The sequence below is a fragment of the Amycolatopsis vancoresmycina genome (assembly GCF_000716785.1).
In the GTDB taxonomy this organism is placed as follows: domain Bacteria; phylum Actinomycetota; class Actinomycetes; order Mycobacteriales; family Pseudonocardiaceae; genus Amycolatopsis; species Amycolatopsis vancoresmycina.
This window is the reverse complement of sequence record NZ_JNYY01000005.1, coordinates 222488-277708: the sequence shown is the minus strand read 5'-3', so window position 1 is coordinate 277708 and position 55221 is coordinate 222488. Positions and strand designations below refer to the sequence as shown.

Sequence of the window (55221 nt, the reverse complement as noted above, 5' to 3'; positions counted from 1 at the left end):
GAACCCGCCGTCGACCACGCCGCCGCCGGGCCAGCAGGCCACGACGTACGCGCCGCAGCAGGGCCAGTTCTTCCAGCAGCCGCCGCCGGACAACCCGGGCACTCCGCCCGGTGGCTTCGGCAAGTCCAGCTGACGTTCCGTCGCCGACACCCGCTGTGACCCTCCGTGTCAAAGCGGGTGTTCTGCGTCCGGGGGTTACCCGTACGGGTGGGGTTGGGTTCGTCACCCACCCCGCCAGCGGCGTGCCTCACCCGTACGGAGCAGCCCGGATGTCAGGGTGCGCAGCATGGACCTGCTCACCGACTCGCCCGAGGAGCCGGTGAGCGACCCCGCACCCACCCGGCCCGCGCGGGTGCGGGTGTTGCTCGCCGCCGCCCTCGGTCCGCTGGTCACCGGCTACACCGCGGTCGCGGCCGGGCTCGCCCTGATCGCGCTCACCGCCGGCCGCGCCGTCTTCTCCGACACCGGTGTGCTGCTGGCCGCCGCGCCCGGCTGGCTCGCCGCGCACCAGGTGCGCCTCGCCATCGGGGGTCACCCACTCGGGATGCTGCCGCTGCTGCCGACGCTGGGCGTGGTCGCGCTGGCCGCGCGGACGGCGTCCGGCGCCGCCCGCCGCCTCGGCTGCCGGTCCTTCCGCGAAGCGCTGCCGGTCCTGGTCACGATCACCGGCGCGCACGCGGTGTTCGGGCTGGTCGTCGCCCTCTGCGCCCAGGGCTCGCCGGTGACGGCGAACCCGGTGACCGCCTTCGTCGTGCCCGGCCTGCTGGCCGCGGCGGCGTCATGCGCCGGGATCACCCGGGCGTGCGGGCTGCCGGACGTCGTGGAGGAGCGCCTCGACCCACTGGCGCTGCGGGGTCTGCGGACCGGCGCGCTGGGCCTGGCCGTGCTGGTGGCCTGCGGTGCGGCCGTGTTCACCGTCGCGACCGCGGTGTCGTGGAAGACGGTGTCCGACGTCTACGAGCCCGGTTTCGGCACCAGCTTCGGGCTCTTCCTGCTTTCGGTGCTTTACCTGCCGAACGCCGTCGCCGCCGCGCTGTCGTTCGTCACCGGGCCCGGGTTCTCGATCGGCGGCCTGGACGTCGGCGTGTTCGCCTACCGCGGGGGCGCCGTGCCCGGCGTCCCGCTGCTCGGCGGCCTGCCCGAGCACCACGCCGGCTGGTGGCCGGCGCTGCTGGTGCTGCCCGCGGCGGCCGGTGCGCTGGCCGGCTGGACGCTGCGCAAGGCCGACGCCGATCCCGCGCAGCGCATCCGCGCGGTCGCGATCGCCGGTGCCGTCGTCGCGCTCGGCTGCGTCGTGCTGGGCACGCTGTCCGGCGGACGGCTCGGCGACGGCCCGTTCGACCCGGTGAGCGTCCCGGTCGGCGTGGCTTCGGTGGTCGCGTTCTGCTGGATCGTCGTCCCGGGTTCGTTCGTCGCGTTCTTCGCGGGTGAGCACGAGCCGCCCGCGCCGCCGCCCGAAGCGCTCGAAGACAACGAAGCGTTCCAGGACGCCGACGAGGTCGACGCCGAAGAAGCGTCCGAAGCCGTCGAGGAACTCGAAGCGGCTGAAGGACTCGAAGCGTCCGAAGAGGACGAGGAGATTTCGGCCGAGGACGCCGAATTCGACGCCGAAGCCGACGCCGAGCTGGGCCTCGAGGAACCGGCCGAACCCGGTGACGCTGTGACCGGAGGCACCGAGACCTGCGGCGACGTCGAGCCGGACGAGGGCGACCGTTAGGGTTTACGTGTCCTGGTGAAGCGCCGTGCGCCCGGCTGCGCACCGCCCGCGGCAAGGAGCCCGCTCTGTCTCAACGGTTGGAGCTGCCCACCCCGGTGAAGCTCGTCGTGCTCGCGTCGGGCTCCGGCACCCTCCTGCAGGCGGTGCTGGACGCCACCGGGCGGTCCGGCTTCCCGGCCAAGGTCGTCGCCGTCGGCGCCGACCGCACCGGTATCGAGGCCCTCACCCGCGCCGAGCGGCTGAGCATCCCGGCGTTCACCGTCCGCGTCGCCGACCACCCCGACCGCGCGGCGTGGGACAAGGCGCTGACCGAGGCCGTCGCGGCCTACCGGCCCGACCTGGTCGTCTCGGCCGGGTTCATGAAGATCCTCGGGAGTGAGTTCCTCGGCCGCTTCACGGTGATCAACACGCACCCGGCGCTGCTGCCGTCCTTCCCCGGGATGCACGCGGTCCGCGACGCGCTGGACGCCGGCGTCAAGGTGACCGGCTCGACCGTGCACTTCGCCGACGCCGGCGTGGACACCGGGCCGATCATCGCCCAGGAGGCGGTCGTCGTGGAGAGCGACGACGACGAAAACGTCCTGCACGAACGGATCAAGGCCGTCGAGCGCAGGCTGCTGGTGGAAACGATCGAGCGACTCGGCCGCGGTGGCTGCACCGTGGACGGACGAAAGGTGACATTTCGTGAGCACTGACCTGGGACGGCGCCCGGTCCGCCGGGCGCTGATCGGCGTCTCGGACAAGGCGGGCCTCCTGGACCTCGCGACCGGCCTGCACGCGGCCGGCGTCGAGATCGTCTCCACCGGCGGGACGGCGAAGGCGATCGCCGACGCCGGCGTCCCGGTCACGCCGGTCGAGCAGGTCACCGGCTTCCCGGAGTCGCTGGACGGCCGCGTGAAGACGCTGCACCCGAACGTGCACGCCGGCCTGCTGGCCGACCAGGGCAACCCCGACCACGTCGAGCAGCTGCGCCAGCTGGACATCGCGGCGTTCGACCTGCTGGTGGTGAACCTGTACCCGTTCGCGCAGACCGTCGCGTCCGGCGCGAGCCCGGAGGACTGCGTCGAGAACATCGACATCGGCGGCCCGGCCATGGTCCGCGCGGCGGCGAAGAACCACGGCAGCGTCGCGGTCGTCGTCGACCCGGCGAGCTACGGCTGGGTGCTCGAGCGCGTCGCCGACGGCGGGTTCGAGTTCGAGGACCGCAAGCGCCTCGCGGCCCGGGCGTACGCGCACACGGCGGCGTACGACACGGCCGTCGCGTCGTGGTTCGCCAGCGCGTATGCGCCCGCGGACGACGCCGGCTTCCCGGACTTCCTCGGCGCCACCTGGGAACGCGCCGACGTCCTGCGCTACGGCGAGAACCCGCACCAGAAGGCCGCGCTCTACAAGAGCCAGAACCCGGGCCTGGCGCACGCCGAGCAGCTGCACGGCAAGGCCATGTCCTACAACAACTACGTCGACACCGACGCCGCCCGCCGGGCCGCGTTCGACTTCGACGCGCCCGCCGTCGCGATCATCAAGCACGCCAACCCGTGCGGCATCGCGGTCGGCACCGACATCGCGGAGGCCCACCGCAAGGCCCACGCGTGCGACCCGGTTTCGGCCTACGGCGGCGTCATCGCGACGAACCGGCCGGTCAGCCGCGAGGCCGCCGAGCAGATCGCCGAGGTCTTCACCGAGGTCGTGCTGGCCCCGGACTTCGACGCCGAAGCCCTGGAAATCCTGCAGCGCAAAAAGAACATCCGGCTGCTGAAGCTGCCCGCGGCCCCGGCGTTCCCGGTCGAGTTGCGCCCGATCTCCGGCGGCGTCCTGCTGCAGACCGCCGACGCGATCGACGCACCCGGCGACGACCCGGCGGCGTGGACGCTGGCCACCGGCACCCCGGCGGACGAGCAGACCCTGCGCGACCTCGAGTTCGCGTGGCGCTCGCTGCGCGCGGTCAAGTCCAACGCGATCCTGCTGGCCGCGGACGGCGCAACCGTCGGTGTCGGCATGGGCCAGGTCAACCGGGTCGACTCGTCGCGGCTCGCGGTCGCGCGGGCGGGTGACCGGGCGAAGGGCTCGGTCGGCGCGTCGGACGCGTTCTTCCCCTTCCCGGACGGCCTGGAGGTGCTGGTCGAGGCGGGTGTTCGCGCGATCGTGCAGCCGGGCGGCTCGGTCCGCGACGCCGAGGTCATCGCGGCCGCGGAGAAGGCGGGCGTCACGATGTACCTGACGGGGACGCGCCACTTCGCGCACTGACCCGCGCTTCGCTTCGAGAGGGAGGGCTCGATGCAGCAACCGCCGTACGGCCGTGGTCAGCAGGGGTACCCGGGCTATCCGCAGCAGCCGCCCGGGTACCCGCCCCAGCCGGGCTACCCGCCGGCCGGGTACGGCGCGCCGGTGCCGCCGCCGAAGAAGAAGCGGACCGGACTGGTCCTCGGCATCATCGGCGGCGTCGTCGTGCTGCTCGGCGCGGGCATCCCGCTCGGCATCTTCGCGAGCGACTACTTCGCGAGCACCGGCGCGGCGCCGTCGTCGTCGCCGGTGCCCGCCGAGTGCCAGGTCCCGGCGCCGGTGCTGGAGAAGGCGGGCTTCCCGAGCTTCGTCCTGGCCGGCCAGGGCGCCCAGGACCTGCCGGGCGTCAAGCAGCAGGGCTGCAGCTGGAAGCCGGGGCCGGACGAGAACGTCCGCGACGCCACCATGCACGTCCAGATCACCCGGTACTCCGGCGACAGCGCGCGCGAGCAGGCGAACGACCTGTTCACGCCGAAGGCGCCGGTGATCCCGCCGACGGACGTGCGCGGCATCGGCGACAAGGCGGTCCTGGTCCGGCTGGCCAACGACAGCGCGTTCAGCGGATCCGAACTGCACGTCCTGAAGGGCACGACGGTCGTCGTCCTCGAAGTGTCCGGCTGGGACAAGGGGTTCTTCTCGAACTCGCCGATGCCGCAGGAGGAAACCGACGCCGCCGTGCGGGCCGTCGGCGCGGAGATCGTCAAGAAGCTGCGCTAGGCGGGCGCGGGCAGCGTCTTGCAGAGCGCGACCGGGAACTTCCGGTCGGCCGCCAGGATGTCCGTGCAGCCGGCGGCCCGGGTCTGCGCGAACGACGTCCACCCCGAATCGCTCCAGCGGAACGCGGTGCGCGACGGCGGCTCGGTCTGGCGCACCAGCAGGTCGACGAGCAGCCAGGCCGGGTCGCAGGCGCGGGTGGTGCCCGCGCTTTCGGCGCCCGCGGCCGACACCGCCGCGCCGATCCACGCCGGGTCGCAGTGGTCGGCGGGCGGGGCGCAGGTGCCCTGGCGGTCGCAGTGGCCCCAGCCGGCGCCGAGCTTGTGCCAGGCGTTGCCGGTGTCGGAGTTGAGGATCACCGTCCGGTCCGCGACCGGGGCCGACGTCGTCAACCGCAGCTCCGCGGGGACCTTGTCCTGGCAGCCGCCCGCCGCGGGCCGGGTCGAGTAGACGACGTCGGCGCGGATGTCGGTCTTCGCCTCCACGAGCTGCTCGATCCGCGGCTCGCGGACGCAGCCGGGGTCCTTGCCGGGCAGCGCGACCTGCACGAACAGGCTGCGCTCGTCGGGGCCGGGGCGGATCCCGGTGACGTCGGCGCGGAACGAGCGCCACTCGGCGCCGATGGTGGTCGGCCCCGGGGCCGCGGCCGTGGCGCCGGGCACCCCGCCGCCGGCGGTCAGCACGACGGCGAGCACCGCGGCCGCCGCGGCGAGCGCGCCGGCGGCCCACAGGATCGGCCGTCTCCGCGGTCCGGTCATCGTCACCCCCAAGTCCACGGGGCAATCTAGCCGACGCCGCAGCGTCAGGCGGCCGGACCGGATTTTTCGCGCAGCGTGACGTCTTTCTCCAGGTACACCGCGCCCCGGATGTGGCCACCGGCCGCGGGCGGCTCGGTGAGCCGGTAGCCGGCCCGCTGGTACATCGTGATGTTGCGAGTGCTGCGCGCCCCGGTGAACAGCGCGAACCGGCGGGCCCCGGCGGGTGCCTGCGCTTCGGCGTGGGCGAGCAGCTGCCGTCCCAGCCCGCGGCCGGCGAAGTCCGGCGCGACCATCAGCCTGCCGACCTCCCAGCAGTCCCCGTCGAGGCGGGCGCGCACGGCCCCGATCAGCCGGTGGCCGGCCCGCAGCAGCCACACCGACCACGTCTTCGTCCAGTCGCGCACGTCTTCGAGGGATTCGTGCAGCGCGGGGATGTCGAGGGTGTCGTTGAGGAGGGCCTCCTGGACCCAGCAGCAGCGTTGCAGGACCAGCAGTTCCGGGGCGTCTTCGGGGCCGGCGTCGGTGAGCTCCACGCCGCCTGTCTAGTGACCGGCGCGGGCCGGGGCAACTTCATTACGGTGGCGGGGGTGACCTTGCTCAGCCGCGCGCTCGACGCCCCCGGATTCGCCCCGCTGCCGCCGCGCGCCCGTGCGTTGCTGGAAACGCTGGGCGCGCCGCCGCGGCTGGGCGCGCACCTGCGGGTGGTGCACGACGTCGCCGTCACCCTGACCGGCTGGGTGGGACCGCGGGTGGACGTCCCGGCGGTGCTGTTCGGTGCGGCCACGCACGACATCGGGAAGGTCCGGCACCCCGCCGAGCTGTCCGGGCCGGGGTCGTTGCACGAGGAGGCGGGGTACCGGCTGCTGCTCGCGCAAGGGGTCGAGGAGGGCCTGGCGCGCTTCGCGCGTACGCACGGTTCCTGGGAGTCCGCCGACGTCACCTTGGACGACCTGCTCGTCACCCTGGCGGACAAGGTCTGGAAGGGGAAGCGGCTGCCGGACCTGGAACAACGGGTCGCCGAGGGGCTCGGCGGGCCGGTTTGGGAGACGTTCCTGGCCCTCGACGACGAGCTCGAGCGGCTCGCTTCCGGCGCCGACGAACGCCTGGCTTTCCAGGCCGCGTACCCCACTAGTGGGTGACTTGACACCTCGGGCGGATCGCGGTTGACTGGTTCATGTCGAACACGTGTTCGACATGAACACCGCCGCCTTCCCCGCGGCGAACCAGAGTCGTCGGTCGTGTTTTGGGAGAGGCCCGGCCGCCGGCTTAGTCCGTGGTGGGGAGGTGCGTGCGGTGACCGCTGTGGTGGAGCCGCCGGTGGCCCGGCTGGCGGCCCTGCCCGGGGTCAGCACGGCGAGCCGTGTGGCGGCCCAGGCCGAGCGGGCCAGGGCGACGGGAAGGGTGCTCCCGGTCGTCCCGGCGCTGGCCGGGCTGCTGCCCGGCGCGGGGCTCCGGCGCGGGAGCACGGTGGCGGTCCACGGGGGGACGTCGCTGCTGCTCGCGCTGCTCGCCTCGCCCACGGATTCGGGTTCGTGGGCGGCCGTGGTCGGTCTGCCGTCGCTGGGGCTGGCGGCGGCGGCCGAGTACGGCGTGGACCTCGCCCGGGTGGCGCTGGTCCCGCGGCCGGGGGCGGAGCTCCCGGCGGTGGTGGTGGCGTTGCTGGACGGGGTGGACCTGGTGGCGGTCCAAGCGGACACGCTGCAGCCATCGGTGGCGCGGCGGCTGTCGGCCCGCGCCCGCCATCGAGGCGCGGTCCTGCTGTCGGTGGGGGCTTGGCCGGGCGCGGACGTGGAGCTGTCGTGCCGCCGCGAGCCGTGGTCGGGCACGGCGGAGGGCTACGGACACCTGCGGTCACGCCGGGTGCTGGTCCGCGCCCACGGCCGCGGCGCGGCGGCCCGCCCCCTCACGGCCGAGCTCGCCATGCCCTCCCTCGACGGCGAACTGACCAGCCTGGTCCCCACCCCCTCGCTCCGCGAGGCCACCGCATGACACCCCCAACCCACCCCCAGCACCAAACAAGCCACCCCTCCACCCACGCGAGCCACCCCTCCACCCACGCGCGATGAGATGCCCCTCCAGTCACGTGTGTGGCCCGTCCAGTCACGCGAGATGCCCCTCCAGTCACGTGTGTGGCCCGTCCAGTCACGTGAGCCGTCCGTCTGGGCGCGCGTGTCGTCCGTCCGGATACGCGAGTCGTCCGTCTGGGTACGCGTGTCGTCCGTCCCGATACGCAAGCCGACCCTCCAGGTACGCGAGTCGTCCGGCCGGGTACACAAGCCGACCCTTCCGGTACGCGAGGCGACCGTTTCAACCCCTGCCGCGGGAGGTCGCGTGACCGTCCCAGCTCAGCGCGGTGCGCCCGACACCCCCACCCGGATGCTTGTCCTGTGGTGTCCGGACTGGCCAGCCGTCTCCGCGGCGGCCGTCGGCGGTGTTGCCGTCAGCCGGCCCGTTGCCGTCTTCGCTGCCAACCGGGTCGTTGCCTGCAACGCCGCCGCTCGGCGAGGCGGTGTCCGGCGGGGGATGCGGCGGCGGGAAGCGCAGTCGAACTGTCCTGAGCTGGCCGTCTTCGCCGCGGACGACGGGCGGGATGCTCGGCTCTTCGAGGCCGTCGCGCGGGCGGTCGAAGGGCTCGTCGTCGGGGTCGAGGTCGTTCGGCCGGGGCTGGTTGCCGTGCCCGTGGCCGGGGCTGCCGGGTACTTCGATGGGGAACACGCGCTCGTCGAACGGCTCCTCGACGAGGTGTCGGCCGCCGCCGGGGTCGAGTGTCAGGTCGGCGTGGCCGAGGGGCTCTTCGCCGCGACGCTCGCCGCTCGGGTCGGCGCCTTGGTCGAACCCGGGTGCGTTGCCGAATTCCTCGCGCCGCTGCCCGTCACCGAACTCGACCAACCCGGTGCCGAGCGGGCAGACCTCGTCGACCTGTTGCGACGCCTCGGGTTGAAGACGCTCGGCGCCTTTGCCGCCTTGCCGGAACGCGATGTCGTCAACCGCTTCGGGACCGTCGGCGTCCTCGCGCACCGGCTGGCGCGCGGACGCTCCGAACGGCCGCCGCTGCGTCGACGGCCGCCGCCGGAACTGACGCTGACCGAGGAGTTCGACCCGGTCGTCGAGCGGGTCGACGTCGCCGCGTTCCTCGCCAAGGGCCTCGCGGCGCGGTTCTGCGCCGGCCTCGCCGGGCACGGTCTCGCCTGCACCCGGCTCGGCATCCACGCCGTCACCGAGGACGGCGAACACCTCGGCCGCACGTGGCGGTGCGCCGAACCGCTGACACCGTCCGGCGTCGCCGATCGTGTGCGCTGGCAGTTCGAAGGCTGGTTGCGCGCCGGGCCGGGGCAACGTCCCACGTCCGGGGTCGTGCGGCTGCGGCTGGAGCCGGAGGAGCTCGTCGAAGGGCGTTCGCTGCAGCTCGACCTGTGGCGCAACGGCGGTTCCGACGAGGCCGACGAGCGCGCCGCCCGGGCGTTCGTGCGGGTCCAGGGCCTGCTCGGCCCCGAAGGCGTGGTGACACCGGTGCTGGACGGCGGCCGCGATCCCGCGGGCCGGGTCCGGCTGGTGCCGTGGGGCGACCCGCGCGAGCGGACGACGCCGCCGGACGCGAAGTGGCCGGGACGGCTGCCGTCCCCGTCCCCGGCGACCGTCCTCGACCGGCCGGTGCCGGCGCAGGTCTTCGACGACGGCGGCCGGGCCGTCGGCATCACGGCCCGCGACCAGGTGACATCGCCCCCGCGGCGGCTCAGCATCGCGGGCGCCGCGGGCCGCGAGGTGGTGGGCTGGGCGGGCCCCTGGCCCCTGGCGGGCGACCGGCGGCGCCCGGGCCCGCCACGCGCGCGGCTGCAGCTGGTGCTGGCCGGCGAGGAAGATGAGCCACCCGAGGCGGTGCTGGTGCACTGCGCGGGCACGGAAAATCCACTGTGGACGGTCGAGGGAGTGTACGACTGAGCATGGACGAGGACTACGCACAAAGGCTGCGAAACTGGCTGCGCGCCGAGCCGGAACCAACCCCACGCCGAGCAGCGGAACAACGCGACTGGCTGCGGGAGGTCCCGGAACCCGGCGCGCGGTCGGCCCACGACCGGCTCCCGGCGGCCGAAGTTCCGGAGCCCGGCGCGCGGGCGGCCCACGACCGGCTTCCGTCGGCCGAAACGCCCGAGTCCGGCGCGCGGGCAACGCACGACCGGCTCCCGGCGGCTGAAGTTCCGGAGCCCGGCGCGCGGGCGGCGCACGACCCGCTTCCGTCGGCCGAAACCCCCGAGCCCGGCGCGCGGGCGGCCCAGAACCGGCTCCCGGCAGCCGAAACCCCAGCGCCCCTGGCCGACGAGCCGAACCCGAGCGAAAGCTGGACGGTCCGTGGCTACCTGCCGGAAGCACCCGGCGACGACGACTGGGTCTGCCCGGTGATCACGCTGCCGGTCCCGCGCCCGTCCCGCGAAAACGGCTGCCGCATGAGCGGTGTCGAGGCGCGTCGGAGCGCGGCCGGCACCGACCGCCGCACCCCGGCGCCGGAAGCGAGCCGCATGAGCGATGGCGAAGCTCGGTCCCGCTGGAACCACCCCACCAACTGGCACCGCCGACGCCGCGAAGCCGAGCAACATCTCCCCGAAGAGCCCAGGGGCCACTGAATGGGCTGGAACAACCCGCCCGTCCGCTGGAAGGACCTCGCCCGCACCCTCGCTGGCGGCGTCCCGCCCGGCGATCACGGTGACAGTCCCGCCTGGGGCCGTCACCGCGAGAACTACCGCCGCCCCGGTGACCTCCCCGCGCGCGGCACCGATGACGGTGGCGAGGCCGTCCGCGTCCCCTACGCCGAACTTCACTGCCACTCCAACTTCAGCTTCCTCGACGGTGCCAGCCATCCCGAAGAGCTCGTCGAAGAGGCCGCGCGCCTCCAGCTGGACGCCATTGCGCTCACCGATCACGACGGTATGTACGGCGTTGTGCGGTTCGCCGAGGCTGCGCGGGAACTCGGGGTCAACACCGTCTTCGGGACCGAACTCAGCTTCGGGCTTCGAAACCCGCAGAACGGCGTTCCCGACCCCGAAGGCGAGCACCTCCTCCTGCTCGCCCGCGGCGACCAGGGCTACCGGGCCCTCTGCCGGGCCGTCACCGCCGGCCAGATCCACCACCACGCCGAAAAGGGACGGCCGATCTACGACCTCGGTGCGGTCGCCGAGGAGGTCGCCGGGCAGTGCGTGGTGCTGACGGGGTGCCGCAAAGGCGCGGTGCGCTCGGCGCTCGTCACGCACGGCCCGGCGGCCGCCGCCGAGAAACTCGGCGAACTCGTGGACCGCTTCGGGCGGGACAACGTCTACGTCGAGCTCACCGACCACCGCCAGCCGCTGGACAGCACCCACAACGACCTCCTCACGCAGCTCGCCGGCGACCTGGGACTCCCGACCGTCGCCACCACCGCCGCGCACTACGCCCGGCCCGAACGCGCGCCGCTGGCCGATGCCCTCGCCGCCATCCGGGCTCGGCGGGGGATCGACGAACTCGAAGGGTGGCTGCCCGCCGCCGGGACGGCGTTCCTGCGCAGCGGTGCCGAAATGGACGTCCTGTTCCGGCGGTACCCCGGTGCCGTCCGCCGCAGCGCCCTGCTCGGCATGGAATGCGCGTTCCCGCTGAAGCTGATCGCCCCCGAGCTGCCGCCCTTCGACGTCCCCGACGGCTACACCGAGAAGACCTACCTGCGTCACCTGACGAAGGAAGGCGCGAAGGAACGCTTCAAGGGCAAGGCGCACGAAGAGAAAGCCAACGCCCAGATCGAGCACGAGCTCGCCATCATCGAAGAACTCGGCTTCCCCGGCTACTTCCTGATCGTGTGGGACATCGTCCGGTTCTGCCGCGAGCACGACATCCTCTGCCAGGGCCGCGGTTCGGCCGCGAACTCCGCCGTCTGCTACGCGCTCGGCATCACGAAGGTCGACTCCGTCGCCTACGAACTGCTCTTCGAACGCTTCCTCGCCCCGGACCGCGACGGCTACCCCGACATCGACCTCGACATCGAGTCCGATCGCCGCGAAGAGGCCATCCAGTACGTCTTCGGCAAGCACGGCCGCTTGAGAACCGCGCAGGTCGCGAACGTGATCACCTACCGCGCCCGCTCCGCCGTCCGCGACGCCGCCCGTGCCCTCGGCTACTCGCCGGGCCAGCAGGACGCCTGGAGCAAGCAGATCGACCGCTGGGGCCCGCTGCACAGCACCGAAAAGGACCACGACCACGACATCCCGGACGACGTCGTGCAGCTCGCCTTCGCACTCGAGGACTTCCCGCGGCACCTCGGCATCCACTCCGGCGGGATGGTCATGTGCGCGGAGCCGGTCAGCCAGGTCGTGCCGGTCGAATGGGCGCGGATGGCCGACCGCAGCGTGATCCAGTGGGAGAAGGAGGACTGCGCCGCCGCCGGGCTGGTCAAGTTCGACCTGCTCGGCCTCGGCATGCTGTCCGCGCTGCACTACATGATCGACCTGGTCGAGGAGCACAAGGGCGAAAAGGTCGACCTCGCCGAGCTCGACCTGGCCGACGGCAAGGTCTACGACATGCTCTGCCGAGCCGACGCGATCGGCGTCTTCCAGGTGGAGAGCCGCGCCCAGCTGGCGACGCTGCCGCGGCTGCAGCCCCGCGAGTTCTACGACCTCGCCGTGGAGGTCGCGCTGATCCGGCCCGGCCCGATCCAGGGCGGCTCGGTGCACCCCTACATCCGCCGCAAGCAGGGCCGCGAGAAGTGGACCTACGACCACCCGCTGCTGGAGAAGGCGCTGCACAAGACCAATGGCGTGCCGCTGTTCCAGGAACAGATGATGCAGATCGCGCTGGACGTCGCGAACTTCACCGCCGCGGAGGCCGACCAGCTGCGGCACGCGATGGGGTCGAAGCGGTCGGACCGGAAGATGGACCGGCTGCGGCAGCGGTTCCTCGACGGCGCCGCCGCGAACGGTGTCGAAGCCGAACTCGCGCAGAAGATCTTCCTGAAGCTCAAGGCGTTCGCGAACTTCGGCTTCCCGGAAAGCCACGCGCTGAGCTTCGCGCACCTGGTCTTTTCGAGTGCCTACTTCAAGCTCTACCACCCGGACGCGTTCCTGGCGGGCTTGCTGCGGGCGCAGCCGATGGGGTTCTACTCGCCGCAGTCCCTGGTCGCCGACGCGCGGCGGCACGGCGTCACCGTGCACGGCCCGGACGTCAACCGCAGCCTGCCGCACGCCACCCTGGAGGCGGGCACCGGCGAGTTCCACGACGTGCGCACCGGGCTGGGCACCGTGCGCAAGATCGGCGAGGACCTGGCGAAGCGGATCGTGGCCGAGCGGCAGCAGAACGGCGGGTACGCGGACATGGCCGACGTCGCCCGCCGGGTGCGGCTGACCACGCCGCAGATCGAGGCCCTCGCCACCGCCGGTGCCTTCGCCGGCTTCGGCGGCGACCGGCGGCAGGCGCTGTGGATGGCGGGCGCGGTCGCCGGGGAACGCCCGGAGAAGCTGCCCGGCCTGCTGGGCGCGGAGGCGCCGGTGCTGCCCGGGATGGACGGCCTCGACGTCGCGGCGGCGGACGTCTGGGCCACCGGCGTCTCACCCGGCAGCTACCCGACCGAGTTCATCCGCGACCGGCTCGACGAGCTCGGCGTCGTCCCGGCGAGCGGTCTGGCCGACCTCGACGACGGCGTCCGGGTGCTGGTCGGCGGCGCGGTCACGCACCGGCAGCGCCCCGCCACGGCCGGCGGGGTCACCTTCCTCAACATCGAGGACGAAACGGGGATGGTCAACGTGATCTGCACGCTCGGCCTGTGGCAGCGCTACCACCGCGTCGCGCGCGCCAGCTCGGCGCTGCTGGTCCGCGGGGTGGTGGAGAAGGCCGACGGCGTGGTCAGCGTCCTCGCCGACCGCGTCGAAGCACTGCCGATGCGGATCAAGGCGAAGTCGCGGGACTTCAGGTGAGGGGACGCCGCACGATCGTGACGATCTCCGGGCTCGCGTCGGTCACCGGCGTGCGGTCCCAGTAGCCGTACTGCTCGTCGACGACCAGCCCGGCTTCCTCGATGAAGCTGTTGAGCGAAGGCACGTCGAGGAAACGCAGCGTACTTTCGCTGTATCGCGGCGCGTCCCAGGTCGGGCTTTCGTACGTCGTCTTGAAGCTGACGTATCCGTTTTCGTACGGCCCGGCGTCGTTCCACGAGCGGACCTCGCCGGCTTCCCAGACGTGCGAAGGGGTCCAGCGCTCCCAAGCGCGGGCCGCCGGGTTGCGCGTCTCGAAGCCGAACCGGCCGCCGGGCCGCAACGCCCGCCGGACCGCCGAGAACGCCGTCCGCAGCTCGTCGTCGGTCAGCAGCACCTGGAACGCGTGCCCGGTCATCACGGCGAAGCTGAACTCGGCGTCCCAGGAAGCGGTCGACAAATCGCCGTGCACCCATTCGATGTCGTCCCGGCGGCGCGCCTGGATGAGCATGCCCTCGGCGGGATCGAGCCCCACGAGCCGTCCTTCGTGGCCGGATTCGCGCGCCCAGTGCAGCAGGGAACCGGTGCCGCACCCGACGTCCAGCACCGACTCCGCGGCCATGATCATCGGCAGGTAGAAGGCGAAGTCGCCGCTGCTCTCGCGCGGGTTCAGCGCGTCGTAGAGGGAGGCGAGGTAGGGGTCGACGTAGTCGTGGTCGGGCACGGCGCCACAGTAGTGAGCCTGCCGGGAAAGATCACGTCGTTTTCGGCGCCAGGCCGAGCAGTTCGGGCCGGGCGGCCAGCTCCTGCCAGTACGCGCCGGGGCCGGGCAGCAACCGGCGCCGGTCGAGGTCCAGCAGGCCCGACACCGACGACACCGAGGCGACGAGCGTGCCGTCCGGCGTGCGGAACTCCTGCTCGACGCGCGAGGTTTTGCCTTCGCTGTAACGGAATTCGCAGCTGACCGAAACCTCGCTGCCGGGCACGAGCTCCCGGTGGAACCGGACGGTCGTCTCCAGGTTCACCGGCCCGATCCGGCGGGCGGCCAGGTCGGCCGGGTCGATCCCGGCGGCCCGGACGCACACCCAGCGCGCGTGGTCGGCGTAGGCGAGGTAGGCCGGGCCGCGCACGTGGCCGTTCGGGTCGAGGTCGTCAGCGCGCACCGCGATGGTGACTCGGAACATGCGCCCGATCGTGGCGCGCGGGCGGGCCGGCCGTCTGGAACTTTTCGGCCACCCGCACGAGCGCGGCGGGGGAGGAACCGGACAGGCGGCGGCATTCGCGGCCGAGGTGGGACTGGTCGGCGTACCCGAGCCCGGCGGCGACACCGGCCAGCGACGCCCGCCCGGCGGACAGGGGCCCGAGGAGCCGGAGGAACCGCTGGAACCGCCGGACGCGGTGCAGCTGCTTCGGCCCGGCCCCGACGGCGTGGACGAAGTGCCGCCGCAACGAGCGTTCGCTGAGCCCCACGGCGATGTCGGACGTCCGCGTGTGCGTGCCGAGGGCCTGGACGGCGGCCAGCACCCGCCGGTCGGGCACCCCGTCCCGGCAGGCGACGAGCGTTTCGAGGATTCCGCGCTGCGCCAAGGGATCCGTGGTGAGAGCGAGCATTTCTTCGGCGCGGCGGGCGTCGGCGCCCCAGAGGTCGCTCAGCCTGGTCACGGCGGGCAGCTCCGGCATGGCTGTCCCCAGCACGGCAGCCGCGGCCCCGCAGCGCAGGCGAACCCCGATCCGGGTCGCCGACGCCGGGACCCACAGCCGCAGGGGCGCGCCGACGGTGACGACGACCGTGAGCACGTCGCCGTCCCAGACGAGGTCCGCGCAGCCGTCGGGGAGGACGCGCAGTGGCCGCGCCCAGCCGGTGCTCCCATGCCAGCCACAGGCCACCACGTCGGCCAGCGCGGCGGGTGGCGCGTACTCGCGGTACACCGAACGCGCCGCCACCGGCCGCAGCGGAACTCCCATGAAATTAGTATGCAGCGGCCAGGATCTGACCTATATCGCTCATAGCCTCGGTTCCTCGAACCGAGGAGGAGATCATGGTTCCCGACGGCTACACGACGGTCACCCCGTGGATCATCGGCCACGACACCGCCGGCCTGCTCGACTTCCTGAAGGCCGCCTTCGACGCCGAGGAGCTCGGCCGGGTCGTCGGCGAGAACGGGAAGATCGGCCACGCGGAGGTGCGCATCGGCGACGCGGTCGTGATGGCGTTCGACTCGCCGGACGGCTGGGCCGCCACCCCGGCGTTCCTGCGGCTCTACGTGCCGGACAGCGAAGAGACCCAGCGGCGCGCGATCGAAGCGGGCGCCACCGAGGTCACCCGGCAGACGGTGCTGTTCTTCGGCGACCGAGTCGGGCGCGTGCGCGACCCCTTCGGCAACCTCTGGTGGATCCAGACGCGGCTCGAGGAGCTGGACGAAGCCGAGATGGCGCGCCGCGCGCAGCTGCCCGAGTACGTCGAGGCGATGAAGTACGTCCAGGGTGAGTTGGGCCGGTAGCGGGTGTGGCACCCTGGGGCCGTGCTGGAGACGGGGGAGGACTACCGCGAAGCGGTGCTGTCCGGGCAGTGGTGGGAAAAGCGGCGGTTCACCGGCTGCGACTTCACCGGGGCGGACCTGAGCGGGCTGCGGACCCGGGGCTGCACCTTCGACGACTGCGTGTTCACCCGGGCCGACCTGTCGCGTTCGCGGCACGACGCCTCGGCGTTCCGCTCGTGCACCTTCGACCGGACCGTGCTGGCCGAGAGCCGGTGGACCGCGTGTTCGCTGCTGGGCACGTCGTTCACCGACAGCGGCTTCGGCGGGATCGCGCTGACCGAGTGCGACCTGTCACTGGCGTCGTTCTCGAAGGCGCGGCTGCGCCGGCTCGGGCTCTCCGGGCTGCGGCTGCGCGAGGCCAACCTGACCGAAGCCGACCTCACCGGCGCCGACCTGCGCGGCAGCGACCTGACCGGCGCCCGGCTGCAGGGCGCGAAGCTCGAGGGCGCCGACCTGCGCGGCGCGCGCCTCGACGCGAACGCCCTGGTGCAGGCCGACCTGCGGGGCGCCGAGGTCGACGTCGAGACGGCGATCGCCTTCGCCGCCGCGCACGGCCTGATCATCCGCTGAAAACGACGAAGGCCCCGGCGAACCGGGGCCTTCGCGGGCGTTCAGTCGATCGGGGGTTCGCCCGGGTCGAGTTCGATCAGGTCGCCCTCGGCCAGCAGCTCTTCGATCGACGCCGGGAGCAGGTACGCCGACCCGCCGCCCGGCTGGTTGAACCACGGGATCGCGACGCCGGCCAGCGTCTCCAGCGGCCGCTGCACCCGGTAGACGTGGTACGGGCGGTTCACCCACTCCGGTACCAGCGACCGCTCGGCGAACGGCGTGCCCGCCGCGTACGTCAGGTTGCCGTTCGGGCCGCCGAAGCGGTCCAGCTCGCTGCCCGCGGGCAGCTCGCGCAGTTCCTTGCCGCGGAACAGCGTCAGCGGCGGTTCGCCCGCCATCGGCGAGATCGGCCACTGCTGCTGGCCACCGCCACCACCGCCGTTGACGGCCGGCCGGGCCGGCCCGCCCTGGGGCACCGGCGGTGCGGGCGGCACGGGGGCCAGGACGGTCGGCGCCTGCTGCGGCGGCTCACGCCGTGGCGGTGCCGGGGCGGCGGGCGGCGGACCGGCCTGCTGCCGGTCCACCGGCGGCGGCCCGGCGGGGACCGGGGCGGGTGGCACGGGCGGGCGCGGGGGTGTCGGCGGCTCGTCGTCCTCGATGTCGCCGAACAGCTCCTCGGCGCTGGTGAACGCCGTCTGCTCCTGCGGCGGCACCGGCGGCTCGGGCTTGCGGACGGGGTACGAACCGGTCGCGACCTCCGGCGACAGCGTCGCGACGACCCGCTGCGGCGCCGGTTCCGGCTCCGGCTCGGGTTCCGGTTCGGGCTCCGGCGCGGGCGGCTCCTCGGCGGGCACGTGGCCCTCCGGGTTGAGCAGCAGCTTGCCGAGCATGAACGCGGCCGCGTCCTCGGCGTCGCCGAAGACCGCGGGGTTGCTGAGCTTGCCGTCGTACCAGCCGACGCGCCAGCCGTCCTCGACCTCCTCGACGCTCCACCCGTGTTCGGCGGGTTCGCCCAGCTTGTAGCCGCTTTCGGGCACGTCGAGCTCGTCCAGCTTGGCCTGCAGCCCGGCGAGCACCGGGTGGTCCGGGGTCTCGCGGCGCAGCGCCCGGCGGCCCGGCCGCGGGGCCGCGGGCGGCTCGGTCTGGGCGGCGGGCTGGGGCGCCGGCGGCTCCGGCACGGGCAGCACACCGGGAACCTCGGGCTGGGTGATCATGGTCGGCGGCCCGGGGTCGAACGCGGGCTGCTCACCCCGCCGCGGCGGCTGGAAGCCGTGCGACGGCTCGTCGTCGTGCCGCTGGGGCTGGAAGCCGTGCGACGGCTCGTCATCGTGCCGCTGCGGCTGGAAGGGCTGCGGAGGCGCGTCCTCGCGCTGCGGCGGCTGGTACGCGTGTGCCGGCTCGTCGTCGTGATGCTGCGGCTGGCCGGGCGGCTGGAAGGCGTGCGGGGCCTCGTCCGGCCGCGGCGGCTGGCCGGGGGGCTGGAACGCGTGCGGGGCCTCGTCCGGCCCCGGTGACTGGAACGCGTGCGCCGGTTCCTCGTCGTGCTGCGGCTGGAAGGCGTGCTCGTCGTCGTGCGGCTGGTCGGCCTGGAAGGCGTGGGACGGCTCGTCGTCCTGGCGGACCGGGCCCGCGTCGAACGCGGCGTGCCCCGGCTCGTCGTCGTGCGGTTCCTCTTCGTGCTGCTCCGGCTGGAAGGCGTGGTCGTCTTCGTGCGGCGGCTGGAAGGCGGCGTGCTCGTCCTCCCGCGGGGCCTCCGGCTCGTGCCCGATCGGCTGGTCGGGGACGTATTCCGCGGTCTCGTCGAGGTCGGGCACCCGGCCCGGCTCCGGTGACGTGCCGTTCGACCCCGGGGCGTGCTCGGCCTGGCGGTCGTAGTCCTCTTCGCCGTACTGCTCGTCTTCCTCGGCGAAGCGGTCGTCGAACTCCTGGTCGTAGCCGTCCTCGGCGTACTCGTGCTCTTCGGCGGGCGCCTCCGGCTCGGCGGGGGCGTGCGCCGCCTCCACCGGGGCGGGCGGCTCCTGGTGCTGCGGCGGCATCGGCGGCGCGACCGGCGCGGCGCCGGGCGGCGGCCCCACCGGCGCCTGCTGCTGCGGCGGCATCGGCGGCGGACCCTGCGGCGGCGGGCCTTGCGGCGGCGGACCCTGCTGGAGCGGCGGGCCCTGCGGCGGCGGCCCGGCCGGGCGCTGCTGCGGCGGGGGCTGGTTGCCCCGGGTCAGGTACCCGGCGGCGGCCTGCAGTGTCCCCTCATCCACCGGCGGCATCGTGAAGCCGACCGCGCGGACGTGCTCGACCAGGTCGGGTTCGGGCGAAACGCCGTACTTGTGCAGGTAGAAGTTGACGGCGGCGGGCCAGATCCACTGCCCGTCGCTGTGGAAGGCGACCGGGACGGTCGCTTCGGGCGCCGCGGCCAGCCGGTCGATGTCGTAGCCGCGCTCGGGCACCACCAGCGGCGCGTGCTCCAGGTACTCCAGCAGCCGGTCCTGCTCTTCGACCTCGAGGTCGGGGCGGTTGATCACCGGGCGGCCGGCCGGGCCGACGGTGTCGAAGATCCGGGCGATCCGGAAGTGCGGCCCCGGCTGCTCCGGGCCGAGCCCGGACATCCGCCGGATCAGCCATTCGGGCACGTTCTCCTCGGTGCGCGGGAACATCCGCAGCTCGTCGGAGTAGGCCTGCGGCGGCGGCGCGAGGTTCCACACCGGTTCGTCGCGGTTGTACTCGAGGTTGTAGCTGGACGGGTGGTCGAGCTGGTAGCGCGCGTTGAACCACGTTCCGCGGCCGTCGCGGTACATGCCGCCGCGGAGGCGGCCGAAGAGGGTCGCGATGTCGTGCGTCGCGAGCCACTCGTGGACCGTGCCGTCCTCGGTGACGATCTCGCCGGTCAGCTCGTGGTACCTCCCGACGGCTCGGTACTCCGCGGTGACCTTGCGCCAGTCGCGCGGGGCGGCACGGAGCAGGGCAAGTCCGATCTGCTTGACCAGGGTGTCCTGCTCGGTCGCGTTCAGCTGCGTCGTCGGTTGTGCCACGGGGACATTTTGACTGCTCGCGCGCGCGAGTGCACCCCGCATGTGGGTTTTGCCGCCCGGCCACCCGGCGGCACCGCGCCTGACCTCGGGTGATGCGACGTGCGGTAGGTCACAGCTTGATCGCGCTCACCGTCGCGATTGGACCGTGTGGGGTAGCGGCGAGTCTACGGGCTGCGACCACCCGCGCCTGGAAGCGACGCGCGGGGGTCGCTTTGCCAGAATGGGGCCCGTGACGGCGAAGATTCTCGACGGCAAGGCCACCAAGAACGCCATTTTCGCGGAGCTCGAGCCCCGCGTCGCGGCCCTGGCCGCGAAGGGGGTGACGCCGGGGCTGGGCACCGTCCTGGTCGGCGACGACCCGGGGTCGCACTCGTACGTGCGGATGAAGCACGCCGACAGCGGCAAGATCGGGATCAACTCGATCCGCCGCGACCTGCCGGCCGACATCACCCAGGAGAAGCTCGAGGCCGTCATCGACGAGCTGAACGCCGACCCGGCGTGCCACGGCTACATCGTCCAGCTGCCGCTGCCGAAGCACCTCGACGCGAACCGCGTCCTGGAGCGGATCGACCCGGAGAAGGACGCCGACGGCCTCGCGCCGGTCAGCCTCGGCCGGCTCGTGCTGGGCCAGCAGGGCGCGCTGCCGTGCACGCCGTACGGGATCATCGAGCTGCTCAAGCGGCACGGCGTCGCGCTGAACGGCGCGCAGGTCACCGTGGTCGGCCGCGGCATCACCGTCGGCCGGACGCTGGGCCTGCTGCTGACCCGCCGCAGCGAGAACGCCACCGTGACCCTGTGCCACACCGGCACCCGCGACCTCGCCGCCGAGGTCCGCCGCGCCGACGTGGTGATCGCCGCGGCCGGGGTGCCGGGGATCATCACGCCGGACATGGTGGCCCCCGGCGCCGCGGTGCTCGACGTCGGCGTGTCCCATGTGGACGGCAAGCTCACCGGCGACGTCCACCCGGGAGTCGCCGAGGTCGCCGGCTGGATCTCACCGAACCCGGGCGGGGTCGGCCCGATGACCAGGGCGATGCTCGTCAGCAACGTCGTCGAAGCGGCGGAGCGCTCGGTCGCGGGCCGATGACGATGACCGAGGAGCGCCGGGAGGTGTCCGGTCACCGGCCGTCCCGGTTCACCCAGCTCCCGTTCGCGGCGGTCCTGCTGGTGGTGGCGGTCGCGGCGCTGCGGATCTTCCAGTACCACTGGCGGGAGGGCGCGGCGCTGATCGGCGTCGCGCTCCTCCTCGCCGCGGCCCTGCGGGCGGTGCTGCCGACGGCCCGGGCCGGCCTGCTGGCGATCCGCGGCAAGATCGTCGACGTGGTGACGTTCACCGCGCTGGCGGCGGCGGTGCTGTACGTCGCACTGACGATCATCGGCGGCCCGTTCAGCGCCTCGTGAGTGGTAAGGCGAGTTAGAACTCGCCTTACCACTCACGAGCAGCCGCGGCAGGGTCAGGACGCGAGGGCGAGCTCACGCCGTTCGGCTTTTGCTTCGTGGCGGTCGAGCGTGCCCGAGACGACCGCGAGCGTCAGGCCGAAGACGGCGAGCAGGGCGCCGACCCAGTTCGGGGCGACCAGGCCGAGCCCGCCTGCGATCACCAGCCCGCCGAGGTAGGCCCCGATCGAGTTGGCGATGTTGAACGCGGACTGGACGGCGGCCGACACCAGGGACGGGGTGCCGCCCGCCTTCTCCATGATCCGCGCCTGCATCATCGGGCCGATCATGAACCCGGCGACGCCGACGAAGAAGATCGTGATCGCCGCGCCGATCTTCCCCTGGGCGGTGATGGTGAAGATGCCCAGCACCGACGCCAGCGCCAGCAGCGCGATGTACAGGCTCGGCATCAGCGCGCGGTCGGCCAGCCGGCCGCCGAGCAGGTTGCCGATCGTCATGCCGACGCCGGCCAGGGACAGCAGTAGGGTGACGTTCGACGGCGAGTAGCCGGCGACGTCGGTCAGCATCGGCGTGATGTACGACAGGCAGGCGAACACGCCGCCCAGCCCGAACGTGACGATCGCCAGCGCGAGGTGCACCTGCGGCCGCTTGAACGCGCCGAGCTCGTTGCGCAGCGACGCCTCGGCGGCGGGCTTGCCCTGGTGGGGGACGAGCTTCGCGATGGCCGCGATGGCGACCAGGCCGATCACGGCGACGACGCCGAAGGTGGCGCGCCAGCCGACCTGCTGGCCGAGCAGCGTGCCCAGCGGCACGCCGATGACGTTCGCCAGGGTCAGGCCGAGGAACATCAGCGACACGGCCTTGGCCCGGTCGCCCTGGGCGACGAGGCTGGAGGCGACGACGGCGCCGGCGCCGAAGAACGCGCCGTGCGGCAGGCCGGCCAGGAACCGGAACGCGATGCCGAACTCCTGGTTGGGTGACAGCGCGAAGAGGGCGTTGCCCAGCGTGAACAGGCCCATCATGGCCAGCAGCATGGTCTTGCGCGGCAGCCGGACGGCGACCGCGGTGAGCAGCGGGGCGCCGACGACGACGCCGAGGGCGTAGGCGGAGATGAGGTGGCCGGCAGCCGGGATGTCGACGCCGAAGTCGGCGGCCGCCTGGGGCAGCACGCCCATCATGACGAACTCGGTGGTCCCGATGCCGAAAGCTCCGATGGCGAGCGCGAGCAGCGCGACGGGCACGGCACTCCTTCCAGGGTGGGTAAACGATTACTGAGCCTAGATCTCTGGATCGGTTCAGTAGGTGGGCATAAATAAAGACAGCCGATCGGCCCCAGCGCCGTGAGCTGCCTACGCCCAGTCCAACAAGCGAGGGGGCCGGTTGTCATCCCGATATCGGGTGACGATCCACACCGTAACGCGGTGATCAGCGCTGAGCGGCCAGTACGCCGTTCAGCAGGCCCGGGAACAGGGCGTCGAGATCGTTGCGGCGCAACGAGTTGAACCGGGTGGTGCCCTCCTGGCGGCCGGCGACGACGCCGGCCTGGCGCAGGATGCTCAGGTGGTGGGTGAGTGTGGACTTGGTCACCGGCACGGTGAGGCCGCCGCACGCGATTTCCTGCTCGGTGCCCGCGAGCTGCCGGACGATGGCCAGCCGCACGGGGTCGGCGAGGGCGCGGAGCACGCCTTCGACGGTGATCTCCTCCCGGGCCGGGTGGGCGATCGGGGGCAGCGTGTCGGTCTTGGCCATGGGCCCATTGTACGACGCCGGTCGAAATTGCGGGCCGAGTCGTAGTACGGTGACTGTCGAACTACGACGTTCGTCGAACTTATCCCTGCTTCGCTTGGGGGCCCAGCCCATGTCCGCACCTGCTCCTTCGAGGATCTCGGTCCTCGCGTTCGGCGCCTTCGGCGTCGGGACCAGCGGCTACATCGTCGCCGGGCTGCTGCCCGCGCTGACCGGTGAGCTGCACGTCTCGGCGACGGCCGCCGCGCAGCTCGTCACCGCGTTCGCCATCGCCTACGCGGTCGGCTCGCCGCTGTTCGCCGCCGCCACCGGCACCTGGGAACGCCGGACGCTGCTGGTCGCGGCGCTCGCCGTCACCGGCGCCGGCAACCTGTTCGCCGCGCTCGCGCCCGGCTACGGCTCCCTCCTGGTGGCCCGGGTGGTGACCGCGGTCGGCGCCGCGGTGTTCACGCCGGCGGCCAGCGCCGTGGCGGCCGAGCTCACCGCGCCCGAACGCCGGGGCCGCGCGGTCGCGATGGTGTTCGGCGGGCTGACGGTCGCGCTCATCTTCGGCGTCCCGCTGGGCAGCCTCATTTCCCAGCACCTCGGCTACCGGACGGCGTTCGCGCTGGTCGCCGCGTTCTCGCTGGCGAGCGCGGTGGCCGTGCGGCTCGCGCTGCCGACGGTCGCGGCGCCCCCGCGGGTGGGGCTGGCCGAGCGGTTCGCCGCGGGCCGCGACCCGCGGGTGCTCGTCATGCTGGCCACGACGGTGCTCGCCTGCCTCGCCGCGTTCATGGTGTACACGTTCGTGTCACCGCTGCTGGCCGCGACGGCCGGCGTGCACGGCACGACGGTCACGGTGCTGCTCTTCTGCTACGGCGTCGGCGGCGCGATCGGCAACTTCGCGGGCGGCCGCGCGACCGACCGCTGGGGCTCGCGGGCCCCGCTGCTGGTGGTCACCGTGGCGATCACCGCCGTGATGGCGTTGCTGCCGCTGACGACCGTGACACCGGTCGCGGCCGGGATCTCGCTGTTCGTGTGGGGCCTGGCGACGTGGTCGTTCAACCCGCCGGTGCAGCACCGCCTGATCGAGCTGTCGCCGGGCCACGCCGGCCTGGTGCTCTCGCTCAACGCGTCCGCGATCTACCTCGGCGTCGGCCTGTCCGGCGTGGTCGGCGGCGCGGTGCTCGCTTCGGGCGGGCCGCTGCTGCTGCCCGAGGTCGCGGCCGCGCTCACCCTCGTCGCGCTGCTGCTGGTGGGCTCGGCGTGGGGGCGCGTCCGCGAGTCTCGGGAACCGGTCGCCGTCTAGTCGGCGTGGGTCTGGACTTCGCAGTCGGGCCCGGGGTAGACGAGCCCCTCGTGCCCGTCGGCGAACCGCACCAGGTAGGGCGGGGCACCGTCGGGCCCGCGGACTTCGAGGATCTCGCCGCGCTGCTCGGCCGACCCCACCGTCCGGCCGTGCACCTGGATTTCGTCTCCTACTCCTGCGTGCATGGGCTTCACCTCCGTGTCCAGGGTAGGAGCGGAAACTCCGCCCGTGGACCCCGCGAACGGGTTAGAATCGGGACGTGATCAACGAAATCGGAGGCGCCGCGCCTCGGCGCCGGTGAGCCCTTCGGTCCGGGTCCGCACGCCAGGCGAGTTGCGGAAGTCCCGGCGCAGCAAGGCACATCCCTGTTGGGGCCACCTGGTGGCCGCCCCGCTGTGGCCGATGCACGGCGCGAACCTCGGCACCCTCCTGCGCACGTGCGACGCGGTCGGTGCGTGTCTCGCCGTGCCGCGGTTCCCGTGGGTGCCCGAAGCGTTGCGGAGGGGAAACACGTTGCGGCGTCCGGCCTGCGTCCACTGGGTGCACGACCCACCGGGCTGGCTGGCGCGCGAGCGCGCGGCGGGCACGAAGGTGGTCGGCGTCGAGCTGGCCGAGGAAGCCGTCCGGCTGGCCGACCTGCCCGCCGCCCGGGGCCGCACGATCGCCGTGCTCGGCCACGAGCAGACCGGGATCCCGCCGGAGGCCCTCGACCTGCTCGACAGCGTGGTCGAAATCCCGATGGTCGGCACCGGGGCGAGCCTGAACGTCGCGGTGGCGGGCAGTCTCGTGCTGTACAAGCTGGCGGGCCTGCTGTGACGCGTCTCGAGTGGACGGTCGCGGAGAACGCGGCGTGGTGCGATCTGGTGTGCGGCGGGGTGTTCGGCTCCCGGGCGTGGACATCGCCGTCCCGGACGCCCGAGTACTACCCGGACGCGGTGACCCTGACCCCGGCCGCGACGGCGGCCGACGTCCTGCCGTTCGTCGACGGGTCGGCGGGGTGCTCGGTGAAGGACAGCTTCGCGACGTTGGACCTGCCGGGCTTCTCGGTGCTCTTCGAAGCGACGTGGATCGCGTGCGGCCCGGGCGTCCCGGAGCCGGGCTGGCGGCGGGTGACCGGCCATGCCTTCCCGCGGGACGACTCGGTGGCGGTGCTGTCCAGCGGCCCGGCGCAGGTCGTCGCCCACCGCGGCGACGACGTGGTGGGGCTGTCCAACTTCTCGGGACCGGCCCGCGCCTGGCCGGGCGCGGTGGCGGCGGTGGCGGCGGCGTTCCCGGGCCTGCCGGTGGCCGGCTACGAGCACGGCGACGCACTGCGGATCGCCTTGGACCACGGCGCCTCGGCGCTCGGCCCGCTGCGCGTCTGGGTGCGCTGAGCACTCCCGGAGGTCCCCGGCGGCGGCGCGGCCTGCGAAGATGGCGCGCATGACGCGTGAACTGCACCTGACCGGCGAAGAAGCGGCCGACCGGCTGCTCAGCGAGGACCCGGTTGCGCTGCTCGTCGGCATGCTGCTCGACCAGCAGATTCCGATGGAGGTCGCCTTCATCGGGCCGCGGAAGATCGCCGACCGAATGGACGGCTTCGACGTCCGCAAGATCGCCGAGGCGGACATCGAGGAGTTCGTTCAGCTGTGTGTGACACCGCCGGCGATCCACCGTTACGGCGGTTCGATGGCCCGCCGTGTGTACGGCCTCTGCCAGCACATTGTGGAGAACTACGATGGCGACGCAACGGCCATCTGGACATCTGGCCGCCCCAAGCCAGATGGCCCGGAGGTGCTGAAACGCCTGAAGGCCCTGCCGGGCTATGGCGAGCAGAAGGCAAAGATCTTCCTAGCGCTCCTGGGCAAGCAGTACGGCGTCCACCCCAAGGGCTGGCGCGAAGCAGCAGGCGCGTACGGGGACCGCGGATCACGCCGCTCAATCGCGGACGTCGTGAGCCCTAAAACGCTGCAGGAGGTCCGGGCGTTCAAGAAGGCCACGAAGGCCGCGGCGAAAGCGCAGTAGAACGGTTTTGATGAAGAAAGCGCGGCGCCGCGCGATCGAGCGGATACGCTCGCGTGGCGGTACCTGGTGGTGGACAGCGGTCGCCGTCGTGGTGCCGATCGGCCTGCTGACCGCCCTGGCGCTGGTGCTGCTCGCGGTGTTGGTGGATGTGCACGACCCGGGCGACAGACTCGACCTCGTGAAGACGGGCTTCACCATCGGGGCAGGCACCGGCGGGGTGGCAGCCCTCGTCCTCACCGCCCGCCGTCAGTGGTCGACCGAGCGCGCGGCGGCCGACCAGCGGCACGACGCCGCGGAACGGCGGCTGACCGAGCTGTACCTGAAGGCGATCGAGCAACTCGGTTCGGACAAGCCGCCAGTGCGTCACGGCGGTGTCTACGGCCTGGAACGGGTGGCGCAAAACAACCCAGAGCACCGGCAGGCCGTGGTCGACGTCCTCTGCGCGTATCTGCGAACGCCCTACACACCACCGCAGCCGCCATCACCCCGACCGGGCGTGCACCGACCCCTGGCGCGAACCGGGATCCGCCCGCCGGGACGCACGGTTTCCGTCGATGCCCACGAACTGCTCCGCGAGCGTGAGGTCCGGCTGACGGTTCAGGCCGTGCTGTCCAGGCACCTCCATCCGGGTCCTGACCCCGACGAGCCGGTCGCCACCTATTGGCCAGGCATCGCCCTTGATCTCCGCGAGGCGACCCTGATCGACTTCGATCTGCGCTCGTGCCGGGTCGATCGGGCCCGGTTCGAGCGGGTGACTTTCCTGGGTGGGCCCAGCTGCCGGGGGACGACATTTCTCGGCGACGCGTTTTTCGACGAGGCGCGGATGGTCGGCTATTCCGAATTTGCCGAGGCAGTTTTCCACGGACATGCTTCCTTCGAACGAGCGAAGTTCGAGCGGGCGATCTTCATCGGCACCCACTTCGACGGCTCTGCTGACTTCACGGGGGCGCACTGCGAGGAAGACGCGCATTTCTCGGGAGCTGTATTCAGCTCCGACGGGATCTTCAACGCCATGCAAGTCGGCAGCACCGTGTCGTTCATGGGCACGGTTTTCGCGAACGGCGTCGAGATGATGGATGCCAGGCTGGGCGGGTCGTCCTACTTCCACGCCGCAAAATTCGCTGGATCGACCATGTTCCTGGGCGCTGAGTTCGGCGGTGCCGTGAAGTTCCCCGGAGCCAAGTTCCGCGACGATCTACCCGAAGTAGATGGTGCGTGGGCGCGCCTCGACCTCCGCGAAACTGAGGGCGACCACGAATGGCCCGACGGCTACTCGCTTTCACCGGCTCCGCGCTCCGCGCCCGGCGAGTGGGCCCTGCTAGTAGCGCCGGAAGCTCCTTGAACCGCCGGCAGGTGGGCGATGACCAGCGCGACCGTCGCGATCAGAAAGTTCTGCAACGCCGGCTGCAGCCCGTTCCACTTGTCCGACTGCCACATCTGGAACCACTCGCCGCCGATGGCGATGAACCCGGCGCCGAACAGCAGTACCCACATCACCCAGCCGAGTGTCGAAAGCCGCCGGCCCGAAGGGCTGCCGCGGAGCCACGCCACGAACGCCGCGATCAGCACCAGCGCCGTCAGCGTCTCCCACGCGATGATCACCACGTACGCCGCGTTCTGCAGGGCTGGGCTGGTGATCGCGCGCCACATCATGTCCGGTGACTTGAACGTCGTGTCCATCGCGAGCACGTGCTGCACGAACGCCTGGTTCGTGCCGAAGTCGGTGATGTTGCCGAACGCGATCAGCGCCATCTGGAGCGCGGTCATGCCGGTGAGGACGGTGACCGCGAACCGCAGGCCGCCGATCCTGGCGAGGAACCCCATGCCCGGATCGTAACGACGTCGTCACCGGGTTTTCGGGTAGCGCGACGGCGTCGTGCCGAGGTAGCGCTTGAAGTGCCTGGTCAGGTGGGCCTGGTCGGTGAACCCGGTGGCCGCCGCTACCTCGGCGGCCGGGGCGCCGTCGAGCAGGAGGCGGCGGGCGCGGTCCACCCGGCGGCCCGTCAGGTAGCGGTGCGGCGGCAGGCCGAACCGTGCCCCGAAGCAGCGCACGAGGTAAGCCGGGTGCGCGCCGAGTGTCTCGCCCGCTTCGGCCAGCGTCACCGCTTCCGGCAGGCGCGCGTCGAGGAGGTCGCGGAGGTCGTCGGCGAGGCCGCGCTTCGGCGGGTGCGCCGCCGGGTGGCCGAGGTGGGTGCGCAGGCGGTCGGCGACCAGCACCAGCCGGCTCTCGGCTTCGAGCGCGTCACCCGGCTCGGTGAGGGACTCGTGGAGCTGGTGGATCCGGGTGCGCAGGAGGCCGTCGGCGACGCTGGGCCGGTCGACCGCCGCGCCGATGAGGTCCTCGCCCAGCACCGATGTGTCCAGGTAGAGCACGCGCTTGCGGAAGCCGTGGCTGGTCGCGGCGCGCCCGTCGTGGGCGACGTTCGGGGGCAGCAGCGTCACCGCCGGGCCGAGCGCGCCGTGGTGGTGGCGGTCGAGGTCGTAGCGGATGACGCCGTCGTCGACGATCAGCAGCGTCCACGTGTCGTGCGTGTGGAGCGGGTAGGCGTGCGTGGTGAAGCGCGCGTGGAAGACCTCGGCGATCCCCGGGACCGCCGGTCGCCAGGCTTCGACGTCCGCCATGTCAAGAACGTACAAGACGGCGACGTCGTGGCCGCGCGATCGTGACCGGCATGAGTTCCTTCGACACGAAGATCGCCGTCCTGCTCCGCGACGACCTGGCGTCCTGGCAGCGGCTGAACGTCACCGCGTTCCTGGTGAGCGGGATCGCCCACGTGACGCCCGAGCTGATGGGCGAGCCCTACGCCGACGCCGACGGCACCGGGTACCTGCCGATGTTCGGCCAGCCGGTGCTGGTCTTTTCCGGCACCGCCGACGTCCTGACCGCGGCGCACACGCGCGCCCTCGGCCGCGGGCTGCGGTTCTCGATCTTCACCGACGAGCTGTTCCACACCGGCAACGACGCCGACAACCGGGCGGCGGTGCGCGCGGTTCCGGGGGAGAAGCTGGCGTTGGCCGGGCTCGCGGTGCACGGGCCGAAGAACGCCGTCGACAAGATCCTCAAGGGGGCGTCACTGCACCGGTGAGCTCGCGTGCACCACGAAGACGCTCCGGACGCGTTCGCCGTCGTCGAGGGTGAAGGTCCGGGCCGACACGTCGGTGAAGTCCTTCGCCAGCGCCGCCGCCTCGGCTTCGTCGGTCGGGAACGTGAGGTCCTTCGGCACGTACTCGGCGAACGCGCCCGACGGCTTGAACCGCGCTCCGGACACCACCGAGAACGCCAGCCGCCCGCCGGGCTTCAGCACGCGCAGCCAGTCCTCGAACGCGACAGCGCCCAGGAAATGCAGCGAAGACGCGCACAACACGACGTCGGCCGAGTGGTCCTCGGCCGGCATCGGCACCGCCGGCCCGACGCGCCACTCGATTCGCCGCTCGGGATCGAGGTCCGCCTTGGCCTCCGCCCGCGCGACCATCGCCGGCGACAAATCGACAGCCAGGACGCGCGTCGGCTTCAGCCGCAACGCCGCGTACGCCGCGAAGCCGGTCCCCGTGGCGACGTCCAGCACGAGGCCGGGGCCGGGCGGCAGGGGTTCGACCAGCGCGGAGGCCACCGAGGCGTGGAACGTGTCGTCGTCGTAGTGCTCCGCCGTGGTGTCGAAGAACGCGGCCCGGGATTCGTCGCTCACCAACCCAACCTAACCGGGCCGGCCAGTGGTTTTCAGCGGACGGCGACCCGCGAAACCGAGGTCGGTGCGGTGGTACCAGCCCAGCTCCTGGTCGCCTTCGAGCCAGCACAGGAGCACGTCGGTGCCGTCGAGCTCGGCCGGGAAGTCGACCAGCAGCGGCGCGAACCCCTTGAGCTCGGCGCCGGTGCGCTGGACCGTCGTCATCAGGTCGTCGAGGCGGGCCTGGGCGGCCTTCCACTCGGGCAGCCCGCCCAGCTCGGTGGCCCGGCCGCCCGGGCGCAGCGACGCCGCGAGCTCGGCCGCGTCGGCGCGGACGCGGACCAGTTCGTCGAGGACCGGCCGCAGGCGCGTCAGCTCGGCGCGGGCCTCCGAGACGGTGAACAGTCCCATCCGCCGATGATGCCACCGGCGTTCGTCACGCCTCGCGCCGCCGCCGGACCAGCGCCGCGGCCAGTCCGCTGCCGACCAGGAGGAAGCCCACGCCGAGCAGGCCGCCGATGAACAGGAAGTCCATGACGCCGTACGCGATGTCGCTCTTCGGCATCAGGTTGACCAGCTTGAACCCCCACTCCGGCACGGCCATCGCGGCGACGCCGGGCAGCACGCCGTAGATCAGCCCGCCGAGGATCGGCCCGGCCGCCGACAGCGCGCCGAGCGCGGCGACGACCAGCAGCAGGATCGCCCCGCCGGCCAGCAGCGCGATGCCCAGCGGGTCGCGGTTGGTGCTCAGGGTGGCCTGGATCAGCTGCTGCTGGCGCAGCCCGCCCCAGCTCAGGAGGCCGAGGGCGACCGGCGTGAGCACGAGCCCGCCGAGCGCGCTGACCACGTGCGCGGCGCCGCGGCGCGGCCGTTCGCCGAGCGTCTCGGTGTTGTCGTCGGAGTCCTGGTAGTCGTTCTCGTAGTCGTCTTCGTAGCCGGCGTACCGATGGGTCGACACAGCCTCACCTCCCGCATGATGGGTTCACGGGTGGCATCGTGCCCCGGTTCACCGCCGAACACCTACGGTCGCTCGGCGAGCGGTCGGATCGGCTGACCGGCGGGTTCGTCGCCCGGTGATCCCGGCCACAAAGCGCGGGTGGAGACTTGATGCCGACCACTACTTGAACCATCCAGGTGCGTCAAGCAGTACGCTTGTACCGCTACCGGCGAGACGTATCGAAGAACGCGAAGATCCGCGGAAGGAGCACCGCTGCTCATGGCCAAGATCAAGGTCCAGGGCACCGTCGTCGAACTCGACGGCGATGAGATGACCCGCATCATCTGGCAGTTCATCAAGGACAAGCTGATCCACCCGTACCTGGACGTGAACCTGGACTACTACGACCTGGGTATCGAGGAGCGGGACCGCACCGACGACCAGGTCACGGTCGACTCCGCGAACGCGATCAAGAAGCACGGCGTCGGCGTCAAGTGCGCCACGATCACCCCCGACGAGGCGCGCGTCGAGGAGTTCGGCCTCAAGAAGATGTGGCTGTCCCCGAACGGGACGATCCGCAACATCCTCGGCGGCGTGATCTTCCGCGAGCCGATCGTCATCCAGAACATCCCGCGGCTGGTGCCGACCTGGACGAAGCCGATCATCATCGGCCGTCACGCCCACGGCGACCAGTACAAGGCGACCAACTTCAAGGTCCCCGGCCCGGGCAAGCTGACCGTCAGCTACACCCCGGACGACGGCTCCGAGCCGATGGAGTTCCAGGTCGCGCAGTTCCCCGAGGGCGGCGGCGTCGCGATGGGGATGTACAACTTCAAGAAGTCCATCGAGGACTTCGCGCGCGCCTCGCTGCAGTACGGCCTGGACCGCGGCCTGCCGGTGTACCTCTCCACCAAGAACACCATCCTCAAGGCCTACGACGGCCAGTTCAAGGACGTGTTCGAGGAGATCTTCCAGAACGAGTTCAAGGCCGACTTCGACGCCAAGGGCATCTCCTACGAGCACCGCCTGATCGACGACATGGTCGCCGCGGCGATGAAGTGGGAGGGCGGCTACGTCTGGGCGTGCAAGAACTACGACGGTGACGTCCAGTCCGACACGGTCGCGCAGGGCTTCGGCTCGCTGGGCCTGATGACGTCGGTGCTGCGCACGCCGGACGGCCGGACCGTCGAGGCCGAGGCCGCGCACGGCACGGTCACCCGGCACTACCGCCAGCACCAGCAGGGCAAGCCGACCTCGACCAACCCGATCGCGTCGATCTACGCCTGGACGCGCGGCCTCGAGCACCGCGGCAAGCTGGACGGCAACCAGGAGCTGATCGGCTTCGCGAACAAGCTGGAGCAGGTCGTCGTCGAGACCGTCGAGAGCGGCCAGATGACGAAGGACCTCGCGCTGCTGATCAGCAAGGACCAGCCGTGGCAGACGACCGAGGAGTTCCTCGCGACGCTGGACGACAACCTGGCGAAGAAGATCGCCCAGGGCTGAGTTCCCTTCGGTGAACGCCCCCTTCCCGGTTCGCCGGGGAGGGGGCGTTCGCTTGATCACGCCGTGTCACCTCCGGCGGGCGCCGCTGGCGCCTCCGGGTGGTTGCTGCGTCCGGCGCTGTCCGTCCGGGTAAAGGATTGCCTACCCTTGGCGGGGGATGGGGCCGGCGGTTGGAGGAAGGCATGTCGAAGAAGACTCTGCTCATCTTGGGCGCGCTCGTCCTGGTCGTCATCGTGTACGCCATGAACACCGGCAAGCAGGCTTCGGGCGCCTCGGCCACCGGCTGCAAGGTGACGGTGACGGCGGACGTCCTGAACGCCCGCGAATCGGCGGACGGCAACGCCAAGATCGTCGGCAAGTACCTGCGTGACGCCCAGTTCGACGCGATGCCGGGCGTCCAGAACGGCTTCCGCAAGGTGGCCGACGACAAGTGGGTGGCCGCGGCCTTCACCCAGCCCGTCGCCGGCTCCGCTTGCTAGACGCCCAGTAGATCGGCCGCGAGGGTGACGACGCCGAAGGCCGCGGCCGACAGGCCCAGCGTCCGGGCGCGTTTCGGGTCGCGTTTCGCGGCGGCGCGCCAGTAGAGGCCGATGCCGACGGCCAGCATCAGCAGTTCGACGACGGCCGAGACGGCGGGCAGCCGCCAGAGCCCGAAGCCGAACGTCGGCAGGTCGCCGGCGTTGCCGGGCAGGATCGGCAGGTCGGCGCGGTGCACGACGAGGTCGAGCAGCCAGTGCGAGAACACCACGCCGCCGAGGACCAGGCCGGCCTCGCGGCCGAGCCACCTGCTCGCGACGACGCCGAAGAGCGCGGCGAGCACGAGCGCACCGACGAGGGAGTGCGTGTAGTCGGCGTGGATGACGCCACCGCCGTAGCCCTCGCCGTCGACCGTCTCGATGCCGCTGAGGTAGAGCGGCACGAAGACGACGTCGAGCCAGGCCGTGGCGAGCATGAGCGTCCAGACGGGAATGGCCGGGCGGCCCGCCTTGACGGCGGCGGCCAGCCCGAAGTGCCCGGCGATCATCGGCGGGCCTCCGTCCAGGGGAAGCGGGCGTCGAGCACGCCGAGCCCGACGGTGAAGAGGAGTACGGCGAGAAGGAAGCTCATTTCTGCTCCGAGTAGTTCGTGAGGCCCTGTACGAGCATGGTTTTGAGGACTTCGAAGCTTTCGTCGACGTCTTCGGGGCGCCCGAAGCCACCGGACGCTTCGAGCCCGGCGAAGCCGTGCACAGCGGCGCGGAGGCAGCGGGTCGCGTGCACGGCCTGGGCGTGGTCGAAGCCGAAGGGCCTCAGCACGGCGAAGACGACCTCGGCGACGGCGTGGGTGGCTCGGCTGAGTTCGTCGTCGGCGCGGTCCGGAGCGGCGGTGAGGGCCCCGGTGCGGTGCGGGTGGTTCTGCAGGTAGTCGCGGTAGGCGTCGGCGAGGGCGCCGACGGCGGCCCCGCGTTCCCGCCCGGTGGCGGCGGTCCGGAGGGCGTCGGCCATTTCCCGGACGACCCGCAGATCGATCAGCCGCCGCAGGTCGGCGAGGTTCTTGACGTGCTTGTAGAGCGAGGGCGCGGCAACACCGGCGTGTTCGGCGACCTTGGCGAGGGTGAGCTCACCGGGCCCGCCTTCGTCGAGGATCTTGACGGCGAGCTCGACCACGGCGTCGGTGGTCAGGCCGGCTCTAGGGGACATGGTGGCTACTCTTCATAGCTTTAAAGCTAATGTTCGTAGCTTTCGGGGTCAAGGGCCGGTTTTTGTCGGTGGTGGGTGCTAGAACTGATCAGGTCGAGAAACCGCAGGTGGCGGCGTGGGTCGCCGGGGAGGAGGAGACGCCCGGGGGTGGGCGACAACTGAATGCGGCAGGGCTGGATGCGGTGGGTCCGCGGGGTCTCCAGGGGGAGTCTCGCGGGCTTGGGGCCGGGTCCGGGGCCGGTTGGGTCGAGGCTGGGGATCGCGCTTGGACGGGGGTCGGAGCGCGGGGCGGAGATCCGGCGGTGGCTGCGGGGTTGGCTGGGTGGTGTTCGGGCTGGGGAGCCTGAGCCGCCGGGCTGGGGGACCCTGGCGGCTTGGTCCTGGGCGCTTGGGTGCCTGGGGACTGCCGGGGCCGGGATGCCTGGCCGACCGGATTGGTGAGGCGGGGAGCTGCCGGAGCGAGGTCGCCTGAGCGGCCGGGCTGGGGGAGCCCGCGGCCGAGCTCAGAGCTCCAGGACGAGATCCTCTTCCGCGACCAGCACCTCGCCGCCGAACTCGGCGCGGGCCTCGTCGGCCGCGGCCGTTCGGTCCGTGCCCGGCCAGAAGTGGGTGAGGAGGAGTCTCCGTGCTCCGGCCTCAGCCGCCCAGTGGCCTGCCTCGGCGGCCGTCATCAGGTAGCGGGGCTCGCCCCGCGGAGGTGGCGTTCGGAGGGTTGCGTCGCAGATGAACAGGTCCGCGTCGCGGCCCAGCTCGGCCAGCCGCGGGGACGGTCCCGTGTCGCCCGTGTAGGCGACCGTCAGCCCGGGCGCGGTCAGGCGCACGCCGAAGTTCGGCTGGTGGTGCGGCAACGCGTACGGCGTCATGCGGAACGGCCCGATCTCGGCCGGCTCGGCGAGGTCGCGCACGTCGAACAGGGTCGCCGGGTGCGGGCGCGGCTCCATCGCCTCGAGCCGCCGGGTGGTGCCGGGTGTGCAGTGCAGCGGCAGCCTCGACGAGGGGGTGGCGACCTGGACCGTGTAGTGCCAGGCGCGTCCGAGTGCGCTGACGTCGGCGCAGTGGTCGGGGTGCTCGTGCGTCACGACCACCGCGTCCGGCAGCCGGTCCCGGCAGTGCGTGAACAACCGCGAGGCCGCCCCGTAACCGAGGTCGAGCACGACGCGGAAGCCCTTGTGCGCCAACAGGAAACCGGCGCACGCCCGGCCGGGCTCCGGCCAGGCGCCGCAACTGCCGAGCACGGTCAGCCGGCTCACCTCGTCACCCATGCGCCGAAGTCTGGCAGAAACCGCGCCTGCCTCGGACTGCGCAACCGCGGCACCAGCCCCGATGGCCGGGCGCCACCACCCCGGCCGGTAGCGTGGACTGCGTGCTGACCGTGTCCACCGTGAACGTCAACGGGCTCCGCGCCGCCGCCAAAAAGGGCTTTGTCGAGTGGCTCGCCGCCACCGAAGCCGATGTTGTTGCCTGCCAAGAGGTGCGCGCCGAAGCCAGTCAGCTTCCCGCCTCCGTCGTCGAACCCGATGGGTGGTTCGCCGTGCACGCCCCCTCCTCTCTCAAGGGGCGCAACGGTGTTGCCGTCTACAGCCGCGTCGAGCCCGAGGAAGTCCGGGTCGGCTTCGGGAAACCCGAGTTCGAAGACTCCGGACGGTACCTCGAAGTCCACCTGCCGAACGTCGTCGTCGCCAGTCTCTACCTGCCCAGCGGGGACGTCGGTACCGATCGGCAGGACGAAAAAGAACGCTTCATGGCCGCCTTCCTGCCCTACCTCGGCGAACTGCGGGCGAAAGCCGCCGCGGGCGGGCGGGAGGCGCTTGTCGTCGGGGACTGGAACATCGCCTACGACACCGTCGACCTGAAGAACTGGCGCGGCAACCGGAAGAACTCCGGCTTCCTCCCCGAGGAACGCGCCTGGCTCGGCCGCGTCTACGCCGAGGCCGGCTTCACCGACGTCCAGCGCCGCCTCGACCCCGACGGCCCCGGGCCCTACACCTGGTGGTCCTACCGCGGCCAAGCCTTCGACAACGACTCCGGCTGGCGCATCGACTGCCAGCTCGCGACGCCCGGCCTCGCCGAGAAGGTCGTCGACGTCGTGGTCGAACGGGCCGCGGCCTACGACCAGCGGTGGTCCGACCACGCTCCCGTCACCGCCACCTACGACATCGACTTCCCCCGGTAGGGCCGCGCTCAGCAGGACAGGCTGCCGCCCGTCGGGACCCCGAGGATCCCCGCGAAGCGCGTGTACAGGTCGATCCGGCTCTGGACCTGGGCCGGGTTGCCGCCGTTGCACTCCAGGGAACCGTTGATGCTGCGGATCGTCTCGCCGAACCCGCGGCCGTTCACCATCGCGTCGTGCGGCGTCATCGTGCCCGGGCCGCTCTGGGTGTTCCAGTACCAGAGCCCGGTCTTCCACGCGACCGCCGTGTCCTGCTCGACCAGGTACGGGTTGCCCAGCAGGTCGATGCCGAGCGCGTCGCCCGCCGCCTTGTAGTTGAAGTTCCAGCTCAGCTGGATCGGGCCGCGGCCGTAGTAGGCGGCCGTGCCCGCCGGGCAGCCGTAGGGCTGGCTCGTGTCGCAGTAGTGCGGGTAGTTCGCCGTGTTCTGCTCGACGACGTACACCAGGCCGCCGGTTTCGTGGCTGACGTTGGCCAGGAACGCGGCGGCTTCCTGCTTCTGCACCGTGTCGTCGCCGGTGGTGGCGAAGCCCGGGTACGCCGAGAGGGCCGCGGTGAGGCCGCCGTAGGTGTAGAAGGCGTTGCGGCCCGGGAACATCTGCTCGAACTGGGCTTCGCCGACCACGAAGGACGCGGCCGACGCGGTCGGCGCGACCAGCGCGATAGCTGCGGCGAGCGCGCTCATCGCCACGCCGGCGCGCTTCAGGAAACGGGGGATCGACATCGGGAACTCCTCTGGTGCACGCCGGCCGTGCGCGGTCCGGCCGGGCCGAAGGGTTACTCCAAGAGGTATAGACCAATCACTATCCGGTGAAAAGTTTTCCGAACAGGAGGACGCGATCGGAGTAGCCCGGGTTGCGGCGAATGTCGCAGCGTGAGCGATCGCTGCGAAAGACGGGTGACACCCAATCGGACACTCTCCGGTCACGCTCTACTGCGGGTAGTAGCAGCGCCACCCGGTCAGGTGATCGGAGTGAACCGTGGGGGCGCCCGGAGCGTATTACCGGATGAGCGCTACCCTCGCTTCCGAGTTGATCAGTACCGGCAGGTCTTGACACGCTCGGTAGTTTTCTGACCAGTAGCATGCAGCGTCTCACTCGGATGGGTGAGCGTTTCGCTCGTCACTCGCGGGAGGCACTCCGGTGCGCAACCCAGGTCGAACCCTGTTGCGGTCCACGCTGCGCGGTTTCCGCGCGGCCGCGGTCGTCGCGCTCGTCCCGGCCGGCCTGCTCCTGGCCGGCGGCGGCAGCGCGTTCGCCGCGGTCACGACGATCGCGCAGGCCGACACCAACGCCGAGACCTTCGGGGTGCTCGGCCCGGTCGGGCTGGTCGCCGTCGCGCTCGGCATCGTCGGCATGACGCTCGGTGTGCTGCGGCAGCGCCGCAAGACCCGGGCCGCCGCGGTGCTGCCCGAAGCCGGGCCGATCGCGCCCGTCCTGCCGGACCTCCCGGGCCCGGTCACCGCGATGGCCGAAGCCGTCCTCGCCGACCCCGACGTCACGCCGACGCGCCCGTTCCTGGCGCAGCGTCCGCACGCCTGAGGGCCCTCGCCGCCCGCCGGCCGGCCCGGCCTGGAAGAATCCCGGCGTGGCCGAAGAGCAGACCGTCGCAGCAGAGCGCCGTCCGCGGGTCCTGTCCGGGATCCAGCCGACCGCCGACTCGTTCCACCTCGGCAACTACCTCGGCGCCCTGCGCCAGTGGGTGAAGCTGCAGGACACGCACGAGACGTTCTACAGCGTGGTCGACCTGCACGCGATCACCGTCGAGCAGGACCCGAAGGTGCTGCGCCAGCGCACCCGCGTGTCCGCGGCGCAGCTGCTCGCCATCGGCATCGACCCGCAGCGCAGCGCCCTGTTCGTGCAGAGCCACGTCCCGGAGCACGCCCAGCTGAGCTGGGTCCTCGAATGCCAGACCGGCTTCGGCGAGGCCGGCCGGATGACGCAGTTCAAGGACAAGTCCGCGAAGCAGGGGTCCGACCGCTCCAGCGTCGGCCTGTTCACCTACCCGGTCCTGCAGGCCGCGGACATCCTGCTCTACCAGGCCGACGCCGTCCCGGTCGGCGAGGACCAGCGCCAGCACCTCGAGCTGACGCGCGACCTCGCGCAGCGCTTCAACAACCGGCTGGGCAAGACGTTCGTGGTGCCCGAGCCGTACATCATCAAGGACACGGCGAAGATCTACGACCTGCAGGAACCGACGGCCAAGATGAGCAAGTCGGCGTCGAACGTCAACGGCATCATCGAGCTGCTCGAGGACCCGAAGCGCTCGGCGAAGAAGATCCGCTCGGCGGTCACCGACACCGGCCGCGAGGTCAAGTTCGACACCGAGAACAAGGCCGGCGTGTCGAACCTGCTGACCATCTACTCGGCGCTGACCGACCGCACGATCGCGGACCTCGAAGCGGCGTACGAGGGCAAGGGCTACGGCGACCTGAAGAAGGACCTCGGCGAGGTGTTCGTCGAGTGGGTGACGCCGATCCAGGAACGCGCCAAGTCCTATTTGGACGATACGGCGGAGCTGGACAAGGTCCTCGCCGCGGGTGCCGAACGCGCGCGCGAAGTGGCGTCGAAGACGCTGGCCCGGACCTACCAGCGGATCGGGTTCCTGCCGCCGGTGCGGTGAAGCTGATCCTGGTCAACGGCCCGCCGGGCAGCGGCAAGTCGACGCTCGCCCGGCGCTACGCCGACGACCATCCCCCTGCGCTGGCGTTGGACGTGGACCGGATCCGCGCGATGCTCGGTGGCTGGCGCACTTCTCCGGGCGAAGCCGGCCTGCTGGCCCCGGAAATCGCCCTGGCGGCTGCCCGGACGCACCTCGGCGCGGGCCACGACGTGGTGGTGCCGCAACTGGTGGCCCGGCCAGGGTTCCCGGAACGCCTCGAAGCGCTGGCGGCCGAGTGCGGGGCGACGTTCCACGAGGTGGTGTTGCTGCCGGGACGCGAGGTGGTCCGTCGCCGCTTCGCGGCCCGCGGTCCGTCGGAGATCGAGTCGGCCTCGCCGTTGACCGAGCGGGAGTGGGACGGGGCTTGCGAGGCGGTCGCCGCGTTCAGTGCGAGCCGCGGGACGCCGGTGCTGACCGCGGTGGACGCCTACCCCGCGCTGCTCGCCTCCATCACGTGAACCTTCCCCCGCGCCGGCCGCTCGCGTTGCGGGGGGCACACCCCGTGGTTAGCGTTTCACGGTGGCGAAAGAAGAGAAGGAAAAGCTGCTTCCGCGGTTGAAGCGGAAGTACCCGTGGCTCGACCACCTGATCCGGGCCAACGACGCCTTCACCGAGCGGTACGGCAACCACTACGCCGCCGCCATCACCTACTTCAGCGTGCTGTCGGTCATCCCGATCCTGATGGTCGCCTTCGCCGTCGTCGGGCTGGCCGTCGGCAACGACCCGGGGATCATCCGGCAGATCTCCGACAGCATCAAGCAGTCGGTGCCGACCGGCCTGCAGCCCCTGGTGACCGGCATCGTCGACGCCGCGCTCAAGTCCGGCAGCGGGGTCGGGATCTTCGGTCTGCTCATCGCCCTCTACTCCGGCATCGGCTGGATGGCCAACCTCCGCGACGCGCTCACCGCGCAGTGGGGGCAGGAGAAGCAGTCGCAGCCGTTCGTCAAGCAGACGGCCAAGGACCTCGTCGCGCTGGTCGGGCTCGGGATCGCACTCGTCGTGTCGTTCGCGCTGACCGCGGTCGGCGGCGGGGTCGGGCGCTTCCTGCTCAAGCTGGTCGACCTCGACCAGGCCGCCTGGGCGAACTTCCTGCTCCGGGTGGCGACGATCGTGCTCGGCCTGCTCGCCAACACCCTCGTCTTCCTCTGGGTGATCGCCCGCCTGCCCCGGGAGCGCGTGGCGCTGCGCAGTGCCGTGAAGGGCGCCGTGTTCGCCTCCGTCGGGTTCGTCATCCTGCAGCAGGCGGCCACCTTCTACCTCGCCAGCGTGACGAACTCGCCCGCGTTCGCCCTCTTCGGGCCGGTCATCGGCCTGCTGGTGTTCGCCAACCTCGTGTCGCGCTTCCTCCTGCTCGTCACGGCGTGGACCGCGACGGCGAAGGAGAACCAGCGCACGGTCGTCGCGCCTCCGCCGCCGGTACGGCTCGAGCAGAGCGTCACCGTGCAGCGTGGACCCGGCTTCGGCGCCGTCGCCGGTGCCTTCAGCGCGGGTGCGCTGCTGGCGTGGCTGGGTGGCCGCCGCCGGTCTTGACAGCCGCGGCCGCGGTAAAGAAACTGAACCGGTAAGAAATCTGAACCGGAGGGGTTTCGTGCTGCTGGACGCCGCCCGCGAGTGTGCCGACCTCGCCAGGACCCTCGCCCCGGTCACCGAGCGGGACCGCGCGTTGCCCGCGGAGCTCGTCACGAAGCTCACCGACGCGCAGCTGTTCCGCACCGGCGTCCCCGGCTACCTCGGCGGCCCCGAAGCGCCGCCCGCCGTCAGCCTCGAGACCGCCGAGACGATCGCGCGCGGGGACGCCTCGGCCGGCTGGTGCGTCTCGATCGCCGTGACGAGCAGCCTGCTGTCCGCGTACGCCCCGCGGAAGTGCGCCGACGAGGTGTTCGGCGACCCGCGCACGGTCGCCGCCGGCGTCTGGGCGCCGCGCGGCACCGGCCGCCGGGTCGACGGCGGGTACGTCGTGACCGGCCGCTGGGCCTTCTGCAGCGGCATCCCGCACGCGGACTGGCTCTTCGCCGGGTTCGTGCACGAAGGCGCCCTGTACGTCGCCGCGCTGCCGAAGGCCGAGATCGAGGTGCTCGACACCTGGCACACCAACGGCCTGCGCGGCACCGGCAGCCACGACTGCGTCGCCGACGAGCTGTTCGTCCCCGAACACCGCGTCTTCTCGGTAATGGGCGGGCCGCCGCCGGAAGCCGTTGCCCTGCACCGGTTTCCGCTCTTCGGCTTCTTCGCGCTGTCGGTTGCGGCGGCCGCGCTGGGCAACGCCCGCGGCGCGCTCGACGACCTCGTCGAACTCGCCTCGACGCGCAAGCCGCTCGGCTCCAGCCGGTCGCTCGCCGAACGAAGCCAGACCCAGGCCGCCGTCGCGGCGGCCGAAGCCGCCCTGCGCGCGGCGCGGCTGCTCTTCTACACGAGCATCGACGACGCCTGGCAGGCCGCGCAGGGCACCGATCCGGTGCCGGACGCGCTCAAGCTCGGCCTCCGGCTGGCCGCCACGCACGTCACGCGCACGGCCGCGAAGGTCGCCGAAAGCATGTACGACCTGGGCGGCGGCGCGGCGATCTACGAGACTTCGCCGCTGCAGCGCCGGTTCCGCGACGCGCACACCGCGACCGCCCACTTCCAGGTGAACCCGGCCAGCTACGAGCTGTCCGGCAAGCTGCTGCTGGGCGTGCCCGCGCGCACGGAGCAGCTGTGACCGACCTGGCGCACCGGTTCACCGCGGATTCGGTCGGCCGCGCGCTCGACCTGGTCGGCGAGCGGTGGAGCCTGCTCATCCTGCGGGAGTCGTTCTTCGGCGTCCGCCGCTACGGCGAGTTCGCGCGCAACCTGTCGATCCCGCGCCCGACGTTGTCCGCCCGGCTCAAGACCCTCGTCGACGCCGGTGTGCTCGAACGCGTCGATCCCGTGCCCGAATACGTGCTGACCCCGGCCGGGCGCGACCTCTTCGGCGCCGTCGTCACGCTCATGCAGTGGGGCGACCGGCACCTCGCCGGGCCCGAGGGGCCGCCGATCCGGCTGCGGCACCACGACTGCGGCGAGCTCGCCGACGTCGTCGTGGCCTGCCGGCACTGCGGTGGCGAGATCACCACCGGCCGGGTGACGCCGGAACCGGGACCCGGCTTCCGCTAGCGCGTGGCGCGCTTGCGCTGGTGCCCGACCACGAACCCGCCGACGATGACCAGGAACACCACCAGCGTGATGATCCAGCCGGTGACGCCGAACGGGTCTTCCTTCGCGGACGAGGCCGTCGCGGACGTCCCGCCGTTGCCCGTGCCACCGTCCGCCAGCACGGACGGGTCGCCGTTCTCCGACGTCGCCGCCGGGGCCTGGTAGGTGATCTGGCCGACCGGTACCGCGCGGTCCTCCTCCAGCGCGAAGCCGTAGTCGAGCAGCTTCGCCGCCTGGTCGACCACCTTGGTCGGCTTCTGCTCGGCGCGCAGCATGACGACCGCGAGCCGCTTCCCCTGCCGCTGCGCCGCGCCGACGTAGGTGTGGCGGGCGTCGTCGGTGAAGCCGGTCTTGCCGCCGAGGAAGCCGGGGTACACGCCGAGGAGCTTGTTGTCGTTGAAGATCGGGACGGCGGGCTTGCCGCCGGCCGCCGGGATCTCGAAGTTCTTCGTCGCGACGACGCTCGCGAACTCCGGCTGCTTCATCGCGTAGTGGAAGATCAGGCTGAGGTCGTAGGCCGAGGTCGACATGCCCGGCCCGTCCAGGCCCGACGGCGTCGCGGCCCGCGTGTCGAGCGCGCCGATCTTCGCGGCCAGCGCGTTCATCTTCGCCACCGTGGCGTCCACCCCGCCGAGCGCCGTGGCGAACGCGTGGGCGACGTCGTTGCCCGAGTGCATCAGCAGGCCGTGCAGCAGCTGGTCGACGGTGTACTGGCCGCCGGCGACGAGGCCGACGCAGGTGCACTCCTGCTCGGCGTCCTCCTTCGTCGCGACGATCGTCTGCTGCGGCTGCAGCTGGGTGACGACCAGCAGCGCGAGCAGCGTCTTGATCAGCGACGCGGGCCGCTGCCGGGCGTGCGGGTCCTTGGCCGCGACGATCGCGCCGCTGTCGAGGTCCTGCACCACCCAGGACGCCGCGGTGTTGCCGTCCGGCGGGTTGAGGGCGCCGTCCGGGGTGATCAGGCCGCATTCGGCCATCCGCGGGCCGCCGACCGGGACGGCGGGCACGGCCAGCGGCGGCGGTGCCTGCTTGCCCGGCGCCGGCTTCTCCGACGTGTCGACCGGCGGCGGCGGGGCCTGGTGGTTCGCGCACTGGCCCGCCGGCGGCGCCGCGGCCGCGAGGGCCGGGGTGCTCATGGCCAGGAGGGCGGCGGCGAGCGTCGTCGTGAAGACCTGGAGCGACCGGGAGACAACGGAGTGCACCCACGCAATCTAGCGCCGCGGCCCGGGTCGCATACTCAGGGGCATGCGCATTTCGCGAGGCACCTCGCTGTTCCTGCTGGCCTTCGGCGTGTGGTCGTGGATCATCTGGATCACGTTCGCCAAGAACCTGTGGGACAGCGACCGGTCCTGGACCCCCGACGGCTCCCCGACGGCGTACTTCGTGGTGCACGCGGTGCTGACCGTGGTGTCGTTCCTGCTCGGCACGGCCATCGGCGTGCTGGGCTGGCGAGGGGTGCGGGCAACAGCGCGGGTTTCCTCCTGACTTTGGTCGGTGGCGCGGCCTGGAGGCCCGGTTTAGGTTGGCGCCACTGACCCTGGAGGTGGAATGTCCCGTATACGCCGAATGGCGGCCCCACTGGCACTGGCCGTGGGCGGCGGCCTGTTCGTGGCGGCACCGGCGGCCGAAGCAGCACCGGCCGCCGCCTGCGACACGACGAGCACGCCGTACACGTACGTCGTGACGTACCAGCCGGGCACCCGCGCATCGGCCGTCGACAAGGAACTGGCGGCCAAGTGCGGCACGAAGATCGCGTACTACGACGGGATCGGCGTCGCGATCGCCAGCTCGCGCAACGCGGACTTCCAGCAGAAGATCGGCGTCTACCGGGCGTACTCGGGCGGCAAGGACGTGGCTTCTGCTGGTGCCGCCGCTCGTTCCCTGGGCGCGGTGAAGACGCTGGAGGACACGCGTTCGACGGCGGCCGCGGGTGACCTGTCGGCCCAGCAGTGGGACATGAAGGCGATCCACGCACCGGAGGCGAACAAGGTCTACCAGGGCAGCCGCGCGGTGACGGTCGGCGTCCTGGACTCGGGAATCGAGGCAACGCACCCGGCCCTTCGCGCGGCGGTCTCGCCTGCGGAGTCGGCAGGCTGCGTGACGGGCGCACCGGACCGGTCCCCGGCGGCCTGGGCCCCGACGACATCGGACCACGGAACACACGTGGCGGGCACCATCGCGGGCAAGGACCCGGCGGCGGGCTTCACGGGCATCGCCCCGGGCGTGCGCCTGGCATCGGTGAAGGTGGTGAACGACGAGGGCTACATCTTCCCGGAGGCAGCGGTCTGCGGCTTCGTCTGGGCGGCCGAGCACGGCTTCGAGGTGACGAACAACAGCTACTACATCGACCCGGGAATGTTCTATTGCCCGAAGCAGCCGGGCGACGCGGCAGCGTTCGAAGCGGTCCGCCGCGCGGTGGAGTACTCAACGCACCACGGAGTCCTGAACGTGGCAGCGGCGGGCAACTCGGGCTTCGACACAACAGCGCAGACAACGGACCCCAACCGCCCGCACCCGCTGGACCCATCGTGCGGCATCCTCCCGAAGGCAGTAGACGGAGTGGTGAACGTGTCATCGGTGGGCTACGCCGGCACGAAGTCGTCATTCAGCAACTACGGCGAGATCGACGTAACGGCCCCGGGAGGCGACTTCGGCCAGACGCCCCCGCAGGGCGAAGGCCCCGCATGCCCGCTGTCATCGGTGGTGGGCGGGTCGTATGGCTCGAAGTGCGGGACATCGATGGCATCTCCGCATGTGGCCGGAGTGGCGGCGCTGTTGGCATCGAAGTTCCGCGGAGCACCCCCGTGGTTGCTGACACGCCTACTGGAGGGCGAAGCGGACGCGGTGAAGTGCGCGACGACGGAGACGGAGTGCACGGGCCCGGCGAAGAACAATTCGTACTACGGCCACGGATTGGTCAACGCACTGGACGCGGTCCGCTGACGCACCCCCAATAGAGGAGCTGGGTGGTCATCCCGTCGCCTGAGGCCGTCAAATCACTTTGAGCCGGGCCCGCAACACAGAGCGCGACCCGCGGGTGACAGCGCACGATTGCGGGCCCGGCTCAAAGTGATAGGCCTCAATCAGGCGACGGGATGACCACCCAGCGGCCCACATCGATAACGGGAGATGGCAGCGGTAAGAGTGGTCATCCCAGAGCCTGCCCGTCCGGCGAGGACATGCTTTTGTCTTTTGCCACGGCAGAATCCCCTGCCGCAGTGGGGAGGTCTGGTGAGTGCTCCACTCTCGCTCCCGACCGCCGGCCACAAAGGCCGCAGGACAAAAGAAAGGGCCCTCCGGCAGCATCCACCGGAGGGCCCTGACCTAAAACCTCAAACGCGCTTGAACAACAGCGCGCGCTTGACTTCCTGGATCGCCTTGGTCACCTGGATCCCACGCGGGCAAGCGTCCGTGCAGTTGAACGTCGTCCGGCAGCGCCAAACACCCTCGCCATCGTTCAGGATGTCCAGGCGCTCCTCGGCCCCCTCATCCCGGGAGTCGAAGATGAACCGGTGCGCGTTCACGATCGCCGCGGGCCCGAAATAAGACCCGTCGTTCCAATACACCGGGCACGAAGACGTGCAGCACGCGCACAGGATGCACTTCGTCGTGTCGTCGAACCGATCCCGGTCCGCCTGGGACTGGATCCGCTCGCGCGTCGGCTCGTTCCCGTACGTGATCAGGTACGGCTTGATCGCCCGGTACGCCTCGAAGAACGGGTCCATGTCGACGTAGAGGTCCTTCAACGTCGTCAGGCCCTTGATCGGGGCGATCGTGATCGTCGTCTGCTTGCCGTCCTTCGACAGCAGGTCCTTCATCAGGACCTTGCAGGCGAGCCGGTTGATTCCGTTGATCTGCATCGCGTCGGACCCGCACACGCCGTGGGCGCACGAGCGGCGGAACGAGAACGTTCCGTCGATGTAGTCCTTCACGTAGAACAGCAGGTTCAGCAGCCGGTCGGTGCGCTGGGCCGGGACGTCGTAGGACTCCCAGTGCGGCTCCGAATCCACCTCCGGGTTGAACCGGAGGATCTTCAGCGTGACCGTGATCGGCGCGTGCTCGTCGGACGCGGACGACGAAGGAGCTTCAGCAACGCTAGTCATCAGTACTTCCGCTCCATCGGTTCGTAGCGGGTGAAGGTCACGGGCTTGTAGTCCAGCCGGATGTCCGACGACAGCCCGGTGCCCTGCTTGTAGGCCATGGTGTGGCGCATGAAGTTCGTGTCGTCGCGGGTCGGGTAGTCCTCGCGGGCGTGGCCGCCGCGGGACTCCTTGCGGGCCAGTGCGCCGACCACCAGTACCTCGGCCAGCTCCAGCAGGAAGCCCAGTTCGACGGCTTCCAGCAGGTCGGTGTTGTACCGCTTGCCCTTGTCCGACACGGTGATCCGCTGGTAGCGCTCCTTCAGCGCCTGGACGTCGGTCAGCGCCTGCTTCAGCGTGTCCTCGGTCCGGTACACCGATGCGTGCGAGTCCATCGTCTGCTGCATTTCCTTGCGGATGTCGGCGACGCGCTCGTCGCCGTGCTCCGACAGCAGGCCCGACAGCTGCTCCTCCACCAGCTTGGTCGGGTTTTCCGGGAGTTCGACGTGCTCGTGGGCCAGCGCGTACTCCGCCGCGGCGATGCCGGCGCGGCGGCCGAACACGTTGATGTCCAGCAGCGAGTTCGTGCCCAGGCGGTTCGAACCGTGCACGGACACGCACGCGACTTCGCCCGCCGCGTAGAGGCCCGGGATGACGTTCTCGTTGTCCCGCAACGCTTCGCCGTGCACGTTGGTCGGGATTCCGCCCATCACGTAGTGGCACGTCGGGAACACCGGCACCGGCTCCTTCACCGGGTCGACGCCCAGGTAAGTCCGGGAGAACTCGGTGATGTCCGGCAGCTTCGTCTCGAGGACCTCGACCGGCAGGTGCGTGACGTCGAGGACGACGTAGTCCTTGTTCGGGCCGCACCCGCGGCCCTGCAGCACTTCCTGCACCATCGAACGCGCCACGATGTCGCGGGGCGCGAGGTCCTTGATGGTGGGGGCGTAGCGCTCCATGAACCGCTCGCCGGAGGCGTTGCGCAGGATCCCGCCCTCGCCGCGGACGGCTTCCGAGATCAGGATGCCGAGCCCGGCCAGACCGGTCGGGTGGAACTGGAAGAACTCCATGTCCTCCAGTGGGAGGCCCTTGCGGAAGATGATGCCGAGGCCGTCGCCGGTGAGGGTGTGCGCGTTCGACGTCGTCTTGAAGATCTTGCCCGCGCCGCCGGTGGCGAACACGATCGACTTCGCCTGGAACACGTGCAGCTCGCCGGTGGCCAGCTCGTAGGCGACGACACCCGAGGCGACCGGGTTCCCGTTGTCGTCCTCCGACAGGATCAGGTCGAGCACGTAGAACTCGTTGAAGAACTCCGTGCCGTACTTGACGCAGTTCTGGTACAGCGTCTGCAGGATCATGTGACCGGTGCGGTCCGCGGCGTAGCAGGCGCGGCGGACGGCGGCCTTGCCGTGGTCACGCGTGTGCCCGCCGAAGCGGCGCTGGTCGATCTTGCCCTCGGGCGTGCGGTTGAACGGCAGGCCCATCTTCTCCAGGTCGAGCACCGCGTCGATGGCCTCCTTGGCCATGATCTCCGCGGCGTCCTGGTCGACGAGGTAGTCGCCGCCCTTGACCGTGTCGAAGGTGTGCCACTCCCAGTTGTCCTCTTCGACGTTCGCCAGCGCGGCGCACATGCCGCCCTGGGCCGCGCCGGTGTGGGACCGGGTCGGGTAGAGCTTGGTGAGGACCGCGGTGCGGGCGCGCTGGCCGGACTCGATGGCCGCGCGCATGCCGGCGCCGCCGGCGCCGACGATCACCACGTCGTACTTGTGGAACTGCATTGAAAAGTCTCCGTGGCTGTCAGTTCGCGGGCATGTTCGGGTCGAACGTGAAGATCACCATCGTGCCGACGGCCAGGATCAGCACCATCGAGACGTAGAGCAGGATCTTCAGCCAGAACCGCGTGCTGTCCTTGCGGGCGTAGTCGTCGATGATCGTGCGCAGCCCGTTGCCGCCGTGGATCTCGGCCAGCCAGAGCATGGCGAGGTCCCAGAACTGCCAGAACGGCGAGGCCCAGCGGCCGGCGACGAAGCCCCAGTTGATCCGGTGCACACCGCCGTCGAGGATGTTCATGATCAGCAGGTGGCCGAGCACCAGGATGACCAGCGCCAGGCCGGAGATCCGCATGAACAGCCAGCTGTAGAGCTCGAAGTTGCTGCGGCGGGCGGCGGGGCGCTTCGGGGTGCGCGGGTTGGCGAGCGCGAGGTCGGCCATGTCAGTTACCCCCGAAGAGCGTTTCGACGGTGCGCTTCAGCATGAAGAACGCACCGGGGACCATCACGACGACCCAGACGACGCCGATGACCCACAGCATCGCCTTCTGCAGCTTCGGGCCCTTCGACCAGAAGTCGACCAGCATGACGCGGATGCCGTTGAGCGCGTGGAACAGCACCGCGCCGACCAGGCCGACCTCCAGGAGGTTGACGATCGGCGTCTTGTACGTCTCGATGACCTGGTCGTAGGTGTTCGGCGACACGCGCACCAGCGCGGTGTCGAGCACGTGCACGAACAGGAAGAAGAAGGTGAGCACGCCGGTGATGCGGTGCAGGACCCAGGACCACATGCCGGGGTCACCCCGGTAGAAAGTGCCCTGCCGGCGTGAGGCACCCGCCCGATCGCTCGCCCCTGCCTCGGGGGCATGGCTCGCCGTGGTGGACATCGGTGAACGGCCTCCAACGTCTGACTGTGCGCCCGGTGGCCGTGAGGTCCGCTGTCGCCGCGGGAACGGCGGCTGTGCCGAGATCAACGTCATCGAGCCTGGATGAATCGGATGCTAGACCCGCACCCGGAAGGCGGCTCACCTCCGGGTTCCCCTCTGTGATGGACCAGACACCGGTACTCCCGCGCCGCCACCCGGCGGTGTGGTGCAGCGCACTCGGCGGTGCGGTCACGCCCGCCGTCCCGTTCACCGGTCATCGGACCTCTGTGGGATCTGATATCTCATGCGCTAGGCCGAACGGCTGGTGGTTCCCGTGTGTCATTGACCAACTGAGACGTAATCTTTAGCGTCGCTCGGGCAAACATCGGATCTCTCACGATGGGGTGACGTTCTGGTGCGACGACTCGGCTTGGTGATCGCCGTCGCGGCCCTGCTGCCCGTGGTGTCGGTCACGCCCGCGCAGGCGCTGCCCGACGGGCTGGCGCTGACGCCGCCGATGGGCTTCAACAACTGGAACACCACGGGCTGCGCCGTGGACGAGCAGATCATCCGCGACACCGCCGACATCTTCGTCGACAAAGGACTCAAGGCCGCCGGCTACCAGTACGTCAACGTCGACGACTGCTGGGCGGAGCCGCAGCGGGACGCCGACGGGCGGATGCAGGCGAACAAGGCCCGGTTCCCGGGCGGCATCAAGGCGCTGGCCGACTACGTCCACGCGAAGGGCCTGAAGTTCGGCATCTACACCAGCGCGGGCACGCTGACCTGCGCCAAGACCCAGCCGGGCGCGCTCGACCACGAGGACGTCGACGCGCAGACGTTCGCGGACTGGGGCGTCGACTACCTCAAGTACGACAACTGCAACAACCAGGGCCGTCCCGCGCTCGAGCGCTACACGAAGATGCGCGACGCGCTGCAGAAGACAGGTCGCCCGATCGTGTACTCGCTGTGCGAGTGGGGCGAGAACAAGCCGTGGACGTGGGGTGCCGACGTCGGCCACCTGTGGCGGACCACCGGCGACATCAAGGACAACTGGGCCAAGATGCTGCAGATCCTCAAGGCGAACGCGCCGCTGGCGCCGTACGCGGGGCCGGGGCACTGGAACGATCCCGACATGCTCGAGGTCGGCAACGGCGGGATGACGACCGAGGAGTACCGCTCGCACTTCTCGCTGTGGGCGATGATGGCCGCGCCGCTGCTCATCGGCGCCGACCTGCGCAAGGTGTCGCCGTCGAACTTCGACGTCCTGCGCAACGCCGAGGTCATCGCGCTCGACCAGGACCGCCGCGGTGTCCAGGCGCGGGTGGTGTCCAACCAGGACGGACACTGGGTGTTCGCCAAGCCGCTGTCGAACGGCGACGTGGCGGTCGCGCTGTTCAACGAGACGACGTCGAGCGCCACGATCGGCACCACCGCGGCCGCCACCGGGCTGCCGCAGGCCGTGGGCTACGCCGCCCGCGACCTCTGGGCGCACCAGGACCTCCAGACGGCGGGCCGGCTCTCCGCGGTCGTCCCGCCGCACGCGACGGTCGTCTACCGCGTCCGCGCGGGCGGCTCGTGGTGGCGGGACGCGCCGCTGGTGAGCACCGGCCTCGAGGTCGCCTCGCCGGTGCCCGGCGTCCCGGGCGAGATCACGCCCGCCGGGAAGCCGTTCGAGGTCACGGTGTCCGCGACCGACGAGGCCCGCGTCCCGGTGTTCGACCCGCGCGTCACCCTGACCGCGCCCGCGGGCTGGCGGGTGGAGCAGGTGGCGCGGCCGCGGAAGGTCGTGCTCGGGACCGGCGAGACCGCCGCCGGACGCTGGCGGGTGACCCCGCCGGCCGGGACCGAGGGCACGACGGCGGTGCTGCACGGCGGCGTCACCTACCGCGCACTCGGGTTCGGGCCGGTCACCTGGTCCGGTGAACAGCAGCTGACCGTGCCGGCGGCCCCGCCGACGGCGTCCGCGTGGGCCAGCGACCTGCGCTGGGCGGCGGAGAAGAACGGCTACGGCCCGGTCGAGCGGGACATGTCCAACGGCGGCATCCCGGCCGGCGACGGGAAGCCGCTGACCATCAACGGCGTCGTCTACCCGAAGGGCCTCGGGGCGCACGCGCCGAGCGAAGTCGTCTTCTACCTGGGCGGCCGCTGCACGGCGTTCACCGCGGACGTCGGCGTCGACGACGAGCGCGAGGCGACGAACAAGCAGGGGTCGGCGACGTTCGAGGTCTACGCGGACGGCGTTCGTGCGACGGCCACCGGCGTGCGCACGTGGCAGGACCCGGCCCTGCCGCTGGCGGCGGACCTGTCCGGCGCGCAGTACCTCCGGCTGGTCATCACCGACGGCGGCGACGGCAACTCCTACGACCGCAGCGACTGGGCCGCGGCCCACCTCACCTGCGCCTGACCGCCTCGTGAGTGGAAAGGAGGGTTCTAACCCTCCTTTCCACTCACGACCCCACGTACGGGAAGGGAGCCTGCATGAGGAAGCGAGTGGGAACGGCGGCCGCGCTGGCCGTCGGGGTGGCGCTGGTCGGGTTGCCCGCCGTCGGGCAGCCCGCGCCGGTGACGTCCTGGACGCTCACCGCGCCCGGGACGTCCCTGGCGCCCACGCCCGAGGCGCACATCGCGCTTGAGCAGGGAAAACTCACGTTGTCGGTCACGCGCGGCGCGACGACGGTGCTGGAGCCGTCCGCGCTCGGCGTCGAGACGGAGAACGGGGACCTGACCCGCGGGCTCAAGGTCACCGGGTTCAGCCAGCGCCCGGTCCACGACGAGTACCCGACCATCACCGGCAAACGCTTGCGGCACACCTACGACGCCGCCGAAACCACACTGAACGTCAAGGGCCCCGGCGGTACCTTCGACGTCGTCTTCCGGGTCTCCCGCGACGGCGTCGCCTACCGGTACGTCTTCGACACCCCGAAGTGGGTGACGGTCATCCGGGAGGCGTCGGAGTACGCCGTCCCGCCGGCCGCCGACTCCTTCCTGCTGCCGTTCGACAACGGCCGCAGCGACTACGAGAGCATCCACGTCCACAAGCCGGTCGCGCAGCAGGACCCGGTCGAGTACGGCTACCCGGCGCTGTTCCACGTCGGTGACACCTGGCTGTCGGTCCTCGAATCCGACCTGAACGGCAGCTACGCGGGCTCCCGGCTGACACTCACCCCGCAGCACCGCTTCCAGCTCACCCTCGGCGACCCGGCGGAAGTCGCGAAAGGACCGCTGTCGACGCCGTGGCGCGCGATGATCGTCGGCGACCTGGCCACCGTCACGCAGTCCGACCTCAGCACCGACCTCGCGAGCCCGTCGAAGATCGCCGACACGTCGTGGATCAAGCCCGGCGCGGGCGCGTGGTCGTGGTGGTCGGAAGGCACCGGCGACCTCGCGCTGCAGGAGAAGTACGTCGACCTCGCGGCGAAGGAGGGGTGGGCGTACAACCTCGTCGACGCGAGCTGGAACGCCGCCTGGGTGCCCGACCTGGTCGCCTACGCGAAGGCGAGGAACATCGGCATCTGGCTCTGGGCCGACGCGAAGATCACCGACACCGACAGCGAGCGCGAGAAGAACTTCAAGCAGTACGCCGACTGGGGCGTGGCTGGGCTCAAGATCGACTTCGTGGAGTCCGAGCGGCAGGACCGCACCCGCTGGTACGACGCCGTGCTCGCGGCGGCCGCGAAGTACCACCTGATGGTGAACTTCCACGGCGCGCCGATCCCGCGCGGCATCCAGCGGACCTGGCCGAACGTGATGAGCGTCGAAGCGGTGCGGGGCGCCGAAGGCACGAAGCCGAAGCCTGGGCGCGAGCCGTTCCCGATCGACCACTACCTGACGCTGCCGTTCACGCGGAACCTGTCCGGCTCGATGGACTTCACGCCGGTCACGTTCACCGGCGTCCGGCCGACCAGCGACGGCGGCGAGCTCGCGCTGAGCGTGCTGTTCGAATCCGGCGTCCAGCACTTCGCGGACAGCGTCGCGAGCTACGACGCCCACCCGGCCGCCGAGCGGCTGCTCAAGGGCATCCCGACGGCGTGGGACGACACGCAGCTGCTGGCCGGCGACCCCGGGAAGCTCGCGGTGCTCGCCCGCCGCAGTGGTGCGCAGTGGTACGTCGGGGCGCTGGCGGCGGGGCCGGCGACGCGGCTCGACGCGCCGCTGGGGTTCCTCCCACCGGGTGATTGGCTGGCCGAGGTCTACGGCGACGGCGCCGACGGGAAGCTCCAGGTCACGACACAGCGCGTGACATCCGGGAACACCCTCACCGTCCCGGTGGCCGCGAACGGCGGATTCACCGCCCGCCTCTGTCTCGTCCCCACGGGCGCGTCGGCCTGCCCCTGAGTACCCCGAATGGCCGCTGAAGGCCACCGTCAGGGCCTTGAACGCCCTGGTGGTGGCCTTCGGTCACACCGCGGCTGGGCCGTTCGGATGATCACGGGCGGTATCCGGTTCGTCGCGGGCGCGGCTCGTGAGTAAACGTTTGTGTTACGTAGCGTGCCTTTCCTATGGCGCATTCCTGTCCGCCGGGTACGGTCTGGCGGTCGACCCGGCAGTAGGGCCGGGCCGTGCCCTTGACCATCCGCTGGATCAGCGGGGAGGGAGACACACGTTGCGTCGCATGCGTGGAACCGCGCTGGCCGCCGCGGCCATGGCCGGGGTACTCGCCCTGGCCGGGTGCGCCAAGGACTCGAGCGGTGGTAGCAGCAACAACAGCGCCGCGCCTTCGTCGGGCGGTTCCGACTGCGTCACCGCGCAGAAGCCGCCGGCCGCGCCCGCCGCCGCGAGCAGCTCGACCGCCGCCGGGGCGAAGGTCGACGGCAGCAAGCTGAAGATCGGCCTGGCCTTCGACGTCGGCGGCCGGGGTGACGCGTCGTTCAACGACGCCGCCGCCGCGGGTACCGACAAGGCGAAGAGCGAGCTCGGCGTCACGACGGTCAACGAGAGCACCGCCAGCGCCAGCGAAGCCGAGTCGGCCAAGCAGCAGCGCCTCGACCAGATGGCCTCCTCGGGCCTGAACCCGATCGTCGCGGTCGGGTTCGCCTACGCCGACTCGGTCAAGGCCGTCGCCGCCAAGTACCCGAACACCAAGTTCGCGATCGTCGACGACGACTCGATCACGCTGCCGAACGTGACGCCGCTGGTGTTCGCCGAGGAGCAGGGCTCGTTCCTGGCCGGCGTCGCCGCCGCGTACAAGAGCAAGAGCTGCCACATCGGCTTCGTCGGCGGTGTCAACACCCCGCTGATCCAGAAGTTCGAGGCCGGCTTCCTGCAGGGCGCGAAGACGGTTTCGTCCAAGATCAAGATCGAGGACGAGTACCTGACCCCGGCCGGCGACTTCTCCGGGTTCCAGGACCCGCCGAAGGGCAACGCGAAGGCCGCGGCCGAGATCGCCAAGGGCGCGGACGTCATCTACCACGCCGCGGGCGCCTCGGGTAAGGGCGTGTTCGACGCGGCGAAGGCGGGCAACGCGCTGGCCATCGGCGTCGACTCCGACCAGTACAACCAGAAGACCGTCGCGGCCGACAAGGACGTCATCATCACGTCCATGCTCAAGCGCGTCGACGTCGCGGTGTTCGACTACATCCAGGCCGTCGCCAAGGGTGACCTGACCGGCCTGCCGAAGCGGTTCGACCTCAAGGTCGACGGCGTCGGCTACGCCACCTCCGGCGGCAAGGTCGACGACATCAAGGACGTCCTCGACGGGTACAAGGCCCAGATCATCTCGGGCGCGATCACCGTTTCGGACAAGCCGCAGAAGTAGCTCACAACGTGTCCGGGGCTCGGAGGAATTTCTCCTCCGGGCCCCTCACGCGTTCCAGAGATATGGAATCCTCCCGCCCATGAGCACTGCCGAGGCCCCGGCCGAGGCCGTCCCCGACCGGGGCGCGCCCGCCGTCCAGCTGACCGGGATCACCAAACGGTTCCCGGGTGTGGTGGCCAACTCCGACGTCAACCTCACCGTCGCCGCCGGCGAGGTGCACGCCATCTGTGGTGAGAACGGCGCCGGCAAGTCCACCCTGATGAAGATCCTCTACGGCATGCAGCCGCCGGACGAGGGCACGATCGCGATCAACGGCGAAGAGGTGAAGCTGCGCAACCCGCAGGACGCCATCCGCGCCGGGATCGGCATGGTGCACCAGCACTTCATGCTGGCCGACAACCTCACGGTCGGCGAGAACGTGTTCCTCGGCGCCGAGGCCCTGCACGGCATCGGCCGCGCCGCCCGCGCGCGGCTGGCCGAGCTCGCCGAGCGCACCGGCCTGCACGCCAAGCCGGAGACGCTGCTGGAGGAGCTCGGTGTCGCCGATCGCCAGCGCGTCGAGATCGTCAAGGTGCTCTACCGCGGGGCGAAGATCATCATCCTGGACGAGCCGACCGCGGTCCTCGTGCCGCAGGAGGTCGACGCGCTCTTCGCGACCGTCCGGGAGATGAAGGACGACGGCTACACGTTCCTCTTCATCTCGCACAAGCTCGACGAGGTGCGCGCGATCGCCGACACCGTCACGGTGATCCGCCGCGGCACCACCGTCGGCACCGCCGACCCGAAGACCATCACCTCGCGCCAGCTCGCGGAGATGATGGTCGGTTCGGAGCTGCCCAGCCCGGAGACCCGCGAGTCCACCGTCACCGACCGGGACGTGCTGCGGCTGACCGGGTTGACGCTCGGCGCCGAGGGCTCGGACCGCAACGCGCTCGACGACGTCACCTTCACCGTGCACGCGGGGGAGGTGCTCGGCATCGCCGGCGTCGAGGGCAACGGCCAGACCGAGCTCGTCGAGACGATCAT

Annotated in this window: 58 protein-coding genes (2 of these 58 only partly in view); 35 read left to right on the top strand and 23 right to left on the bottom strand. The window is 71.3% G+C overall.

All coding sequences use genetic code 11. The features are described from left to right. The 5 genes from OO60_RS13310 to OO60_RS13290 all read left to right on the top strand — a co-directional run. A protein-coding gene (locus tag OO60_RS13310; RefSeq protein ID WP_003091572.1) for a DUF5336 domain-containing protein crosses the window boundary here: on the top strand, nt 1-133 show its 3' portion. 647 nt of this gene lie to the left of the window's left edge; 133 of the gene's 780 nt are visible here — the last part of the coding sequence; its start codon lies off the left edge, out of view; it ends in the stop codon at nt 131-133. A gap of 144 nt (nt 134-277) precedes the next feature. Further along, complete coding sequence (locus tag OO60_RS13305; protein WP_156081304.1) at nt 278-1717, top strand: cell division protein PerM; 1440 nt, start codon at nt 278-280, stop codon at nt 1715-1717. A 77-nt stretch (nt 1718-1794) separates the two neighbouring features. Next, complete coding sequence (gene purN, locus OO60_RS13300; RefSeq protein ID WP_033261427.1) at nt 1795-2412, top strand: phosphoribosylglycinamide formyltransferase; 618 nt, start codon at nt 1795-1797, stop codon at nt 2410-2412. Next, nucleotides 2402-3961 carry a bifunctional phosphoribosylaminoimidazolecarboxamide formyltransferase/IMP cyclohydrolase gene (purH, locus tag OO60_RS13295; RefSeq protein WP_033261426.1) on the top strand — a complete coding sequence of 520 codons (1560 nt, stop codon included), beginning with the start codon at nt 2402-2404 and terminating at the stop codon, nt 3959-3961. The genes purN and purH overlap by 11 nt, the downstream gene beginning before the upstream one ends. A gap of 30 nt (nt 3962-3991) precedes the next feature. Further along, the gene (locus tag OO60_RS13290; RefSeq protein ID WP_033261425.1) at nt 3992-4714 is read left to right on the top strand and encodes a hypothetical protein; all 723 of its coding nucleotides are present in this window, start codon (nt 3992-3994) and stop codon (nt 4712-4714) included. Here OO60_RS13290 and OO60_RS13285 read toward each other — a convergent pair. Continuing rightward, nucleotides 4711-5469 carry a hypothetical protein gene (locus OO60_RS13285; RefSeq protein ID WP_051767694.1) on the bottom strand — a complete coding sequence of 253 codons (759 nt, stop codon included), beginning with the start codon at nt 5467-5469 and terminating at the stop codon, nt 4711-4713. The two genes, OO60_RS13290 and OO60_RS13285, sit on opposite strands and share 4 nt — an antisense overlap. A gap of 44 nt (nt 5470-5513) precedes the next feature. Further along, entirely contained in the window at nt 5514-6002 is a 489-nt protein-coding gene (locus OO60_RS13280) for a GNAT family N-acetyltransferase (RefSeq protein WP_003059544.1), read from the bottom strand. A gap of 54 nt (nt 6003-6056) precedes the next feature. Here OO60_RS13280 and OO60_RS13275 point away from each other — a divergent pair, with 54 nt between their 5' ends. The 5 genes from OO60_RS13275 (at nt 6057) to OO60_RS13255 (ending at nt 13394) form a co-directional block, all read left to right on the top strand. Then, nucleotides 6057-6608: an HD domain-containing protein gene (locus OO60_RS13275; protein ID WP_240490588.1), complete on the top strand. Its 552-nt coding sequence runs from the start codon at nt 6057-6059 to the stop codon at nt 6606-6608. 154 nt (nt 6609-6762) lie between these two features. After that, nucleotides 6763-7458, top strand: a complete 696-nt coding sequence (locus OO60_RS13270; protein WP_003059539.1) for a hypothetical protein — start codon at nt 6763-6765, stop codon at nt 7456-7458. Nucleotides 7459-7845: 387 nt separating this feature from the next. Beyond that, a complete protein-coding gene (locus tag OO60_RS13265) occupies nt 7846-9408 on the top strand; it encodes a DNA polymerase Y family protein (RefSeq protein ID WP_033261424.1) in 1563 nt (520 codons plus the stop codon). Nucleotides 9409-9410: 2 nt separating this feature from the next. After that, complete coding sequence (locus OO60_RS47755; protein ID WP_003059531.1) at nt 9411-10088, top strand: hypothetical protein; 678 nt, start codon at nt 9411-9413, stop codon at nt 10086-10088. After that, on the top strand, nt 10089-13394 hold the full coding sequence (locus OO60_RS13255; RefSeq protein ID WP_003059529.1) for an error-prone DNA polymerase: 3306 nt from the start codon (nt 10089-10091) through the stop codon (nt 13392-13394). On the opposite strand, the gene OO60_RS13250 is transcribed toward OO60_RS13255, so the two are convergent. The 3 genes from OO60_RS13250 to OO60_RS44585 are packed head-to-tail and all read right to left on the bottom strand — an operon-like array spanning nt 13387 to nt 15356. Next, entirely contained in the window at nt 13387-14115 is a 729-nt protein-coding gene (locus tag OO60_RS13250) for a class I SAM-dependent methyltransferase (RefSeq protein ID WP_003059525.1), read from the bottom strand. The two genes, OO60_RS13255 and OO60_RS13250, sit on opposite strands and share 8 nt — an antisense overlap. Nucleotides 14116-14146: 31 nt before the next feature. After that, a complete protein-coding gene (locus OO60_RS13245) occupies nt 14147-14575 on the bottom strand; it encodes an acyl-CoA thioesterase (protein ID WP_003059523.1) in 429 nt (142 codons plus the stop codon). Then, entirely contained in the window at nt 14544-15356 is an 813-nt protein-coding gene (locus OO60_RS44585; protein WP_063749390.1) for a helix-turn-helix domain-containing protein, read from the bottom strand. The genes OO60_RS13245 and OO60_RS44585 overlap by 32 nt, the downstream gene beginning before the upstream one ends. A 74-nt stretch (nt 15357-15430) precedes the next feature. Between OO60_RS44585 and OO60_RS13235 the strand changes: the two genes are divergently transcribed. Both OO60_RS13235 and OO60_RS13230 read left to right on the top strand, forming a co-directional pair. Next, on the top strand, nt 15431-15892 hold the full coding sequence (locus OO60_RS13235) for a VOC family protein (RefSeq protein ID WP_003059518.1): 462 nt from the start codon (nt 15431-15433) through the stop codon (nt 15890-15892). A 21-nt stretch (nt 15893-15913) separates the two neighbouring features. Further along, nucleotides 15914-16501 carry a pentapeptide repeat-containing protein gene (locus tag OO60_RS13230; RefSeq protein ID WP_003059516.1) on the top strand — a complete coding sequence of 196 codons (588 nt, stop codon included), beginning with the start codon at nt 15914-15916 and terminating at the stop codon, nt 16499-16501. Between the two features lie 41 nt (nt 16502-16542). Here OO60_RS13230 and OO60_RS13225 read toward each other — a convergent pair whose 3' ends face one another. Continuing rightward, nucleotides 16543-19545, bottom strand: coding sequence for a TNT domain-containing protein (locus tag OO60_RS13225; protein WP_051767680.1), 3003 nt, complete (start codon nt 19543-19545; stop codon nt 16543-16545). A 187-nt stretch (nt 19546-19732) separates the two neighbouring features. Between OO60_RS13225 and OO60_RS13220 the strand changes: the two genes are divergently transcribed. Continuing rightward, nucleotides 19733-20590, top strand: coding sequence for a bifunctional methylenetetrahydrofolate dehydrogenase/methenyltetrahydrofolate cyclohydrolase (locus OO60_RS13220; protein WP_003064295.1), 858 nt, complete (start codon nt 19733-19735; stop codon nt 20588-20590). Continuing rightward, complete coding sequence (locus tag OO60_RS13215; RefSeq protein ID WP_003064292.1) at nt 20587-20904, top strand: DUF3017 domain-containing protein; 318 nt, start codon at nt 20587-20589, stop codon at nt 20902-20904. The genes OO60_RS13220 and OO60_RS13215 overlap by 4 nt, the downstream gene beginning before the upstream one ends. 53 nt (nt 20905-20957) lie before the next feature. On the opposite strand, the gene OO60_RS13210 is transcribed toward OO60_RS13215, so the two are convergent. Further along, the gene (locus OO60_RS13210) at nt 20958-22142 is read right to left on the bottom strand and encodes an MFS transporter (protein WP_003064290.1); all 1185 of its coding nucleotides are present in this window, start codon (nt 22140-22142) and stop codon (nt 20958-20960) included. A 184-nt stretch (nt 22143-22326) separates the two neighbouring features. Continuing rightward, nucleotides 22327-22650 carry an ArsR/SmtB family transcription factor gene (locus OO60_RS13205; RefSeq protein WP_003064286.1) on the bottom strand — a complete coding sequence of 108 codons (324 nt, stop codon included), beginning with the start codon at nt 22648-22650 and terminating at the stop codon, nt 22327-22329. 109 nt (nt 22651-22759) lie between these two features. Here OO60_RS13205 and OO60_RS13200 point away from each other — a divergent pair, with 109 nt between their 5' ends. Further along, nucleotides 22760-23935 carry an MFS transporter gene (locus OO60_RS13200; protein ID WP_003064283.1) on the top strand — a complete coding sequence of 392 codons (1176 nt, stop codon included), beginning with the start codon at nt 22760-22762 and terminating at the stop codon, nt 23933-23935. On the opposite strand, the gene OO60_RS13195 is transcribed toward OO60_RS13200, so the two are convergent. Continuing rightward, a complete protein-coding gene (locus tag OO60_RS13195) occupies nt 23932-24120 on the bottom strand; it encodes a DUF1918 domain-containing protein (RefSeq protein WP_033261422.1) in 189 nt (62 codons plus the stop codon). The genes OO60_RS13200 and OO60_RS13195 overlap by 4 nt on opposite strands. 196 nt (nt 24121-24316) lie before the next feature. Here OO60_RS13195 and OO60_RS13190 point away from each other — a divergent pair, with 196 nt between their 5' ends. Genes OO60_RS13190 through OO60_RS46430 form a run of 4 tightly spaced genes read left to right on the top strand, consistent with a single transcriptional unit; the run spans nt 24317 to nt 27281 of the window. Further along, a complete protein-coding gene (locus OO60_RS13190) occupies nt 24317-24751 on the top strand; it encodes a TrmH family RNA methyltransferase (RefSeq protein WP_003064277.1) in 435 nt (144 codons plus the stop codon). Beyond that, a complete protein-coding gene (locus OO60_RS13185; protein WP_003064275.1) occupies nt 24748-25308 on the top strand; it encodes a hypothetical protein in 561 nt (186 codons plus the stop codon). The genes OO60_RS13190 and OO60_RS13185 overlap by 4 nt, the downstream gene beginning before the upstream one ends. A 49-nt stretch (nt 25309-25357) precedes the next feature. Next, nucleotides 25358-25939: an HhH-GPD-type base excision DNA repair protein gene (locus tag OO60_RS13180; RefSeq protein WP_003064273.1), complete on the top strand. Its 582-nt coding sequence runs from the start codon at nt 25358-25360 to the stop codon at nt 25937-25939. A gap of 10 nt (nt 25940-25949) precedes the next feature. After that, entirely contained in the window at nt 25950-27281 is a 1332-nt protein-coding gene (locus OO60_RS46430; protein ID WP_051767679.1) for a pentapeptide repeat-containing protein, read from the top strand. Here the strand turns inward: OO60_RS46430 and OO60_RS13170 are convergent. Both OO60_RS13170 and OO60_RS13165 read right to left on the bottom strand, forming a co-directional pair. Continuing rightward, nucleotides 27209-27763, bottom strand: a complete 555-nt coding sequence (locus OO60_RS13170) for a DUF2165 domain-containing protein (RefSeq protein WP_003064265.1) — start codon at nt 27761-27763, stop codon at nt 27209-27211. The genes OO60_RS46430 and OO60_RS13170 overlap by 73 nt on opposite strands. A 21-nt stretch (nt 27764-27784) precedes the next feature. Then, nucleotides 27785-28561, bottom strand: coding sequence for an AraC family transcriptional regulator (locus OO60_RS13165; protein ID WP_003064261.1), 777 nt, complete (start codon nt 28559-28561; stop codon nt 27785-27787). Between the two features lie 50 nt (nt 28562-28611). Between OO60_RS13165 and OO60_RS13160 the strand changes: the two genes are divergently transcribed. Further along, nucleotides 28612-29025, top strand: a complete 414-nt coding sequence (locus tag OO60_RS13160) for a DUF2000 domain-containing protein (protein ID WP_033261499.1) — start codon at nt 28612-28614, stop codon at nt 29023-29025. On the opposite strand, the gene OO60_RS13155 is transcribed toward OO60_RS13160, so the two are convergent. The 3 genes from OO60_RS13155 to OO60_RS13145 are packed head-to-tail and all read right to left on the bottom strand — an operon-like array spanning nt 29011 to nt 30562. After that, a complete protein-coding gene (locus OO60_RS13155) occupies nt 29011-29625 on the bottom strand; it encodes a class I SAM-dependent methyltransferase (RefSeq protein WP_033261421.1) in 615 nt (204 codons plus the stop codon). The two genes, OO60_RS13160 and OO60_RS13155, sit on opposite strands and share 15 nt — an antisense overlap. Nucleotides 29626-29634: 9 nt before the next feature. Beyond that, nucleotides 29635-30015 (bottom strand): DUF2203 domain-containing protein, encoded by a 381-nt coding sequence (locus OO60_RS13150; RefSeq protein WP_003064253.1) that lies wholly within the window; start codon nt 30013-30015, stop codon nt 29635-29637. A 25-nt stretch (nt 30016-30040) separates the two neighbouring features. After that, nucleotides 30041-30562, bottom strand: a complete 522-nt coding sequence (locus tag OO60_RS13145; protein ID WP_003064248.1) for a hypothetical protein — start codon at nt 30560-30562, stop codon at nt 30041-30043. A gap of 258 nt (nt 30563-30820) precedes the next feature. Here OO60_RS13145 and OO60_RS13140 point away from each other — a divergent pair, with 258 nt between their 5' ends. Both OO60_RS13140 and OO60_RS13135 read left to right on the top strand, forming a co-directional pair. Further along, nucleotides 30821-32044, top strand: coding sequence for an NADP-dependent isocitrate dehydrogenase (locus OO60_RS13140; protein ID WP_003064245.1), 1224 nt, complete (start codon nt 30821-30823; stop codon nt 32042-32044). 182 nt (nt 32045-32226) lie between these two features. Then, entirely contained in the window at nt 32227-32523 is a 297-nt protein-coding gene (locus OO60_RS13135; RefSeq protein WP_003064242.1) for an SH3 domain-containing protein, read from the top strand. Here OO60_RS13135 and OO60_RS13130 read toward each other — a convergent pair. The 3 genes from OO60_RS13130 to OO60_RS13120 form a co-directional block, all read right to left on the bottom strand. Continuing rightward, nucleotides 32520-33068, bottom strand: a complete 549-nt coding sequence (locus tag OO60_RS13130; RefSeq protein ID WP_003064239.1) for a hypothetical protein — start codon at nt 33066-33068, stop codon at nt 32520-32522. The two genes, OO60_RS13135 and OO60_RS13130, sit on opposite strands and share 4 nt — an antisense overlap. 79 nt (nt 33069-33147) lie before the next feature. Continuing rightward, entirely contained in the window at nt 33148-33723 is a 576-nt protein-coding gene (locus tag OO60_RS13125) for a TetR/AcrR family transcriptional regulator (RefSeq protein ID WP_033261420.1), read from the bottom strand. A 503-nt stretch (nt 33724-34226) separates the two neighbouring features. Continuing rightward, a complete protein-coding gene (locus OO60_RS13120) occupies nt 34227-34985 on the bottom strand; it encodes an MBL fold metallo-hydrolase (RefSeq protein WP_003064231.1) in 759 nt (252 codons plus the stop codon). A gap of 92 nt (nt 34986-35077) precedes the next feature. Between OO60_RS13120 and OO60_RS13115 the strand changes: the two genes are divergently transcribed. Continuing rightward, on the top strand, nt 35078-35896 hold the full coding sequence (locus OO60_RS13115) for an exodeoxyribonuclease III (protein WP_081655744.1): 819 nt from the start codon (nt 35078-35080) through the stop codon (nt 35894-35896). Nucleotides 35897-35904: 8 nt separating this feature from the next. Here the strand turns inward: OO60_RS13115 and OO60_RS13110 are convergent, their stop codons facing one another. Then, on the bottom strand, nt 35905-36615 hold the full coding sequence (locus tag OO60_RS13110) for a chitinase (RefSeq protein WP_003064224.1): 711 nt from the start codon (nt 36613-36615) through the stop codon (nt 35905-35907). Between the two features lie 442 nt (nt 36616-37057). On the opposite strand from OO60_RS13110, the gene OO60_RS13105 reads away from it, so the two are divergent. The 6 genes from OO60_RS13105 (at nt 37058) to OO60_RS13080 (ending at nt 41684) form a co-directional block, all read left to right on the top strand. Beyond that, nucleotides 37058-37432, top strand: coding sequence for a hypothetical protein (locus OO60_RS13105; protein ID WP_003064221.1), 375 nt, complete (start codon nt 37058-37060; stop codon nt 37430-37432). A gap of 46 nt (nt 37433-37478) precedes the next feature. Next, nucleotides 37479-38513 carry a tryptophan--tRNA ligase gene (gene trpS, locus OO60_RS13100; RefSeq protein ID WP_003064217.1) on the top strand — a complete coding sequence of 345 codons (1035 nt, stop codon included), beginning with the start codon at nt 37479-37481 and terminating at the stop codon, nt 38511-38513. After that, entirely contained in the window at nt 38510-39010 is a 501-nt protein-coding gene (locus OO60_RS13095; protein WP_003064213.1) for an ATP-binding protein, read from the top strand. Before trpS ends, OO60_RS13095 begins: the two co-directional genes overlap by 4 nt. Before the next feature lie 61 nt (nt 39011-39071). Beyond that, nucleotides 39072-40082, top strand: a complete 1011-nt coding sequence (gene yhjD / locus OO60_RS13090; protein WP_003064211.1) for an inner membrane protein YhjD — start codon at nt 39072-39074, stop codon at nt 40080-40082. A gap of 58 nt (nt 40083-40140) precedes the next feature. Then, entirely contained in the window at nt 40141-41250 is a 1110-nt protein-coding gene (locus OO60_RS13085) for an acyl-CoA dehydrogenase family protein (RefSeq protein ID WP_003064207.1), read from the top strand. Continuing rightward, complete coding sequence (locus tag OO60_RS13080) at nt 41247-41684, top strand: winged helix-turn-helix transcriptional regulator (protein WP_003064205.1); 438 nt, start codon at nt 41247-41249, stop codon at nt 41682-41684. Before OO60_RS13085 ends, OO60_RS13080 begins: the two co-directional genes overlap by 4 nt. On the opposite strand, the gene OO60_RS13075 is transcribed toward OO60_RS13080, so the two are convergent. Beyond that, on the bottom strand, nt 41681-42925 hold the full coding sequence (locus OO60_RS13075; RefSeq protein ID WP_003064201.1) for a D-alanyl-D-alanine carboxypeptidase family protein: 1245 nt from the start codon (nt 42923-42925) through the stop codon (nt 41681-41683). The genes OO60_RS13080 and OO60_RS13075 overlap by 4 nt on opposite strands. A 43-nt stretch (nt 42926-42968) precedes the next feature. Here OO60_RS13075 and OO60_RS13070 point away from each other — a divergent pair, with 43 nt between their 5' ends. Together OO60_RS13070 and OO60_RS13065 are read left to right on the top strand one after the other, a co-directional pair. Then, nucleotides 42969-43208, top strand: a complete 240-nt coding sequence (locus tag OO60_RS13070) for an SCO4848 family membrane protein (RefSeq protein WP_003064197.1) — start codon at nt 42969-42971, stop codon at nt 43206-43208. A 63-nt stretch (nt 43209-43271) separates the two neighbouring features. After that, the gene (locus tag OO60_RS13065; RefSeq protein ID WP_033261419.1) at nt 43272-44666 is read left to right on the top strand and encodes a S8 family peptidase; all 1395 of its coding nucleotides are present in this window, start codon (nt 43272-43274) and stop codon (nt 44664-44666) included. 389 nt (nt 44667-45055) lie between these two features. Here the strand turns inward: OO60_RS13065 and OO60_RS13060 are convergent, their stop codons facing one another. From OO60_RS13060 to sdhC, 4 genes are read right to left on the bottom strand one after another with little or no spacing between them, the layout of a single operon-like run. Beyond that, entirely contained in the window at nt 45056-45826 is a 771-nt protein-coding gene (locus OO60_RS13060; RefSeq protein ID WP_003064190.1) for a succinate dehydrogenase iron-sulfur subunit, read from the bottom strand. After that, entirely contained in the window at nt 45826-47580 is a 1755-nt protein-coding gene (gene sdhA, locus OO60_RS13055) for a succinate dehydrogenase flavoprotein subunit (protein ID WP_003064188.1), read from the bottom strand. Before sdhA ends, OO60_RS13060 begins: the two co-directional genes overlap by 1 nt. 19 nt (nt 47581-47599) lie before the next feature. After that, entirely contained in the window at nt 47600-48013 is a 414-nt protein-coding gene (locus tag OO60_RS13050) for a succinate dehydrogenase hydrophobic membrane anchor subunit (RefSeq protein WP_003064185.1), read from the bottom strand. A gap of 1 nt (nt 48014) precedes the next feature. Further along, nucleotides 48015-48458, bottom strand: a complete 444-nt coding sequence (gene sdhC, locus OO60_RS13045) for a succinate dehydrogenase, cytochrome b556 subunit (protein WP_063749389.1) — start codon at nt 48456-48458, stop codon at nt 48015-48017. A gap of 394 nt (nt 48459-48852) precedes the next feature. Here sdhC and OO60_RS13040 point away from each other — a divergent pair, with 394 nt between their 5' ends. The 4 genes from OO60_RS13040 to OO60_RS13025 form a co-directional block, all read left to right on the top strand. Next, on the top strand, nt 48853-50844 hold the full coding sequence (locus OO60_RS13040; protein WP_081655742.1) for an NPCBM/NEW2 domain-containing protein: 1992 nt from the start codon (nt 48853-48855) through the stop codon (nt 50842-50844). Nucleotides 50845-50918: 74 nt separating this feature from the next. Then, nucleotides 50919-52775 carry a glycoside hydrolase family 97 protein gene (locus OO60_RS13035; protein WP_033261418.1) on the top strand — a complete coding sequence of 619 codons (1857 nt, stop codon included), beginning with the start codon at nt 50919-50921 and terminating at the stop codon, nt 52773-52775. 277 nt (nt 52776-53052) lie between these two features. Further along, nucleotides 53053-54195, top strand: a complete 1143-nt coding sequence (locus OO60_RS13030; protein ID WP_003064174.1) for a BMP family lipoprotein — start codon at nt 53053-53055, stop codon at nt 54193-54195. A 79-nt stretch (nt 54196-54274) separates the two neighbouring features. Continuing rightward, on the top strand, nt 54275-55221 hold the 5' portion of the coding sequence (locus OO60_RS13025) for an ABC transporter ATP-binding protein (protein ID WP_003064172.1). 625 nt of this gene lie beyond the right edge of the window; the window shows 947 of its 1572 coding nt (coding positions 1-947); its start codon is at nt 54275-54277; the stop codon falls past the right edge of the window.

What these genes read in the sequence shown, in the direction of transcription:
- OO60_RS13290 (WP_033261425.1), top strand. Translation starts at nt 3,992, where the DNA reads ATGCAGCAACCGCCGTACGGCCGTGGTCAGCAGGGGTACCCGGGCTAT.
- OO60_RS13285 (WP_051767694.1), bottom strand. Translation starts at nt 5,469, where the DNA reads ATGACCGGACCGCGGAGACGGCCGATCCTGTGGGCCGCCGGCGCGCTC.
- OO60_RS13265 (WP_033261424.1), top strand. Translation starts at nt 7,846, where the DNA reads ATGCTTGTCCTGTGGTGTCCGGACTGGCCAGCCGTCTCCGCGGCGGCC.
- OO60_RS47755 (WP_003059531.1), top strand. Translation starts at nt 9,411, where the DNA reads ATGGACGAGGACTACGCACAAAGGCTGCGAAACTGGCTGCGCGCCGAG.
- OO60_RS13255 (WP_003059529.1), top strand. Translation starts at nt 10,089, where the DNA reads ATGGGCTGGAACAACCCGCCCGTCCGCTGGAAGGACCTCGCCCGCACC.
- OO60_RS13245 (WP_003059523.1), bottom strand. Translation starts at nt 14,575, where the DNA reads ATGTTCCGAGTCACCATCGCGGTGCGCGCTGACGACCTCGACCCGAAC.
- OO60_RS44585 (WP_063749390.1), bottom strand. Translation starts at nt 15,356, where the DNA reads ATGGGAGTTCCGCTGCGGCCGGTGGCGGCGCGTTCGGTGTACCGCGAG.
- OO60_RS13235 (WP_003059518.1), top strand. Translation starts at nt 15,431, where the DNA reads ATGGTTCCCGACGGCTACACGACGGTCACCCCGTGGATCATCGGCCAC.
- OO60_RS13225 (WP_051767680.1), bottom strand. Translation starts at nt 19,545, where the DNA reads ATGCGGGGTGCACTCGCGCGCGCGAGCAGTCAAAATGTCCCCGTGGCA.
- OO60_RS13215 (WP_003064292.1), top strand. Translation starts at nt 20,587, where the DNA reads ATGACGATGACCGAGGAGCGCCGGGAGGTGTCCGGTCACCGGCCGTCC.
- OO60_RS13205 (WP_003064286.1), bottom strand. Translation starts at nt 22,650, where the DNA reads ATGGCCAAGACCGACACGCTGCCCCCGATCGCCCACCCGGCCCGGGAG.
- OO60_RS13200 (WP_003064283.1), top strand. Translation starts at nt 22,760, where the DNA reads ATGTCCGCACCTGCTCCTTCGAGGATCTCGGTCCTCGCGTTCGGCGCC.
- OO60_RS13195 (WP_033261422.1), bottom strand. Translation starts at nt 24,120, where the DNA reads ATGCACGCAGGAGTAGGAGACGAAATCCAGGTGCACGGCCGGACGGTG.
- OO60_RS13180 (WP_003064273.1), top strand. Translation starts at nt 25,358, where the DNA reads ATGACGCGTGAACTGCACCTGACCGGCGAAGAAGCGGCCGACCGGCTG.
- OO60_RS46430 (WP_051767679.1), top strand. Translation starts at nt 25,950, where the DNA reads ATGAAGAAAGCGCGGCGCCGCGCGATCGAGCGGATACGCTCGCGTGGC.
- OO60_RS13170 (WP_003064265.1), bottom strand. Translation starts at nt 27,763, where the DNA reads ATGGGGTTCCTCGCCAGGATCGGCGGCCTGCGGTTCGCGGTCACCGTC.
- OO60_RS13165 (WP_003064261.1), bottom strand. Translation starts at nt 28,561, where the DNA reads ATGGCGGACGTCGAAGCCTGGCGACCGGCGGTCCCGGGGATCGCCGAG.
- OO60_RS13160 (WP_033261499.1), top strand. Translation starts at nt 28,612, where the DNA reads ATGAGTTCCTTCGACACGAAGATCGCCGTCCTGCTCCGCGACGACCTG.
- OO60_RS13150 (WP_003064253.1), bottom strand. Translation starts at nt 30,015, where the DNA reads ATGGGACTGTTCACCGTCTCGGAGGCCCGCGCCGAGCTGACGCGCCTG.
- OO60_RS13140 (WP_003064245.1), top strand. Translation starts at nt 30,821, where the DNA reads ATGGCCAAGATCAAGGTCCAGGGCACCGTCGTCGAACTCGACGGCGAT.
- OO60_RS13135 (WP_003064242.1), top strand. Translation starts at nt 32,227, where the DNA reads ATGTCGAAGAAGACTCTGCTCATCTTGGGCGCGCTCGTCCTGGTCGTC.
- OO60_RS13130 (WP_003064239.1), bottom strand. Translation starts at nt 33,068, where the DNA reads ATGATCGCCGGGCACTTCGGGCTGGCCGCCGCCGTCAAGGCGGGCCGC.
- OO60_RS13125 (WP_033261420.1), bottom strand. Translation starts at nt 33,723, where the DNA reads ATGTCCCCTAGAGCCGGCCTGACCACCGACGCCGTGGTCGAGCTCGCC.
- OO60_RS13120 (WP_003064231.1), bottom strand. Translation starts at nt 34,985, where the DNA reads ATGGGTGACGAGGTGAGCCGGCTGACCGTGCTCGGCAGTTGCGGCGCC.
- OO60_RS13110 (WP_003064224.1), bottom strand. Translation starts at nt 36,615, where the DNA reads ATGTCGATCCCCCGTTTCCTGAAGCGCGCCGGCGTGGCGATGAGCGCG.
- OO60_RS13070 (WP_003064197.1), top strand. Translation starts at nt 42,969, where the DNA reads ATGCGCATTTCGCGAGGCACCTCGCTGTTCCTGCTGGCCTTCGGCGTG.
- OO60_RS13065 (WP_033261419.1), top strand. Translation starts at nt 43,272, where the DNA reads ATGTCCCGTATACGCCGAATGGCGGCCCCACTGGCACTGGCCGTGGGC.
- OO60_RS13060 (WP_003064190.1), bottom strand. Translation starts at nt 45,826, where the DNA reads ATGACTAGCGTTGCTGAAGCTCCTTCGTCGTCCGCGTCCGACGAGCAC.
- sdhA (WP_003064188.1), bottom strand. Translation starts at nt 47,580, where the DNA reads ATGCAGTTCCACAAGTACGACGTGGTGATCGTCGGCGCCGGCGGCGCC.
- OO60_RS13050 (WP_003064185.1), bottom strand. Translation starts at nt 48,013, where the DNA reads ATGGCCGACCTCGCGCTCGCCAACCCGCGCACCCCGAAGCGCCCCGCC.
- sdhC (WP_063749389.1), bottom strand. Translation starts at nt 48,458, where the DNA reads ATGTCCACCACGGCGAGCCATGCCCCCGAGGCAGGGGCGAGCGATCGG.
- OO60_RS13035 (WP_033261418.1), top strand. Translation starts at nt 50,919, where the DNA reads ATGAGGAAGCGAGTGGGAACGGCGGCCGCGCTGGCCGTCGGGGTGGCG.
- OO60_RS13030 (WP_003064174.1), top strand. Translation starts at nt 53,053, where the DNA reads ATGCGTGGAACCGCGCTGGCCGCCGCGGCCATGGCCGGGGTACTCGCC.